At 67.9% G+C, this 56,762-nt stretch carries 52 protein-coding genes (2 of these 52 cut by a window edge); 31 read left to right on the forward strand and 21 right to left on the reverse strand.

Annotated elements, in window-relative coordinates; all coding sequences use genetic code 11:
* Positions 1-711 carry the 3' portion of a PP2C family protein-serine/threonine phosphatase gene (locus tag I7S92_RS10030; protein WP_354001321.1) on the forward strand. Its footprint begins 552 nt before the window's first position, so 711 of the gene's 1,263 nt are visible here — the last part of the coding sequence; the start codon falls outside the window, past its left edge; its stop codon occupies positions 709-711.
* Here the strand turns inward: I7S92_RS10030 and I7S92_RS10035 are convergent.
* Entirely contained in the window at positions 697-1,134 is a 438-nt protein-coding gene (locus I7S92_RS10035; protein ID WP_197643509.1) for an NUDIX domain-containing protein, read from the reverse strand. The two genes, I7S92_RS10030 and I7S92_RS10035, sit on opposite strands and share 15 nt — an antisense overlap.
* Before the next feature lie 80 nt (positions 1,135-1,214).
* On the opposite strand from I7S92_RS10035, the gene hslO reads away from it, so the two are divergent.
* From hslO to I7S92_RS10070, 7 genes are all read left to right on the forward strand, one after another.
* A complete protein-coding gene (gene hslO, locus I7S92_RS10040) occupies positions 1,215-2,201 on the forward strand; it encodes an Hsp33 family molecular chaperone HslO (RefSeq protein ID WP_197643511.1) in 987 nt (328 codons plus the stop codon).
* On the forward strand, positions 2,198-2,794 hold the full coding sequence (locus I7S92_RS10045) for a CoA pyrophosphatase (protein WP_197643513.1): 597 nt from the start codon (positions 2,198-2,200) through the stop codon (positions 2,792-2,794). Before hslO ends, I7S92_RS10045 begins: the two co-directional genes overlap by 4 nt.
* Positions 2,791-3,969, forward strand: coding sequence for a CCA tRNA nucleotidyltransferase (locus I7S92_RS10050; RefSeq protein WP_197643515.1), 1,179 nt, complete (start codon positions 2,791-2,793; stop codon positions 3,967-3,969). The genes I7S92_RS10045 and I7S92_RS10050 overlap by 4 nt, the downstream gene beginning before the upstream one ends.
* Before the next feature lie 139 nt (positions 3,970-4,108).
* Positions 4,109-5,956, forward strand: a complete 1,848-nt coding sequence (locus I7S92_RS10055) for an ABC transporter ATP-binding protein (RefSeq protein ID WP_197643518.1) — start codon at positions 4,109-4,111, stop codon at positions 5,954-5,956.
* A 122-nt stretch (positions 5,957-6,078) separates the two neighbouring features.
* Complete coding sequence (locus I7S92_RS10060) at positions 6,079-7,932, forward strand: ABC transporter ATP-binding protein (protein WP_197643520.1); 1,854 nt, start codon at positions 6,079-6,081, stop codon at positions 7,930-7,932.
* Positions 7,929-9,140, forward strand: a complete 1,212-nt coding sequence (locus I7S92_RS10065; RefSeq protein ID WP_197643522.1) for a class I SAM-dependent RNA methyltransferase — start codon at positions 7,929-7,931, stop codon at positions 9,138-9,140. Before I7S92_RS10060 ends, I7S92_RS10065 begins: the two co-directional genes overlap by 4 nt.
* Positions 9,141-9,233: 93 nt before the next feature.
* Positions 9,234-9,728 (forward strand): L,D-transpeptidase family protein, encoded by a 495-nt coding sequence (locus I7S92_RS10070; RefSeq protein ID WP_197643524.1) that lies wholly within the window; start codon positions 9,234-9,236, stop codon positions 9,726-9,728.
* 16 nt (positions 9,729-9,744) lie between these two features.
* Here the strand turns inward: I7S92_RS10070 and dalA are convergent, their stop codons facing one another.
* Complete coding sequence (gene dalA / locus I7S92_RS10075; RefSeq protein WP_197643526.1) at positions 9,745-10,257, reverse strand: divisome-associated lipoprotein DalA; 513 nt, start codon at positions 10,255-10,257, stop codon at positions 9,745-9,747.
* Positions 10,258-10,438: 181 nt separating this feature from the next.
* On the opposite strand from dalA, the gene I7S92_RS10080 reads away from it, so the two are divergent.
* On the forward strand, positions 10,439-11,032 hold the full coding sequence (locus I7S92_RS10080) for a L,D-transpeptidase (protein ID WP_197643528.1): 594 nt from the start codon (positions 10,439-10,441) through the stop codon (positions 11,030-11,032).
* Positions 11,033-11,096: 64 nt separating this feature from the next.
* Here the strand turns inward: I7S92_RS10080 and I7S92_RS10085 are convergent, their stop codons facing one another.
* From I7S92_RS10085 to I7S92_RS10095, 3 genes are all read right to left on the reverse strand, one after another.
* A complete protein-coding gene (locus I7S92_RS10085) occupies positions 11,097-12,245 on the reverse strand; it encodes an amidohydrolase (RefSeq protein ID WP_197643530.1) in 1,149 nt (382 codons plus the stop codon).
* 170 nt (positions 12,246-12,415) lie between these two features.
* Positions 12,416-13,504, reverse strand: coding sequence for a ferrochelatase (gene hemH, locus I7S92_RS10090; RefSeq protein ID WP_197643551.1), 1,089 nt, complete (start codon positions 13,502-13,504; stop codon positions 12,416-12,418).
* A 51-nt stretch (positions 13,505-13,555) separates the two neighbouring features.
* On the reverse strand, positions 13,556-14,377 hold the full coding sequence (locus tag I7S92_RS10095; protein ID WP_197643553.1) for a class I SAM-dependent methyltransferase: 822 nt from the start codon (positions 14,375-14,377) through the stop codon (positions 13,556-13,558).
* 25 nt (positions 14,378-14,402) lie between these two features.
* Here I7S92_RS10095 and I7S92_RS10100 point away from each other — a divergent pair, with 25 nt between their 5' ends.
* From I7S92_RS10100 to I7S92_RS10130, 7 genes are all read left to right on the forward strand, one after another.
* Positions 14,403-15,125, forward strand: a complete 723-nt coding sequence (locus I7S92_RS10100; RefSeq protein WP_197643555.1) for a ComF family protein — start codon at positions 14,403-14,405, stop codon at positions 15,123-15,125.
* Between the two features lie 32 nt (positions 15,126-15,157).
* Complete coding sequence (grxC, locus tag I7S92_RS10105) at positions 15,158-15,415, forward strand: glutaredoxin 3 (protein ID WP_197643557.1); 258 nt, start codon at positions 15,158-15,160, stop codon at positions 15,413-15,415.
* Complete coding sequence (locus I7S92_RS10110) at positions 15,415-16,245, forward strand: carbon-nitrogen hydrolase family protein (RefSeq protein ID WP_197643559.1); 831 nt, start codon at positions 15,415-15,417, stop codon at positions 16,243-16,245. The genes grxC and I7S92_RS10110 overlap by 1 nt, the downstream gene beginning before the upstream one ends.
* A complete protein-coding gene (locus tag I7S92_RS10115; protein WP_197643561.1) occupies positions 16,242-16,685 on the forward strand; it encodes a MarR family winged helix-turn-helix transcriptional regulator in 444 nt (147 codons plus the stop codon). The genes I7S92_RS10110 and I7S92_RS10115 overlap by 4 nt, the downstream gene beginning before the upstream one ends.
* 115 nt (positions 16,686-16,800) lie before the next feature.
* Complete coding sequence (locus I7S92_RS10120; RefSeq protein ID WP_197643563.1) at positions 16,801-18,903, forward strand: YjbH domain-containing protein; 2,103 nt, start codon at positions 16,801-16,803, stop codon at positions 18,901-18,903.
* Positions 18,900-19,580 carry a YjbF family lipoprotein gene (locus tag I7S92_RS10125; protein ID WP_197643565.1) on the forward strand — a complete coding sequence of 227 codons (681 nt, stop codon included), beginning with the start codon at positions 18,900-18,902 and terminating at the stop codon, positions 19,578-19,580. Before I7S92_RS10120 ends, I7S92_RS10125 begins: the two co-directional genes overlap by 4 nt.
* Positions 19,581-19,756: 176 nt before the next feature.
* On the forward strand, positions 19,757-19,963 hold the full coding sequence (locus I7S92_RS10130; RefSeq protein WP_197643567.1) for a hypothetical protein: 207 nt from the start codon (positions 19,757-19,759) through the stop codon (positions 19,961-19,963).
* Between the two features lie 60 nt (positions 19,964-20,023).
* Here I7S92_RS10130 and I7S92_RS10135 read toward each other — a convergent pair whose 3' ends face one another.
* Entirely contained in the window at positions 20,024-23,542 is a 3,519-nt protein-coding gene (locus tag I7S92_RS10135) for a translocation/assembly module TamB domain-containing protein (protein WP_197643569.1), read from the reverse strand.
* The gene (locus tag I7S92_RS10140) at positions 23,542-25,353 is read right to left on the reverse strand and encodes an autotransporter assembly complex protein TamA (RefSeq protein WP_197643571.1); all 1,812 of its coding nucleotides are present in this window, start codon (positions 25,351-25,353) and stop codon (positions 23,542-23,544) included. Before I7S92_RS10140 ends, I7S92_RS10135 begins: the two co-directional genes overlap by 1 nt.
* 256 nt (positions 25,354-25,609) lie before the next feature.
* Here I7S92_RS10140 and rimP point away from each other — a divergent pair, with 256 nt between their 5' ends.
* From rimP to infB, 4 genes are read left to right on the forward strand one after another with little or no spacing between them, the layout of a single operon-like run.
* Complete coding sequence (gene rimP / locus I7S92_RS10145) at positions 25,610-26,215, forward strand: ribosome maturation factor RimP (protein WP_197643573.1); 606 nt, start codon at positions 25,610-25,612, stop codon at positions 26,213-26,215.
* 13 nt (positions 26,216-26,228) lie between these two features.
* Entirely contained in the window at positions 26,229-27,842 is a 1,614-nt protein-coding gene (gene nusA / locus I7S92_RS10150) for a transcription termination factor NusA (protein WP_197643575.1), read from the forward strand.
* A gap of 24 nt (positions 27,843-27,866) precedes the next feature.
* A complete protein-coding gene (locus I7S92_RS10155; RefSeq protein ID WP_197643577.1) occupies positions 27,867-28,502 on the forward strand; it encodes an RNA-binding protein in 636 nt (211 codons plus the stop codon).
* 5 nt (positions 28,503-28,507) lie between these two features.
* The gene (infB, locus tag I7S92_RS10160) at positions 28,508-31,096 is read left to right on the forward strand and encodes a translation initiation factor IF-2 (protein ID WP_197643579.1); all 2,589 of its coding nucleotides are present in this window, start codon (positions 28,508-28,510) and stop codon (positions 31,094-31,096) included.
* Positions 31,097-31,166: 70 nt separating this feature from the next.
* On the opposite strand, the gene I7S92_RS10165 is transcribed toward infB, so the two are convergent.
* The 4 genes from I7S92_RS10165 to I7S92_RS10180 form a co-directional block, all read right to left on the reverse strand.
* Positions 31,167-31,304 carry a hypothetical protein gene (locus I7S92_RS10165; protein ID WP_197643691.1) on the reverse strand — a complete coding sequence of 46 codons (138 nt, stop codon included), beginning with the start codon at positions 31,302-31,304 and terminating at the stop codon, positions 31,167-31,169.
* 87 nt (positions 31,305-31,391) lie between these two features.
* Positions 31,392-31,790 (reverse strand): (deoxy)nucleoside triphosphate pyrophosphohydrolase, encoded by a 399-nt coding sequence (locus tag I7S92_RS10170; RefSeq protein WP_197643581.1) that lies wholly within the window; start codon positions 31,788-31,790, stop codon positions 31,392-31,394.
* Positions 31,787-33,019 (reverse strand): bifunctional glutamate N-acetyltransferase/amino-acid acetyltransferase ArgJ, encoded by a 1,233-nt coding sequence (gene argJ / locus I7S92_RS10175; RefSeq protein ID WP_386003995.1) that lies wholly within the window; start codon positions 33,017-33,019, stop codon positions 31,787-31,789. Before argJ ends, I7S92_RS10170 begins: the two co-directional genes overlap by 4 nt.
* 171 nt (positions 33,020-33,190) lie before the next feature.
* The gene (locus tag I7S92_RS10180) at positions 33,191-34,024 is read right to left on the reverse strand and encodes a peptidylprolyl isomerase (RefSeq protein WP_197643585.1); all 834 of its coding nucleotides are present in this window, start codon (positions 34,022-34,024) and stop codon (positions 33,191-33,193) included.
* 189 nt (positions 34,025-34,213) lie between these two features.
* Here I7S92_RS10180 and secA point away from each other — a divergent pair, with 189 nt between their 5' ends.
* From secA to I7S92_RS10200, 4 genes are all read left to right on the forward strand, one after another.
* The gene (gene secA / locus I7S92_RS10185; protein ID WP_197643587.1) at positions 34,214-36,913 is read left to right on the forward strand and encodes a preprotein translocase subunit SecA; all 2,700 of its coding nucleotides are present in this window, start codon (positions 34,214-34,216) and stop codon (positions 36,911-36,913) included.
* Between the two features lie 123 nt (positions 36,914-37,036).
* Complete coding sequence (locus tag I7S92_RS10190) at positions 37,037-37,918, forward strand: hypothetical protein (protein WP_197643589.1); 882 nt, start codon at positions 37,037-37,039, stop codon at positions 37,916-37,918.
* Positions 37,919-37,929: 11 nt separating this feature from the next.
* Positions 37,930-39,444, forward strand: coding sequence for a phosphate ABC transporter substrate-binding/OmpA family protein (locus I7S92_RS10195; RefSeq protein WP_197643591.1), 1,515 nt, complete (start codon positions 37,930-37,932; stop codon positions 39,442-39,444).
* The gene (locus I7S92_RS10200; RefSeq protein WP_197643593.1) at positions 39,428-40,135 is read left to right on the forward strand and encodes a class I SAM-dependent methyltransferase; all 708 of its coding nucleotides are present in this window, start codon (positions 39,428-39,430) and stop codon (positions 40,133-40,135) included. The genes I7S92_RS10195 and I7S92_RS10200 overlap by 17 nt, the downstream gene beginning before the upstream one ends.
* Here the strand turns inward: I7S92_RS10200 and radC are convergent.
* The 5 genes from radC to I7S92_RS10225 all read right to left on the reverse strand — a co-directional run bounded on the left by radC (position 40,126) and on the right by I7S92_RS10225 (position 45,746).
* Positions 40,126-40,887 (reverse strand): RadC family protein, encoded by a 762-nt coding sequence (gene radC, locus I7S92_RS10205; protein ID WP_197643595.1) that lies wholly within the window; start codon positions 40,885-40,887, stop codon positions 40,126-40,128. The two genes, I7S92_RS10200 and radC, sit on opposite strands and share 10 nt — an antisense overlap.
* Before the next feature lie 119 nt (positions 40,888-41,006).
* Complete coding sequence (dnaJ, locus tag I7S92_RS10210) at positions 41,007-42,161, reverse strand: molecular chaperone DnaJ (RefSeq protein ID WP_197643596.1); 1,155 nt, start codon at positions 42,159-42,161, stop codon at positions 41,007-41,009.
* Between the two features lie 72 nt (positions 42,162-42,233).
* Positions 42,234-44,141 (reverse strand): molecular chaperone DnaK, encoded by a 1,908-nt coding sequence (gene dnaK / locus I7S92_RS10215; RefSeq protein ID WP_197643598.1) that lies wholly within the window; start codon positions 44,139-44,141, stop codon positions 42,234-42,236.
* A gap of 196 nt (positions 44,142-44,337) precedes the next feature.
* A complete protein-coding gene (locus I7S92_RS10220) occupies positions 44,338-44,925 on the reverse strand; it encodes a COG3650 family protein (RefSeq protein ID WP_197643600.1) in 588 nt (195 codons plus the stop codon).
* The gene (locus I7S92_RS10225; RefSeq protein ID WP_197643602.1) at positions 44,922-45,746 is read right to left on the reverse strand and encodes an ABC transporter permease; all 825 of its coding nucleotides are present in this window, start codon (positions 45,744-45,746) and stop codon (positions 44,922-44,924) included. Before I7S92_RS10225 ends, I7S92_RS10220 begins: the two co-directional genes overlap by 4 nt.
* A 111-nt stretch (positions 45,747-45,857) precedes the next feature.
* Here I7S92_RS10225 and cysQ point away from each other — a divergent pair, with 111 nt between their 5' ends.
* The 7 genes from cysQ (at position 45,858) to I7S92_RS10255 (ending at position 53,667) form a co-directional block, all read left to right on the forward strand.
* Positions 45,858-46,646 carry a 3'(2'),5'-bisphosphate nucleotidase CysQ gene (gene cysQ / locus I7S92_RS23180; protein ID WP_242070145.1) on the forward strand — a complete coding sequence of 263 codons (789 nt, stop codon included), beginning with the start codon at positions 45,858-45,860 and terminating at the stop codon, positions 46,644-46,646.
* Entirely contained in the window at positions 46,643-47,428 is a 786-nt protein-coding gene (locus tag I7S92_RS10230; protein ID WP_242070146.1) for a 3-deoxy-manno-octulosonate cytidylyltransferase, read from the forward strand. The genes cysQ and I7S92_RS10230 overlap by 4 nt, the downstream gene beginning before the upstream one ends.
* Before the next feature lie 167 nt (positions 47,429-47,595).
* The gene (galU, locus tag I7S92_RS10235; protein ID WP_197643606.1) at positions 47,596-48,492 is read left to right on the forward strand and encodes a UTP--glucose-1-phosphate uridylyltransferase GalU; all 897 of its coding nucleotides are present in this window, start codon (positions 47,596-47,598) and stop codon (positions 48,490-48,492) included.
* 4 nt (positions 48,493-48,496) lie between these two features.
* Complete coding sequence (locus tag I7S92_RS10240; RefSeq protein WP_386003787.1) at positions 48,497-49,567, forward strand: glycosyltransferase family 2 protein; 1,071 nt, start codon at positions 48,497-48,499, stop codon at positions 49,565-49,567.
* Complete coding sequence (locus I7S92_RS10245; protein ID WP_197643608.1) at positions 49,564-50,586, forward strand: glycosyltransferase family 2 protein; 1,023 nt, start codon at positions 49,564-49,566, stop codon at positions 50,584-50,586. The genes I7S92_RS10240 and I7S92_RS10245 overlap by 4 nt, the downstream gene beginning before the upstream one ends.
* Entirely contained in the window at positions 50,583-52,265 is a 1,683-nt protein-coding gene (locus tag I7S92_RS10250) for a DUF5927 domain-containing protein (RefSeq protein WP_197643610.1), read from the forward strand. The genes I7S92_RS10245 and I7S92_RS10250 overlap by 4 nt, the downstream gene beginning before the upstream one ends.
* A gap of 4 nt (positions 52,266-52,269) precedes the next feature.
* Positions 52,270-53,667 (forward strand): sulfotransferase domain-containing protein, encoded by a 1,398-nt coding sequence (locus I7S92_RS10255; RefSeq protein ID WP_197643612.1) that lies wholly within the window; start codon positions 52,270-52,272, stop codon positions 53,665-53,667.
* Positions 53,668-53,730: 63 nt separating this feature from the next.
* On the opposite strand, the gene I7S92_RS10260 is transcribed toward I7S92_RS10255, so the two are convergent.
* From I7S92_RS10260 to lptC, 5 genes are all read right to left on the reverse strand, one after another.
* Positions 53,731-54,195, reverse strand: a complete 465-nt coding sequence (locus tag I7S92_RS10260; protein WP_197643687.1) for a PTS sugar transporter subunit IIA — start codon at positions 54,193-54,195, stop codon at positions 53,731-53,733.
* A 33-nt stretch (positions 54,196-54,228) separates the two neighbouring features.
* Entirely contained in the window at positions 54,229-54,804 is a 576-nt protein-coding gene (gene hpf / locus I7S92_RS10265; RefSeq protein WP_197643614.1) for a ribosome hibernation-promoting factor, HPF/YfiA family, read from the reverse strand.
* Positions 54,805-55,008: 204 nt separating this feature from the next.
* On the reverse strand, positions 55,009-55,770 hold the full coding sequence (gene lptB, locus I7S92_RS10270; protein ID WP_197643617.1) for an LPS export ABC transporter ATP-binding protein: 762 nt from the start codon (positions 55,768-55,770) through the stop codon (positions 55,009-55,011).
* The gene (gene lptA, locus I7S92_RS10275; protein WP_197643619.1) at positions 55,770-56,255 is read right to left on the reverse strand and encodes a lipopolysaccharide transport periplasmic protein LptA; all 486 of its coding nucleotides are present in this window, start codon (positions 56,253-56,255) and stop codon (positions 55,770-55,772) included. Before lptA ends, lptB begins: the two co-directional genes overlap by 1 nt.
* A gap of 11 nt (positions 56,256-56,266) precedes the next feature.
* Positions 56,267-56,762: the 3' portion of an LPS export ABC transporter periplasmic protein LptC gene (gene lptC / locus I7S92_RS10280; RefSeq protein ID WP_197643621.1), read on the reverse strand. The gene runs 152 nt beyond the window's last position; the window shows 496 of its 648 coding nt (coding positions 153-648); the start codon falls outside the window, past its right edge; its stop codon occupies positions 56,267-56,269.

A 56,762-nucleotide genomic window follows, 5' to 3' on the forward strand; every position in this document is an offset into this window, starting at 1 on the left:
CGCGACTACGGCTGGTCGCGCGCCTCGCTGCTTCTGCGCAATTCGGGCCGGGTGGGCGGTGACCTGGTCGGCAGTTTCCGCGTGGATGACGACCGGGTGGCGGTCTATTCGATCGACGTCTCGGGCCATGGCGTCGCCTCGGCGATGATGACGGCGCGGCTGGCGGGCTTCCTGACCGGATCCTCGCCGGAACAGAACCTCGCCTTCCGGAAGGGGCCGGGCGGCATCCATGTCCTCCTGCCGCCCGAGGCGGTGGCGGAACGCTTCAACCAGCTCATGCTGGACGAGATCCAGGCGGAACAATATTTCACCATGGCCTTCGCGGTGATCCACCGGGTGACGGGCCGGCTCAGCCTGGTGCAGGCCGGCCATCCCCATCCCCTGATCCTGCGCCGCGATGGCCGGGTGGAGCGTCTGGGGGCTGGCGGGCTGCCCATCGGCCTGATCCCCGAGGCGCGCTACGACCCGTTGCACGGCCATCTCGTTCCGGGCGACCGGCTGGTCCTGGTCTCGGACGGCTTCACCGAATGTCCCCTGCCCGACGGCCGCGATTTCGGCGAGGAGGGGCTGGTCGAAAGCCTCCGCCGCTCGGCCCATCTGTCCGGGTCGGACCTGCTGGAATCGCTCGTCTGGGACCTGAGCCACCAGTCCGGGGGCGGCGGCTTCCCCGACGATGTCTCGGGCATCATCCTGGATCTAGCCGAGGAGTGAGGCCAGCATCGCCCGATCCCCCGGATTGCCCAGCTGCCACAGCGCCTGCCCTACCGGCAGCCAGACCGCGGCATACCCAGCCTCGCCGGGCGGACCCAGGCGTCGCACGGGCCGCGCCAGGTAGACCGTGCACAGCTTCTCGGCCCAGAGGTCGTATTCCGGCATGTAGGTGAAGCGCCGGAACGCCCCCAGACGTCGCGTCACCGCGATCTTCCAGCCGGTCTCCTCGAACACCTCGCGGTGCAGCGCGGCGATCGGCTGCTCGCCCCTGTCGATCCCGCCGCCGGGTAGCTGGAACTCGGGCACCGGCTCGGCCTGATACGTGGCTAGGATGTGGTCGCCCCGCAACAGCACGGCATAGATCCCCGGCCGCCGGATGTACCGCTGGCCCGCCCGAACCGGCTCGCCATAGCGTCGGATCATGTCCTTCCCCCTTGGACCAGGCGTTGCCCTGCCTATATAGGCGCGATATGCCAGCACTGGTACCATCAGGAAATCCCCGAATGACCACCGGACCGCAGATCGCCTGGGACGATACCGTCCTCCCATTCCAGCTGGACGCCTCGGGCATCCGTGGCCGCGTCGCGCGGCTGGACGGGGTGCTGGACCAGGTGTTGAAGCAGCACGCCTATCCGTCGGTGATCGAGGCGCTGGTCGCCGAGACCGCGCTTCTCACCGCGCTGATCGGCCAGACCATCAAGCTGCGCTGGAAGCTCTCGCTCCAGGTGCGCGGCAAGGGTCCGGCCCGACTGATCGCCACCGACTACTATGGCCCGACCGAGGACGGCCAGCCCGCCCGCATCCGCGCCTATGCCAGCTATGACGCAGAGCGGCTGGACCCCGGCGCCGACCCGTTCTCGCAGATCGGCGAGGGCTATTTCGCCGTCATGCTCGACCAGGGCGAGGGGATGCTGCCCTACCAGGGCTTCACCCCGATTGCCGGCGGCAGCCTCGCCGCCTGCGCCGAGACCTATTTTGCCCAGTCCGAACAGATCCCCACCCGCTTCCAGCTTGCCTATGGCGAAAGCGCCGAGCCGGGGCGTCCGCTGCACTGGCGCGCCGGGGGGATCATGCTGCAGCACATGCCCGCGACGGGCGGCGTCGCGGCCGAGCAGGGCAGTGGCGAGGGCGGCCTTCTGACCCATGCCGACATCCTTGGCGGTGCGGAATCCGACGACTGGAACCGCGCCAACGTGCTGCTCGACACCGTCGAGGAGCTGGAGATGATCGGCCCCTCGGTCGCGCCCACCGACCTTCTGGTCCGCCTGTTCCACGAGGAAAGCCCCCGCATCTTCGACGCCCAGCCGGTGCGCTTCGGTTGCTCGTGCAGCGAGGACAAGGTCCGCAGCACCATGTCGATCTACAGCCAGAAGGACATCGCGAAGATGACGACCGAGGCTGGCGTCGTCACCGCCGACTGCCAGTTCTGCGGCGCGCATTACGAGCTGGATCCGGCGACTCTCGGCTTCGAAGGGAAGCCGGCGGAATGATCGAGGTCGAGGCAGGCTTGCGCGCTGCGCTGGCCCGCCCGGCCGGGCCGTCCTCGGACTTCGACCTGAACCCCGGTATCCGCCCCGCCGCCGGCACGCCGCTGCGCCCGGCGGCGGTGCTGGTGCCGATCTGGCTGCGCCCTGAGGGTGCAGGGGTGATCCTGACCAAGCGGTCCTCGCATCTCAAGCACCACCCCGGCCAGATCGCCTTTCCCGGCGGCAAGGTCGATGCCTCCGACGCCGGTCCCGAGGCCGCCGCGCTCCGCGAAACGCAGGAGGAGATCGGGCTCCCCCCTTCCCGCGTGCAGATCCTCGGCACCCTGCCGGTCCATGAAACCGTCACCGGCTTTGCCGTCACCCCCTTCGTCGGCCTGATCCAAGGCCCCTTCGCCCCCGTCCCCGAGGCGGGCGAGGTCGAGGAGGTCTTTACCGTCCCCCTCTCGCATGTGCTGGATCCCGCGCGGTTTTCCATCGAGCGGCGGCAGTGGATGGGCGTCTGGCGCCGCTACTATGCCGTCCCGCATGGTCCCTATTACATCTGGGGCGCGACCGCCCGCATCCTGCGCGGTCTTGCGGAACGGATGCAATCATGAAAGTCGTGGGCGAGAAAGTCGCGAGCGACTGGCTGGATCACCCCGGCACCCAATCGCTTTGTGCCGCGATCGAGGCTGCGGGCCACCGCGCCCTTTTCGTCGGCGGCTGCGTGCGCAATTCCCTGCTCGGCGTGCCGGTCGGGGACGTGGACCTTGCCACCGACGCCACGCCCGAGAGCGTGGTCCGCATCGCCGGGGATGCGGGCTTCAAGACCGTCCCCACCGGCATCGACCACGGCACCGTGACCGTGATCGCCGGCGGCGAGCCGCACGAGATCACCACCTTCCGCCGCGACGTCGAAACCGACGGCCGCCGCGCCGTGGTCGCCTTCTCCGACCGGATCGAGGAAGACGCCGCCCGCCGCGACTTCACCATGAACGCGCTTTACGCCGACCGGCGCGGCATCGTGCTCGATCCTCTCGGCGGTCTGCCCGATCTCAAGGCCCGCCGTGTCCGCTTCGTCGGCGACCCGGAAACCCGCATCCGTGAGGATTACCTCCGCATCCTGCGCTTCTTCCGCTTCCACGCCGCCTATGGCGACCCCGAGGGCGGTCTGGATGCCGAAGGTCTCGCTGCCTGCGCTGCGCTGGCCGGGGGGCTGGACGTGATCTCCCGCGAACGCATCCGGGCCGAGTTGAAGAAGCTCCTCTCCGCCCGCGACCCCGCCCCCTCCGTCGCCGCCATGGCGCAAGCCGGCATCCTGGCCCGCGTCCTGCCCGGCGCCGACCCGCGCGCGCTCGCGCCCCTCGCCCACCTCGACGCCGTCCAGCCGCCGCGTTGGCTCCGCCGCCTTGCCGTGCTGGGGGGCGAGACCGCCGACCTGCGGCTGTCGAAGGCCGAGACGCGCGACCTGTCCGCCCTCCGCGCCGCCCTCGGTTCCATGGAGACCCCCGCCGCGCTGGGCTGGCGGCTCGGCAGGGCGCTTGCCGCCGACGCCCTCCTCGCTCGTGCCGCGCTTCTGGAAACGCCGCTTCCGCCCGCCTGGCAGGCCGAGGTCGAACGTGGCGTGGCGGCCCGCTTCCCCGTCACCGCCGCCGACCTCATGCCCGAGCACACCGGCGAGGCTCTGGGCGCGCGGATGAAGCAGCTGCAGGCCCGCTGGCTCGCCTCGGACCTGACCGCCAGCCGCGAGGCGCTGCTGAAAGGGCGTGACAAACTGCCGCGCCTGCGCTAGGGAATCGGCACCCAGGATGGAGACCAGCATGGAAAACGGGATTTCGATCACACTCGCCTGAGTTGACCGTTCCCGTCGTGGCGGTCGCCCACAGGCACCGCTTCACCCCGATGCTGCCACCTTTCCCGGGTCTCCCCAGATGTTCCGTTTCTTCGAAAACCTCGTCGATCCCTATCAGACCTATGTCCAGACCGATGCGCCCCCGCGCCGGCTCTGGCCCTTCCTGCGCGACTATGTCCGCCCCTTCCGCGCGGTCTTTGCCGTCACCGCGCTGTTCTCGGTCGGCAATGCGGTGCTGGACGTCGGCCTGATCTGGTATCTCGGCCGCCTCGTCGACCTGATGTCCGGGCAAAGCCCGCAGGCCTTCCTGGCCAGCCACGGGGCCGAGATCCTGGTCGCCGCGCTGGTCATCCTGATCCTGCGGCCGCTGGTCGCCGGCGGCTCGGTCGGGCTGCTGCACAACACGATCCTCACCAACTTCGGCACGATGATGCGCTGGCGCGCGCACCGCCATGTCCTGCGCCAGCCCGTCGGCTGGTTCGAGAGCGATTTCGCCGGCCGCATCGCCAACCGGATCATGCAGGCCCCCCCGGCGGCGGGCGAGGCGGTGTTCCAGGTCTTCGACATGGCCGCCTTCGCCGCCGCCACCTTCATCGGCGCGCTCCTGATGCTGGCCGAGGCCGACCCCCGGCTGATGCTGCCGCTACTGGCCTGGGTGATCGGCTATCTCTGGCTGATGCGCTGGACCATCCGCCGCGCCGGCCCGGCGTCGAAAGCCTCCAGCGATGCGCGGTCGGCGGTGACGGGACGGGTGGTGGACAGCTACACCAACATCCATTCCGTCAAGCTCTTCGCCCATCAGGACGCCGAACTGGACTATGCCCGCGAGGCCATCGAGACCTCGCGCAGGACCTTCCAGACGGAAATGCGCATCGTCACCAAGATGGACGTGGCGCTGACCTTCCTCAACGGGCTGATGATCCTGGGCGTCGGCGGCCTGGCGCTGTGGTTCTGGGTCCAGGGCACGGCCACCGTCGGCGTGGTCGCTGCGGCCCTGGCGCTGGTCCTGCGCATCAACTCGATGACCTACTGGATCATGTGGGCCTCGACCAACCTCGTCCAGAACCTCGGCACGCTCGCCGAGGGGATGGAGACCATCGCCCAGCCCGTCACCCTCACCGACCACCCCGGCGCCCGCCCGCTGGAGTTCAGGCAGGGCCTGATCCAGATCCAGGGCGTCTCGCACCACTACGGCCGGGGCTTCGGCGGCCTGCGCGACGTGACGCTGACCCTCCGCCCCGGCGAGAAGATCGGCGTCGTCGGCCGCTCGGGCGCGGGGAAGTCCACGCTGGTCAAGCTGATGCTGCGTTTCTACGACAGCGAATCCGGCGCGATCCTGATCGACGGGCAGAACGTCGCCGAGGTCACGCAGGAAAGCCTGCGCCAGAACATCGGCATGGTGCAGCAGGACAGCAGCCTCCTCCACCGCTCGGTGCGCGAGAACATCCTTTACGGCCGCCCCGACGCGACCGAGGCCGAGATGATCGCCGCCGCGCAGAAGGCCGAGGCGCATGACTTCATCCTCACGCTCGAGGACCCGCAGGGCCGCCGGGGCTATGACGCCCATGTCGGCGAAAGGGGCGTCAAGCTCTCCGGCGGCCAGCGCCAGCGCGTCGCCATTGCCCGCGTCCTCCTGAAGGACGCGCCGATCCTGATCCTGGACGAAGCCACCTCCGCGCTGGACAGCGAGGCCGAGGCCGCGATCCAGGCCGCGCTCTACGGCGTGATGCAGGGCAAGACGGTGATCGCCATCGCCCACCGCCTGTCGACCATCGCCGCGATGGACCGGATCGTCGTCCTGGAGGACGGCCAGGTGGTCGAGGACGGAACCCATGCCGAACTTCTGCGCCGGAACGGCCTTTATGCCCGCTTCTGGGCCCGGCAATCCGGCGGCTTCATCGGGCTGGAGGAGGACGCGGCGGAATAGGCAGGCCCGTCGATGGCTTCGTCACTCCTCGCAGGTCCCCCGAGGAGGAGACGAAGTCGAACGGGGAGGGGTCGCGTCCATTCGCCCTTGCTTCACCGCGCCCCCCGGCCTACCTCTCCCCCATGAGCGCGCTTCAAAGCCTCGGCTCCCTCATCGACGCCTTCCGCCCCGCCGACGGCCCGCCGCCGACGCGGCTGGGCGCCTTCATGCGCTGGGCGCTGGCGGGAAGCTGGCCGATGCTGGTCGCGGCCGGCCTCCTCTCCTCGCTCGCCGGGGTGACCGAAGTCGTCTCGGCCCTGATCCTCGGCTGGGTGATCGACGCCGCCGTCTCCTCCGGCCCCGCCGATTTCTTCGGGCAGCACGGCAGCCTGATCCTCTGGTTCCTGGTCTTCTACCTGGTCCTGCGCCCGCTGGCCTTTGCCGTCTCCTCTGCCTCGAACAGCATCATCATCGGGCCGAACGTCCTGCCGCTGGTGCTGTCGCGCCTGCACCGCTGGACGCTGGGCCAGGCCGTCACCTTCTTCGACAACGATTTCGCCGGGCGCATCGCGCAAAAGCAGATGCAGGCCGCCCGGGCCGTCACCGATGTCGCGACCGAGGTGATCAACACCGTCTGCTTCGCGCTCGCCTCCGTCATCGGCTCGGTCGCCTTCCTTGTCGCCGTCGATGCCAAGGTGGCCGTGGCGCTGATGGTCTGGCTCGTTGCCTACCTGTTCCTGATCCGCTTCTTCCTGCCGGTGGTCCGCAAGAATTCCGCCGCCCGCGCCTCGTCCCGCGCCATGGTTTCGGGTCAGGTGGTCGACACGATCACCAACATCAAGACCGTCAAGCTTTTTGCCCATGCCGCCTTCGAGGACCGCGTGGCTCTCGACGCGATGGAGGTCTTCCGCGAACGCTCCCTCGAGTTCGGCGTCATCTCCACCTGGTTCCGCTTTGCGCTGATGCTTCTGGCCGGGGTGCTGCCGGTCCTCCTGATCGGCGGCACCGTCATGCTCTGGCAGGCGGGCAGCGCCACCGCCGGCGACATCGCCGCCGCCGGGGCCATCGCGCTGCGGATCGCGCAGATGTCGGGCTGGGTCAGCTTCACCCTCATGTCGATCTACACCTCGGTGGGCGAGGTCGAGGACGGGATGCGCACCCTTTCCGTCCCGCACACCCTGACCGACGCGCCCGAGGCCCTGTCCCTGCCCCGCGTCCGGGGCGAGATCCGCTTCGACCACGTCACCTTCGCCTATGGCCGGCAGCGCGGTGGCGTCCAGGACATCGACCTGACCATCCGCGCCGGGGAAAAGCTGGCCATCGTCGGCGCTTCCGGGGCGGGGAAATCCTCGCTCGTCTCGCTCCTCCTGCGGCTTTACGACCCCGAACAGGGCCGCATCACCCTGGACGGCCACGACCTGCGACAGGTGACGCAGGAAAGCCTGCGCCGCCAGATCGGCATGGTCACGCAGGAAACCGCGATGTTCAATCGCAGCGCGCGCGACAATATCGCCTACGGCCGACCCGAGGCGTCCGAGGCCGAGATCATCGCCGCCGCCAAGGCCGCCGAGGCGGATGAGTTCATCCTGAACATGCTCGACCACCAGAACCGCAAGGGCTACGACGCCTTCCTGGGCGAACGCGGGGTCAAGCTCTCCGGGGGTCAGCGCCAGCGCATCGCGCTCGCCCGCGCCTTCCTGAAGGACGCGCCGATCCTAGTGCTGGACGAGGCGACCTCGGCGCTGGACTCCGAGGTCGAGGCAAGCATTCAAGAGGCGCTGGGCCGGGTGATGCAGGGCAAGACCGTGCTGGCCATCGCGCACCGCCTCTCGACCATCGCCGCGATGGACCGGATCATCGTGATGGATCAGGGCCGGATCGTCGAACAGGGCAGCCATGCCGAGTTGCTGGAGCGCAGCGGCCTTTACGCCCGCTACTGGAACCGGCAATCTGGCGGCTTCATCGGCACCGAAGACGAAGCGGAAGCAGCAGAGTGATCGTCACCATCGACCGGCTGGGCCATCTGGGCGACGGGATCGCCCCCGGCCCGATCTTCGTCTCCGGCGTCCTTCCGGGTGAGGTGGTCGAGGGCACGCCCGACGGCGACCATCTGCTGAACCCCAAGATCATCACCCCCTCGCCCGACCGGGTGAAACCGCCCTGCCGCCACGCCCGTGCCTGCGGCGGCTGCCAGCTGCAACACGCCTCCGATGCCTTCGTCGCCGGATGGAAGCAGGAGGTCGTGGCCAATGCGCTTGCCGGCCAGGGCCTGACCGCCGAATTCCTGCCCCTCGTCACCTCGCCCGCCAGGTCCCGCCGCCGCGCGACGCTCTCTGCCCGCCGCACCAGGTCCGGCGTGCTGATCGGCTTCCACGCCCGCGCTTCGGACACCCTGGCCGAGATCCCCGATTGCCGGCTCCTCCATCCCGGCATCCTCGCCGCCTTCCCCGGCCTGCAGGCGCTGGTCCAGGCCGGCGGCTCGCGTACGACCGAGCTGTCGCTGCAAGTCACCCTCACCCGTGGCGGCCCCGATGTCAGCGTTACTGGCGGCAAGCCCCTCGACTCCACCCTCCGCCTCGACCTCGCCCGCCTGGTCGAGGCGCATGGCTTCTCCCGCCTGACCTGGGATGGCGAGACCGTCGCGCTGCGCGACCGCCCCGCGCTGACCATGGGCCAGGCCACCGTCATCCCCCCCGCCGGCGCCTTCCTGCAAGCCACGGCCGAGGGCGAAGCCGCCCTCCTGTCCGCTGTCCGCCAGGCGCTTGGTCCGCAGAAGCGCGTCGTCGACCTCTTCTCCGGCATCGGCACCTTCGCCCTTCCCCTCGCCGAAACCATGGAGGTCCATGCCGTCGAGGGCGATGCCGCGATGACCCGCGCCCTCGACCTCGCCGCCCGCGGCACCCCCGGCCTCCACCGCGTCACGACCGAAACCCGCGACCTCTTCCGCCGCCCGCTGGAGCCGGACGAACTGAAACCCTTCTCCGCAGCCGTCATCGACCCGCCCCGCGCCGGGGCCGAGGCGCAGACCGACCGCCTTGCCGCCAGCGCCATCCCGGTGATCGCCGCCGTCTCCTGCAACCCGGTCACCTTCGCCCGCGACGCCCGCAGCCTGACCGATGCCGGATACCGCCTCGACTGGGTGCAGGTCGTCGACCAGTTCCGCTGGTCCACCCATGTCGAACTGGTGGCCCGCCTGTCACGCTGACGTTTCCGTGAACCCTGCGACAGCCTGACCGTCTTTGCAGACGGGCCAGAATCCTGTATCCATGGGACAAAAAAGGGGCAGACGGTCACAGGCATGCGCGGCTTCGGTATTCTGGTTCTCCTGGTGGTCATGCTGGGTCTTGCCGGTTGCGGCAACAGCAAGTTCCGCCGCTACAACGGGCCCGAGGTCACTCAGGTCCAGGTCCACAAGACCGAGCGGAAGATGTATCTCTTCCACCATGACCGCGTGCTGAAATCCTACGACATCGCGCTCGGCTTCGCGCCCCAGGGCCACAAGCAGTTCGAAGGCGACGGCAAGACGCCCGAGGGCACCTATTACATCAGCCACAAGAACCCGAACTCGAACTACCACCTGTCGCTCGGCATCTCCTACCCGAACCCGAACGACATCGCCTTCGCTGAAGCGCAGGGCAAGTCGCCGGGCGGAGAGATCTTCATCCATGGCGGGCCCAGGGGCCGGATCAGCCAGCGCGACTGGACCTTTGGCTGCGTCGCGCTGACCGACAAGCAGATGGAAGTGGTCTATTCCATGGTCAGGCCGGGCACGCCGATCGTTATCCTGCCCTGAACGGAAAAGGGCGCCCTCAGGCGCCCGTCACCATCGTCCACCAGATCTTGCCGCCCGGTTCCTGATACCAGGCAAAGCCGATCTGCCGCGCCGAGGGATCCATGATCACCGCGCGGGTGTCCGGCTGCGCCATCCAGGTGGACAGCGTGACCAGTTCCGTCTCGTAGGTCTCCGAGATCAGCTCGCCCACCAGGCGCCCGGTATAGCCGGCCCGCTGCACCCGGACCAGCGGCGACGACCCGTCCGAGCCGAAGTGCCAGGGCCGGTTCTGCACCGACATGTCGCGCGAATGCGTCGCGGCGGCGGCGTTCAGCCGCGAATCGAAGGTCAGCGGCGTCAGCGACTTGGCCGAGCGCAGCGTGTTCACCGCATCCAGGAGGCGGAAGGACACCAGCTGCTCGTCCTGGGGCTTGATCCGATAGACCTGCGGCAGCGGCTTGCCGTCCGCGCCCAGCGTCGGCCCCCGCACCGGAGTGCAGGCAGCAAGCGCCAGGCCCGCGCCTGACAGCAGAAACATGCGTCTTTCCATTGCATCCACCAGATCTCGCCGCGCTGGGGCGGCCTTCCGCCCCTCTCTAGCGAAAGCCCGTGCAAGGATCAAACGGGCTTTCTGCCGATCGGCGAAAGCTAACGGGTCTTTGAATTGCGAGGCGGTCACAAAGCGGTTATAGGACGCGAAAACACCCTATGAGAGCAGGAGAGACACCAGAATGACGAAGGGCATCATCACCCGTCGTTCTCTGCTTGGCGGCGCTGCGGGCATGGCCGGGCTGGCCGCGCTCCCGTCGCTGGCGCAGGACGCCACCACCGAATTCACCGCGCCGGCCTCCAGCACGGTGCGCAACAACGTCTCCAGCTTCCGCATGTTGCAGTGGCAGGACTATTTCGACAACACGCGCAACGGGGCGATCCTCGTCGACATCACCTCGCGCGCGCTGCACTACTGGTCGGATGACCAGTCGATCTACCGCCTCTACCCGACCTCTGTCCCCCTGTCCGAGGATCTGACCCGCCGCGGCCGGACCGAGGTGGTGCAGAAGGTGATGAACCCGACCTGGCGCCCGACCCCCGCCATGCTGGAGCGCAACCCCGAATGGCCGACCGTGGTCGAGGGCGGCGCCAAGGACAACCCGCTGGGCACCCGCGCGCTCTATCTCTCCTGGACCTACTACCGGATCCACGGCACCCACGACACCCGCAAGATCGGACGGAAGTCCTCGAACGGCTGTATCGGCCTGTACAACGAGCACATCGAGGAACTGTTCGCGATGGCGAATGTCGGGACGCAGGTGCTGCTGATCTGACCCGGCCAAACTTCGGCTTCATGGGACCGCAGGCACCCGCCTGCGGTCCCTTGCTTTTCCGGGCTTACCCCAGCAGGTCGCGCATCACGCGGTCGAAGATCGCCACGCCCTGCGGGATCAGGCCGTCGGGGAAGTCGAAATCCGGGTTGTGCAGCGCCGGCGACGCCTCGCCCGAGCCCAGCAGGAACATCGCCGCTTTCGCCTGCCCGCCGAACAGCCCGAAATCCTCGGATGCGCGCATCGGCAGGCCGGTTTCAGAGTGCTTCATTCCCAACGCCTCCAGCGCGCGAAGGATCGCCCTGGCGCTGTCGGCATGGTTCACACAGGCGGCAAAGCGGTCGTGGTGGCTGAACTCCAGCCCCAGCCCGTGCCGCTCGGCCAGATCGCGCGCCAGGGTCGTCACCTCTTCGCGCAGCGCCGCCATGTCGGCATCCGCAAGGGTGCGCAGGGTCAGCCACAGTTCGCCCTCGCCCGGAGTGATGCCGAAAGCCGGCTCTCCCATCCGGGCATGGCAGATGCTGACCAGCCGGAAACCGGGTTCCAGCCGGCCACCCGGACCGGCGGCAAGCGCCGCGGGCATCAACGCCGCCAGCGCCAGCGCGGGCGAAACACCCGTCTCCGGCTGCGAGGCATGCGCCGTCCGCCCGCGGAACAGCACCCGCAGCCCTTCCGAGGCGCAGTTCGCCGGGCCGGGCGCGATGATGACTTGTCCCACCGGATGGCCCGGCATGTTGTGCAGCGCAAAGGCCCAGTCCGGCCGGATCGCGGCAAAGCGAGGATCGACCAGCACCGCCGCCGCGCCGGAACCGTCCTCCTCCGCCGGCTGGAACAACAGGATCACCCGTCCCCGCGCCGGCCCCTCGCGCGAAAGCAGTCGCGCAAGCCCCAGAAGGATCGTCGAATGGCCGTCATGTCCGCAGAGATGCCCCTTGCCCGGAATGGCGGAGCGGTGGCTGACCTCCGACTGTTCCTCGATCGGCAGGGCATCCAGTTCCGACCGGAACATCACGGTCGGCCCCGGCTCGGCAGCCTGCCAGACCGCCGCGACGCCATGGCCGCCAAGGCCCGTCAGGATCTGGTCAGGGGCAAGCGCCTGCAGCGCAGCCACGACCTCGGCCGCGGTCCATTCTTCCTGCCCCGACACTTCCGGGTGGCGATGCAGGTGGTGGCGGAATTCGGTCAGCTCGGCGATGTCGCTGTTCGTCAGGCGCATGGAATCCTCCGTCGGATCAAAGCATCGCCCCTGCCGCACGGGGCGGCAAGCCGCAAAGCGCCCGGCCGGAGCCTGCTTTCCTTTGCGGAAGGAAGGTTAAGACTTCCCTAACGCGCCTCCGCAACCCCTTGAAATCGTTTCGCCTGCCCCGCTGTCCATGCGTGGACAGCTTAGACCTTCGGCAGCCAGCCGCCCAGGTTCTCCTCGATCACCGCGACGAGGGCCTCGATATGGGCGGGTTCGTCGTTCAGGCAGGGGATGTAGGTGAACTCCTCGCCCCCCGCATGCAGGAAGGCCTCCCGGATCTCGCCGTTGATCTCTTCCAGCGTCTCGATGCAGTCGGCCGAGAAAGCCGGCGCCATCACCGCGATCCGCTTCTTCCCCGCCTTCGCCAGCTCGGCCACATGCTCGACCGTATAGGGCCGCAGCCATTCCTCCGGGCCGAAGACCGACTGGAAGGTCGTGTCGATCGACCCCTTCTCCCACCCCAGCCTCTCGCGCAGCAGGCGCGAGGTCTTCTGGCACTGGCAGTGATAGGGGTCGCCCTCCATCAGGTAGCGTTTCGGCATGCCGTGGTAGCTGGCGACCAGCACGTCCGGCCGGGTTTCCAGCTTGCCATAGGCCGCCTCGACCGAGCGGGCGAGGGCCTCGATATACAGGGGATGCTCGAAATACTCCGCCACGGTCCGCACCGCCGGCTGCCGCTTCTCCTGCATCAGGGCGCGGAAGAACTGGTCGTTCGCCGTGGCCGAGGTCGCGCCGGCGTAATGGGGGTAGAGGGGGAAGAACAGGATCTTCTCGCAGCCTGCCTCGACCATGGCCCGGACCTTCGCCTCGGTCGAGGGATTGCCGTAGCGCATGCAGAAATCGACCATGACCTCGCCCCCGTGCCGGGCGGCAAGCGCCTCGGCCAGCGCGGCAGTCTGCGCCTTGGTGATCGTCAGCAGCGGGCTTTCGTTCAACTCGTGGTTCCAGATCAGCTTGTAGTTCGCGCCCGAGGAAAACGGCCGCTTCGACAGGATGATCAGCTGGAGAAGCGGCTGCCACTTCCAGCTGGCGTAATCGACCACCCTTTTGTCAGAAAGGAACTCGCTCAGATAGCGGCGCATCGACCAGTAGTCGTAGTTGTCCGGCGTCCCGAGATTCGCGACCAGCACGCCGATCCTAGCCTTGCGGACGGGCGGGTGGTCGGCGGGGGCATGGGCCAGCCGGCCCTCGCCGGGGCGCAGGGGAGAAGTGTCGGATTTGGCGTCACGCATCGCGAGGATCCTGCTTGTTCCCTGCGGGAGATAAAGGCTTCCCGCGCGGGGTCAACCGTCCAGCGGCTTCTCGGGCACCCCCAGCGCATCCGCCAGCCTTGCCTTGGCCGAACCGGGGCGGAGCGGTTTCTGCTGGCTCTCGTGCGGGGCCCAGCCGGTGAGGAACACCAGCTCGAAGGTGGCGGGCAGGTGGCCCTCTGGCGTCGCGAGGCCCTGGTAGACCGCCGCCGCCGCGCCGATGACCGAACGGCGGGTGAAGTGGCGCGGCCGCGTGGCCAGCGCGCTCGTCTCGCCCATCGCGCGCAGGTCGCCCACCAGGCGGCCGAAGTCGCGGTAGTGGACCACCTGGGTCACGCTGTCCGCCACCGGCAGCGCGAATCCGGCCCGCTGCATCAGCGCGCCAAGGTCCCGGATCTCGCCCATCGGCAGGACGCGCGGGGAAAGGCCGCCGGTGACCTGCGATTCGGCCTCGGCCAGGCTGGCGCGCAGTTCGTGCAGCGTCCGTCCGCCGGGGAAAACCGCAAGGAACAGCCCGTCCGGCCGCAGGGCGCGCAAGCCCTGCACCAACTGGCCCAGCGGATCGTTCGCCCAGTGCAGCGCCATGGCGTGAATCACCAGGTCATGCGCGCCGGGAGTGAGCGCCAGGACCTCGTCATCCGGCACGACCGGGGCGAAACCGGACCAGATTTCGGGGTGGCCGCTGATCACCACGGGCGACGTAAACGTCCTGTTAACCTCGGCGAGTCTTTCCTGGACATCGGCAAGCGCCAGCCGGTGCAGGAACAGCGAATCGGCATGGCCGGGCAGGCGCAGGGCGCGCTGGCGCTGGCGGAGAAGGGCGGGGCGGTCGGTCAGGATGGGCGGCTGTGTCATCGCGCGCGAAGATGCGGAGGACCGGATGGGATTGCAAGCCGCGCTGCAGGTGATCTACCCGCCGCAATGCCTCAGCTGCGCGGCCCCGGTCGCCAGTGACTTTGGCCTTTGCGCCGATTGCTGGCGTGAGACGCCGTTCGTCGCGGGCCTGGCCTGCGACCAGTGCGGCATCCCCCTGCCGGGCGGCGAGGCGGGGGAGGTCGCGCAATGCGACGACTGCATCGCCATCGCAAGGCCCTGGGACCGGGGCCGCGCGGCGCTGGTCTATCGCGACAACGGGCGGCGGCTGGTGCTGGCGCTGAAGCATGGCGACCGGATGGACCTGGCACGACCGGCGGGCGGCTGGATGCTGAAGGCGGCGCGGCCCATCCTGCAACCTGGGATGCTGGTGGTGCCGGTGCCGCTGCACTGGCTGCGGCTGTTCCGGCGCAGGTTCAACCAGGCCGCGCTCTTGTCCGGCGCGGTGGCGCGGGGGGCGGGGCTGGACCATTGCCCGGATGCGCTGGTCCGCCAGCGCAACACCGGCAGCCAGGACGGCAAGACCCGCGACTCCCGCTTTGCCAATCTGGTGGATGCTTTCGCTGTCCCCCGCCGCCGCATGGCAAGGGTCGAGGGGCGCGACATCCTGCTGGTGGACGATGTGATGACCTCGGGCGCGACCTTCGCGGCGGCGACCGGGGCGCTGGTCTCGGCCGGTGCCCGCTCGGTCAACGTCTTGTGTCTGGCGCGCGTTGCGAAAGACGGGTGATTGCCTATAGTCGGGCGCAAATGAGGTTTTCCATGCGTCCCGTCGAAATCTACACCACCCCGACCTGCGGCTATTGCGCCATGGCCAAGCGGCTGTTGCAGCGCAAGGGCGTGACCTATCGCGAGATCGACGTCAGCGCCGATCCCAGCTTGCGCGCGGCCATGGTGCAGCGCGCCGACGGGCGGCGGACGGTGCCGCAGATCTTCATCGGGCCGGTGCATGTCGGCGGCTCGGACGACCTGCATGCGCTGGAGCATGCGGGCAAGCTTGACGCGTTGCTGGCCGACTGATGCGCAGCGCCCTGATCCAGTTGAACGTGTCCGACGATCCGGCGGCGAACCTGCCGGTGACGCTGGACCTTGTGCGGCAGGCCGTGGCCGGGGGCGCGGGCTTCGTCCTGACGCCGGAACTGACGAACGGTCTCTCCTCCAGCCGCGCCTGGCAGCGCAGCGTCTTCCGGCACGAGGAGGAGGACGCGACCCTTGCCGCCCTGCGCGCCGAGGCGAAGGCGGCGGGGATCTGGCTGCTGATCGGCTCCCTGGGCCTGCTGACCCATGACGCGGACGGCCGCTTTGCCAACCGCAGCCTGCTGGTCGGCCCGGATGGCGGGATCGCGGCCCGCTATGACAAGATCCACATGTTCGACGTCAATGTCTCGGCAACCGAGGTCTATCGCGAGAGCGAGGGATATCGGCCGGGCACCCGCGCGGTGGTGGCCGAGACGCCCTTTGCCCGGCTGGGGATGAGCGTCTGCTACGACATCCGCTTCCCGGCGCTGTACCGGCGGCTGGCGCAGGGCGGGGCGCAGGTGATCACGGTTCCGGCGGCCTTCAACCACATCACCGGCGCGGCGCATTGGGAAACCCTGCTGCGCGCAAGGGCGATCGAGACCGGCTGTTTCGTCCTGGCTCCGGCGCAGACCGGCTTTCACCCCGAGACGGGTGGCAAGGGCCGCCGCACGCATGGCCACTCGCTGGCCATCGCGCCCTGGGGCGAGGTGCTGGCCGATGCGGGAACCGCACCGGGGGTGACCTTCGTCGACCTCGACCTGGCGCGGGTCGAGGAGGCGCGTCACCGCGTGCCCTCGCTCTCGCATGACCGGGACTTCGACGGGCCATGAGCGCCGAGAAGTCGGAGGACATCGCCGTCGCCCTGTTCGGCGAGCTGTTCATGGCCGACCAGCTGGCGCGGAACCGGATTTCGAAGGTTCTTCCCAAGGGGATGGAGCTGTCGCATTTCTCGGTCCTGAACCATCTGGCGCGGATCAATGACGAGCGTACTCCGGCGCAGCTGGCGCGGGCCTTCCATGTCACGCGGGGGGCGATGACCAACACGCTCTCGCGGCTGGAATGGGCCGGCCATGTCCACATCCGCCCCGATTGGGAGGACGCGCGGCAGAAGTTCGTCGCCATCAGCCCCTCGGGCCGGGCGGCGCGGGATTCCGCCGTGGCGGCCGTGGTGCCCCTGATCGCCGATGTGGTGCAGTCGATCGGCGCCGACCGGGTGCGGGCGCTGGTAACGGTCCTGCGCGAACTGCGGGTGCGGCTGGAAGAGGACTAGCCATGGCATCCATGCCATGCGCCGGGCCTTTGATTCGGGGGGCGGCGGTTAGGTCTTGCCCTGCCCTGCCGAACTTCGCATAGACTGGCGCGGTATTCCGGGAAACGTGGAAACCATGCCGCAGACGCGCCTTCTTGCCCTTCTCGCCCTTGGCACCGCCCTTTCCGGCCTGCCCGCCGCAGCGGAAATGCCGAAATCGCTGAATCTGAACGGGGCGACGGGCCTGATCGACATGCCTTCGGGCGAGGCGCAGGAAGACGCGCGCTTCACCTTCTCGACCGCGCTGATCGGGCCGGTCACCCGCTCCTCCATCAGCTTCCAGATCACGGAGCGGCTCTCCGGCACGTTCCGGTTCCAGGTCTGGCGCGACTGGGACACGATCATCCCCGGCGATGACAAGTTCGAGGATCGCAGCTTCGACCTGCGCTACCAGATTTTGAAGGAAGGGACCTATGTCCCGGCGCTGACCATCGGCCTGCAGGATTTCACCAGCGAGGGGAAATTCTCGTCGGAATACCTGGCCGCGACCAAGAATTTCGGCGAGCGGCTGAAGCTGACGGCGGGCCTCGGCTGGGGCCGGATGGGCAGCTACGGCGGGATCGGCGCGCCCTTCGGCGATCGTCCCGCGCTGCCGGAAAGCGACTGGGGTACCCCGAACGTGGACCAGTGGTTCCGGGGCGAGGCCGCGCCCTTCGCGGGCGTGGAATACAAGATCAGCGACCAGTGGACCTTCAAGGCGGAATATTCCTCGGATGATTATGTGCTGGAGGAGGAGCGGGGCCTGATCGAGCGCGACAGCCCGTTCAACTTCGGCTTCGAATACCAGCGCGGCCCGAACATGCGCTATGGCCTCTACTCGCTTTACGGCACCGAGGTCGCCTTCGCCTTCCACCTGATCCTTGATCCCAAGACCCGCGCCACCGGCGGGGTGATGGGAGCCGCGCCGGTTCCGGTGAAGGCCCGCCCCGCGCGCACCGCCGACCCCGAGGCCTATGACGGCGGCTGGGTCACGCAGGCCGATGCCGGGCCGCTTCTGCGCAAGAACCTGGCCAAGCGGCTGGCAAGCGACGGGATCGCGATCGAGAACCTGTCCTATACCGCGACCACGGCGCAGATCCGCATCCGCTCGAACCGGATCGACGCCGGGGCGCAGGCCATCGGCCGCACCGCCCGCGCCCTCAGCCATGTCATGCCCGCTTCGGTCGAGACCTTCGAGATCGTGCCGGTGGTCAACGGCATGGGGGCGTCCAAGGTCACCATCCGCCGCTCCGACCTCGAGCAGCTGGAATATGCCGCCGACAACGGCTCGCTCCTGCGGCAGCGGGTGACGATCACCGATGCCGGGCCGCTTCCGGCCAATGCGGTGGGCGACGACGGCCTTTACCCGAAATTCCGCTGGAGCCTGAAGCCCGCGCTGAAGCTGAGCGAGCCCCTGAAGGGCGACGTCGGCCTGCGGCTGGCGGCCAGCTATGACATCCGCCCCGGACTGGTGCTGAGCGGGGCGGTCTACAAGCGCGTGCTCGGCAATGTGGATCGTGACGGCGCATATTCCGATTCGACCCTGCCGCATGTCCGCACCGACAATTCGCGCTACAGCAAATATGCCGATCCGGGGCTCGAGCAGTTGACGCTGGCCTGGTATTCCCGCCCGGCGACCGACATCTATTCGCGCGTGACGCTGGGCTACCTTGAGCGGATGCACGCGGGCATCTCGGGCGAGGTGCTGTGGAAGCCGGTGGACAGCCGTTTCGCGCTGGGCGCCGAGGTCAACTATACCAGGCAGCGCGATACCGATGGCGGGTTCGGCTTCGACGAATACGACTATGACGTGGTGACCGGCCATGTCTCGGCCTATTACGACTTCGGCAACGGCTATCTGGGCCAGCTGGACGTGGGCAAGTACCTGGCCGGCGACCTGGGCGCCACGGTTTCGCTGGACCGCGTCTTTGCCAACGGCTGGCGCGTCGGCGCCTTCGCCACCGTGACCGACGTCAGCACCGAGGAATTCGGCGACGGCGGCTTTGACAAGGGCATCCGCTTCACCATCCCGCTGACCTGGGCGATGGGCACCGAGACCCGGCAGACCTTCGCCGCCACCCTGCGGACCGATACCGGCGACGGCGGCGCGAGGGTGGATGTGGACGGGCGGCTTTACGAGTCGATCCGCGAATACCACACCCAGTCGCTCGACCCCGACTGGGGGAGGGTCTGGCGGTGAGCGCGGTGTCCCGGCTGACCGCCGCCCTTGCCGTCCTGGCCCTGCTGGCCGCCTGCGGCAGCGAGAAATCCGAACCCTCGCCCATGGGCGCGGCAGTCGGCACGCTGGCCAAGGCGACCCTCTCGCGCATGAGCGCCCGCCGCGCGGGAGGCGAGGCCAAGACCCCCGCTGCGCCCAGCCGGGCCGAGATCGAGAAATACGGCATGCCGATCCTGCGCGCGGTGATCCCGTCGCGCGGGGCGGATGCGCTGGTCACGATCAGCGACAGGAAAGGTCCGGTCGTGACCTGGAGCACCACCGACGGCACCACCTTCAGCCTGCGCGACGGCGTGCTGATCCAGACGCGCGGCCTTGGTCCCGACCTGATGTCCGCCCGCGCCCCCAGCCTCGGGCAGTTGCGCCAGAACGGCGGGACGCACCAGCGGGTCTATTACTTCCTCGGGGCAGATGACCGGACCACGACGCGGACCTATGACTGCACGGTCCAGGTCAGGGGCGGCGAAAGCGTCACGATCTTCGGCCGCGCCCATGCCACCACCCGCGTGACCGAGGAATGCGTCCGTCCGCAAGGCAGGATCACCAACGAGTTCTGGCTGGAAGGCGCGACCGTCCGCAAGTCGCGGCAATGGGTCAGCGGACTGACCGGCTACATCGACCTCGAGCGCGTGGTGGACTGATTCGGACCCGTCGGATGCCGGGGCTGTATCCTTGATGCAACGGAATCGGGTCTCATGCCGAATTTCTTAACCTTCATTGGGCCTTGCACCTGCAAATGATGTCGTTCCGGTTGCCGGAACACGGGTTGGTGATAGGCTGATCCGGTGCAAGTCCAAGTCCAACCCTGGAGGTTCGAATGAAGAAACTTGTAACTGGTGTTCTCGCGTCTTCTCTTCTGGCGTCGGCAGCTTTTGCCGGCGGCCCCGTCGTCGTGGTCGAGGAAGAGGTTCCGGTGGTCGAGGAACGGCCCGGCTCTTCGGCCGGCATCCTGCCGCTGCTGCTGATCCCGATCATCCTCTGCGTCGCGCTGTGCGGCAATGACGATGACGAGGAGGCAGGTTGATCCATCGCCTCTAGATCACCTCGAAGGAACAGCCCGCCGCACCGGCGGGCTGTTTTCGTTTCAGTAGTCGCGCTCCAGGAAGATGCCGACGCCGGTCTCGCCATCGGCCCCGACGCGGGCCTTCAGCGTCACGCCCTCGCGCAGGTCGAGGTTCAGGTTGATCCGGCTGGTGCCGCCCTGCCCGACCTCCACCTCGGTATAGACGTTCTCGGACAGGTATTTCCCCGCCCGCAGCGCCGCCGAGCCATCGTCCGAGGTCGTGATGTCCAGGTCGTCCAGCCCGAACCCCTGCCGCAGCCTGTTCACCAGCCCCTCGCCCCCGCGCCCGGCCAGGGTCGCCACGGCGTTCGCCAGTTGCAGCGCCTGCAAGGGTGACAGGTGCTGCAACCCGTGCCCGAACAGAAGCTGCGACAGCACCTCCTCCTGCGGCAGGTCGGGGGTCGAGGTGAAGCTGACCACCGGATCATCCGCCGGGCCGTCCACGTTCACATAGCTGATGATCCCGTCGTTCTCGCTGCTGGCGGAAATGCGGATCAGCGGGATGAAACTGCCCTCCAGCTCCAGATCCGCACGCGACAGGACTAGGCGCTTGCCCAGGATGTCGATCCGGCCCCGCACCAGTTCGAACGCGCCCGAGGGGATGACCGCCGCCGTGGTGCCGCCCAGCCGGATCTCGCCTCCCAGTTCGGCGTCGATCCCCCGGCCGCGCAGAAAGATCTGGTTCGGTGCCGCGATCAGCAGGTCCAGCCCGAACGCCCGCTCCGCACTGCCGCCCCGCCCCGCGCGGCTCTCGTCCAGAAGCCCGGCCTTGCGCCTTGTGTCGCGCACGGCGGCGGGTTCGTTGCGGTGCCGCAGCGCCATCAGCGCCGCAGCCGAGGAGAAGCCGCTCGACGGCACCCGAAGCTCGGCCTCGCGCAGGTCCAGCCGCCCGGCGATCAGCGCGCCCCCGGCCAGCGGGCCGTCGATCGTCACCGCACCGTCCAGCACCGCATCGTAAAGCTCGGGGTCGTAGAGCCGCACCCCCGCCAGCGCCACCGACAGGTTCGCCGGGAACGGAGCCGTCAGCCCCACCGGCCCGTCCAGCCGCAGCTGCCCCCCGGTCGAGGGCCGCCCGGTCAGCGAGACCTGCGCCTGCCCCCCCTCCAGCCGCGCCATGGCCTGCACATTCTCCAGCGCGAGGCCAAGACCCGGATCGGTGGCCCGCCCGTCCGCAAGCGTCACGCTTCCCGAAACCGAGGCCAGCCGGAACGGCCCGTTCAGCCGCAGATCATAGGACAAGGCCCCATCCACCGCCCGGGGCGAGAGGAATACGTTCGCCAACCCCGCCCGCCCGGTGCCGGTGATGCTCAGGTCGCCCGAGGCGAATCCCGCCGCGACCCGCCCCGAAATCCGCGCGTCGATGCCGCCCGGCCCGCGCAGTGCGGCGGACAGCTCGGTTCCTGTCTCATCCTGGCTTGCCTGGCCGTCCAGCGTCACCGGCCCCTGGAAATCCGGCAGCAGCAGTCCGACATTGGCCAGCCGTCCGGTCAGGTTCAGCCGCCTTGGGATGCTGTCCCCCTCCGCGCTGGCCAGGACTTCCAGTTGCGGGTTCGCCAGGCTGGCCCGGTCGATCAAGAGCCGCCCGTCCCGCAGCTGCGCCGCCAGCGCAACGCGGCTGGTCCCGGCCAGCAGGCGGTCGGCCTCCGGGTTGCCCAGCCGGATCCCCCGGCCCTCGCCCTCGGCCGTCAGCATCCCCGATTCCGGTGTGCCCCTGAACGTCACCTCCAGCCCCAGACCGCCGCCGAAACCGCCGCCCAGGTCAGCCAGATCGGCAAAGTCCAGCCGTCCGGTCAGGTCCGACCCTGCGGTCGCGACCGTGCCCGAGGCGGTAAGCACCAGACTGCGGGCGGTCAGCGCCATTTGGCGCAGCCGGGTGCCGGTCTCGTCCCGCAGGATCGAGGCGCTGGCGCTGGATCGTCCCGCCAGAAGCCGGTCCAGCGCCGGGATGCCAAGGCTCAGGCCCTGCGCCTCGACATCGACCTGTCCGTCGATCATCCCCGACAGCAGGCCTACGAAGCCCTCGGCCCGGATCGTCCCGCTGCCGCCCACCGCGCGGCCCATAAGCGCCGAGAAGCGCGACAGGTCCTGCGCCGTGACCGTGATCCGCCCCCCGGTCCGCAGCCCGCCCTCCAGCCCGCCGACGGCCAGCTGGCCCAGCAGTTCATAATCCTGACCCGTCAGGGTCAGGTTCGACAGGTTCAGGTCGCCGCCCTGCAGCGCGTGGAATTTCAGGCTGCCGGTCAGCCCCGGCCCCAGCGCCGCCGCAAGGCCGGGGTCCGAGGGCGCAAGATCGCGCAGCGCCAGCGACAGCGTGCCGCCCACCGTCTTGCCCGCCGGGGTCCGCCCGATCCGGCCCGAGCCTTCCAGCCGCGCCTCGCCCAGCCGCAGATCGCTCCGCTCCAGCCCCTGCAGCGTGACCGCGCCACGCCAGCCGGCACCGTCCCGGCTTTCCGCCGCCAGCCGGAAGCTGGCCCGGTCCAGCCGGGTGGGCAGCGCGCCGAACGGCAGCAGCACCTTGCCCCCCTCGGGCGAGGCCAGGGTGCCGGTCACGTCCAGCATTTCCACAAGGCCGTCCGAGGCGAGCCGTGCCTGCCCCTGCAAGGCAAGCGACCGGGCCTTCAGGTCGAAGGCATCGACTTGCAGCCCGCCGAAAGCCGAGCGGGTGGCGTCCAGCACCAGCGCCACGCGGTCGCCGAAGAAATCGACATATTGCGGCAGCAGCAGCGGGGCGAGGTTCCCCGCCACATCCGCCCGCAGGCGATAGGCCCCTGGATCCGCCGCCGCGAGGGTAATCGTCCCCGCCAGCCGCTCCTCGCCATCCGTGGCCAGCCGCAGCCGCGCGCCGAAATCCTCCAGCGGGCCCGAGCCCACAAGCTCCAGCTCGGCCGCCGGGGCTTCGGGGATTTTCAGGGCCGAGACGACCAGCCCGCCCGGCCCCTCACGCGCGCCGAGGTCGATGGTCAACTGCCCGGTTTCATTGGTGAAGCTTGCGTCCAGCCGGATCTCGCCTTCCGGCCCCCCGCCTTGGCGCAACAGCACGAGCCCGGCTTTGCCGTTGCCTTCGGCCAAGGTGGCAGAAGCCGAAAGGCTGCCCTCGACCGATTGGCCGAGCACGCTTTCATCCAATGCGATTCTCTCGGCCGCGATCTTTCCGATCTCGACCGAGACCGGCAGCTCCGGCAGGCGGAAGCCGCGCGCCTCGGGGCTCGGGGCGCTGGTTTCGCCGGTGTCGGGAAGCCGCGCCACCAGGATTTCGCCCGCCGAAAGCTCGGAGACCACCAAGGCCCCCGACAGCAGCGACGACCGGCTCCAGTCCAGCACCACATCGTTCAGCGTCAGCCAGACGCCCGCATCGTCGGCGATGGTCAGCGACTGGATCGTCGCGCGCGAGGAGAGCGCGCCTTCAAAGCCGGTGATCGTCACCTGCCGCCCGGCATCGGACAGGTTGTCCTCGAGGAAGGCGGTCAGGTAGCCCCTGTCGTCCTCCTGTGCGAGGGCCGGAGTGGCAAGACAGGCGATCAGCAGGGCGCGGCGCAGCATCAGAACGCCTGCCCGAGGCCGATATAGACCTGCACCCCGTCGCCGGTATTGCCCGAGATCGGCGCGGCCACGTCCAGCCGGATCGGTCCGATTCCGGTGTCATAGCGCAGGCCCAGCCCCGCGCCCGCATGTGACTCGGCATCGCCGCTGAACAGCCCGTCCAGCCCCACGCTGCCGGCGTCGACGAAGCCGACCAGGCCGATCCTTTCGGTCAGCTTGGCGCGCAGCTCCAGCGACCCGGCGGCGAAGAACTGGCCGCCGATCAGGAACTCGGGTCCGAAACCCCGCGTCACCGCGATCCCGAGCGAGCGGTAGGGCTGCCCCCGCACCGTCCCGCCGCCGCCCGAAAAGAACAGCTGGTCGCGCGGGGTCTCCAGCAGCGTCGGCCCCCAGATCCCCCCGGCCTGCGCCCGCGCGGCAATGACGAAGCGCCCTGCCTCGCCAAGGCTGCGATAGCCGCGCGCGTCCATCGTGGCGCGGACGCCCGAGCCGGTGGTGCCGAAGCCGAGGAAGGGTTTCAGCGTCGCGTCGATGTAGAAGCCGCGCGTCGCATCCGTCTTGTCGTCGCGCCGGTCCCAGATCAGGCCCAGGGGCAGCGAGAGGTTGCGGAAGGTGAAGTCGCCCCCCGGATCGTGGCCGTCCTGATACGAATAGGTCAGCCCCGCCTTGCCGGTCAGCGTGTCCGAGAAGATATGCGAGAAGTTCAGGCCGAACTCTACCGTGTCGGCGTAATAGTCCACCTCGTCCAGGTGGCTGTAGTTCAGCAAAAGCCCCGCCGTCGTGTCCGGCGTCAGCGTCGCCGGCCGGTCCAGCGAGACCCCAAGCGCATAGTCCACCCCGCTCTCGCCCGAGCCGATGTTGGTGACCTCGCCCTCGACCAGCAGCCTCTCGCCGCCGCCCATGAGGTTGCGGTGCAGCCAGGAGCCGGTCAGCGAGACGCCGTCCAGGCTCGCGACCTCGGCCCCCAGCGAGTAGCGGCGGGGTTTCTGTTCCACCAGTTGCGCCGTGATGCCCAGAAGGTCCGGCGCGGTGATCGCCTCGTCCTCGACCAGGTTGGCCGAGGCGAAGATGCCCGTCCGCCGCAGCCGCGTCTCGGCCCGGCGCAGCTCGGTTTCGCTGAAGGTCTCGCCTTCCGGCAGCCCGGTGATCTTGCGGATCCGCGCCTCGCGCATCCGCTGCTCGCCCTCGATCCTCAGCGGGCCGAAGCGCAGGCGCGGCCCCGGCTCCAGCCCCAGCGCCACGTCCAGCCGGTCGGCGGCATGGTCGGCCACCACATCCTCGGATGCCAGGCGGGCCTTGGCATGGCCCACCTCGCGCCAGGCGCGGATCGCCACTTCAACCGCCTCGGTCACTACGCCGCTTTCGGCCGCGGCACCGGGACGGAAACCCTCCGGCAGTTCAGTCCGCGGCGCGCGCGGCCCCAGCGCCACCCGGCCAAAGCGGAAGGGCGGGCCGGGATCGACCGCGATCTCGACGCGGTGGACCGTCGCCGGAACCTCCAGCGCCGGGATGTTCGCCGCCTCGCGCCCGTCGATGCGGATCGCGATGACGCCCGAGTAATGGCCCTTGGCATAAAGCGCGGAAAGGATCGCGGCGTAATCCGCCCTTGCGGCGGCCAGCACGTCCTGCGGCTCGGCATCCTTCGTCAGCGCCATCAGATGCGAGGCGGTGCGGACGGCATCGGTCAGGTCCTCGTCTCCGCCCGCCACGCCCAGGGCCACCCGGTCCAGCGCCAGCGCCGGAATCGCCAGCCACAGGCCCACCAGCGCGGCGAGAGCCCCTGGCAAAAGCGTCGTCCTTCCGGCAGACATGCGCGCTGGTCCCTCCTCCGGCCTTTGCCCGACTATTGCAGCTTGGCCGGACCGGGGCAATCGGACCCCGTGGCGCTGGGCGAACAAGTGAACGGGCTGGACCGTAACGCCCGATCCGCCGCCCGGTTGCATCGGCCCTTGCAGACTCGGGTCCGGGGGCGTATATGGCCTTCAACAGCGGTTTCGGGGTCCACACCCGAAGCTACCGAAAGACGCAGCGGGCCGCCTGGTCCGCTTTTTTGTTTCTGGAACCCGGATGACCGATCTCGTCGCGAAGACCGCCATCGACCGCCGCCTGGCCGACATCGTCGGCCCGGTGATCGAGGGGCTGGGGTTTGAACTCATCCGCCTGCGGCTGATGGGCGGCAAGACGCGCGTGCTGCAGATCATGGCGGACCGCCCCGAGGGTGGCATCGGCGTCGACGAATGCGGCGACATCTCCACCGCCGTTTCCGCCGTGCTGGACGTGGAAGACCCGCTGGAGGATAATTATATCCTTGAGGTCTCCTCGCCCGGCATCGACCGGCCGCTGACCCGGCTGAAGGATTTCGAGATGTGGAAGGGCTGGGAGGCCCGGATCGAGACGACCGAGCTGATCGACGGCCGCCGCCGCTTCAAGGGCGATCTGGCGGGGGTCGAGGGCGACGAGGTGCTGATCACCATCGAGGAAGGCGGCGAGGAGGTCACCATCGGGCTGCAGTTCGACTGGCTGTCCGACGCCAAGCTGATCCTGACCGATGAGCTGATCACCGAGATGCTGCGCCAGAAGAAGGTGGCCGAGCCCACCGAAGGCCAGTTCGACGAGATCGAAGAGAGTGACGGGGATGAGGATGACGAGCCCGCCCCCGAGACGAAACACTAGGGAGTAAACACCCATGGCAATCACCTCGGCCAACCAGCTGGAGCTTCTGCAGACCGCCGAAGCCGTGGCGCGCGAGAAGATGATCGACCCGGATCTGGTGATCCAGGCGATGGAGGACAGCCTCGCCCGCGCCGCCAAGTCGCGCTACGGGGCCGAGATGGACATCCGGGTGAAGATCGACCGCAAGACCGGCCGGGCGACCTTCTCCCGCGTGCGCACCGTGGTCGAGGACGAGGCGGTGGAGAACCACCACGCCCAGCTGACGGTGAAACAGGCCAAGTCCTACCTCGCCGACCCGCAGATCGGCGACGAGATCGTGGACGAGGTTCCCCCGGTGGATCTCGGCCGCATCGCCGCGCAATCGGCCAAGCAGGTGATCCTGCAGAAGGTCCGCGAGGCCGAGCGCGACCGCCAGTTCGAGGAATTCAAGGACCGCAAGGGCACCATCATCAACGGCGCCGTCAAGCGCGAGGAATACGGCAACGTCATCGTCGACATCGGCCGGGGTGAGGGCATCCTGCGCCGGAACGAGAAGATCGGCCGCGAAGCCTACCGCATCGGCGACCGCATCCGCTGCTACATCAAGGACGTCCGCCGCGAGCCGCGCGGGCCGCAAGTGTTCCTCTCGCGCACCGACCCGCAGTTCATGGCGGAACTGTTCAAGATGGAAGTGCCGGAAATCTATGACGGCATCATCGAGATCAAGGCCGTCGCCCGCGACCCCGGCTCGCGCGCCAAGATCGCGGTGATCAGCTACGACAACTCCATCGACCCGGTCGGCGCCTGCGTCGGGATGCGCGGCAGCCGGGTGCAGGCCGTGGTGAACGAGCTGCAGGGCGAGAAGATCGACATCATCCCGTGGAACCAGGACACCGCCACCTTCCTGGTGAACGCGCTGCAACCGGCCGAGGTCTCTAAGGTCGTGTTCGACGAGGAAGCCGGGAAGATCGAAGTCGTGGTCCCGGACGAGCAGCTCTCGCTCGCCATCGGCCGTCGTGGCCAGAACGTGCGCCTGGCCAGCCAGCTGACTGGCCTTGATATCGACATCATGACCGAGGCCGAGGAATCGGCCCGCCGCCAGGCCGAGTTCGCCGAGCGCACCAAGCTCTTCATGGACACGCTCGACGTGGACGAGATGATGGCGCAGCTGCTGGTCGCCGAAGGCTTCACCAATCTGGAAGAAGTCGCCTATGTCGAGGAGGACGAACTTCTGTCCATCGACGGCTTCGACGAAGGCACCGCGGCCGAGCTTCAGGCCCGCGCCCGCGACTATCTGGAAGCGGCCAACGCCAAGGCGATGGAAAACGCCCGTGCCATGGGGGTCGAGGACAGCCTGATCAACTTCGACGGCCTGACGCCGCAGATGCTGGAAGCCCTGGCCAAGGACGGCATCAAGACCCTGGAAGACTTCGCCACCTGCGCCGATTGGGAACTGGCGGGCGGCTGGACGACCGAGAACGGCCAGCGCAAGAAGGACGAGGGCGTGCTCGAGAAGTTCGACATGTCGCTGGACGAGGCGCAGACCCTGATCATGACCGCCCGCGTCATGCTGGGCTGGGTCGACCCGACCGAGCTTGAGGAGCCCGAGGAAGAGCCCGCCGACGACGACGAGGAGGCCGAGGCCTGATCTCAGGCCTCGGGGTTTCGCGCCATGACGCGCGGCGGCCGGGAAAAGGACAGGATCGATCCGGAACGCAAGTGCATTGCGACCGGGGAAAGCCAGCCGAAGGCGGGGCTGATCCGCTTTTGCCTGGGCCCTGACGGCCAGCTGGTCCCGGACATCCTGGGCCGCCTGCCGGGCCGGGGGGTCTATGTCTCGGCCGACCGCGACGCGCTGGAGAAGGCGGCGAAGAAGAACCTGTTCTCCCGCGCGCTGCGCCAGCCGGTGAAGCTGCCCGAGGGGTTGGCCGATCTGGTCGAGCGGTTGCAGGCGGCGCGGGTGGTCGAATTGCTCAGCATGGCGCGCAAGGCGGGCGATGCGGTGATGGGCTACGAGAAGGTGAAGGACTGGCTTGCCAAGGGCACGGCGGCAACGCTGATCCAGGCAAGCGACGGGTCGGAACGCGGCAAGACGAAGCTTCATGCGCCGGATGGCGGAAACGGCTTCATCGGCTGCCTTTCGGCTGGGGAAATCGGTTTGGCTTTCGGGCGTGAACGTGCCATACACGCCGCGCTTGCCGCTGGTGGACTCAGAACCCGTGTTGTAGAGGAAGCGGCAAGGCTTGCCGGGCTGCGTCAGCAGACTGATGGGCAATCGGGCGGTACTCCCGCCATGAAGGATACGTAGAACGCATGAGCGATACAGACGGCAAGAAACCTCTTGGCCTCGGGGGCGCCCCCCGTTCCGGACAGGTGAAGCAAAGCTTCAGCCACGGCCGGACCAAGAGCGTCGTGGTCGAAACCAAACGCAAGCGCGTCGTGGTGCCCACTCCGGCCAAGCCGGGGGCGCCGGGCGCGGGCGCTGCGTCGTCTGGCTCGGGGTTTGGCGATCCGTCGAAGCGGCCCGCCGGCATCACCGACGCCGAGATGGAGCGTCGTCTCGCCGCCCTGCGCGCCGCCAAGGCGCGTGAGGCCGAGGATGCCGCCCGCCGCGCCGAGGAAGAGCGCCAGCGCGAGGAAGATCGTGCCCGCCGCCGCGAGGAGATCGAGGCGAAGGAGCGCGAGGATCGCGAACGCGCCGAGGCCCTGCGCCTGAAGGCCGAGGAAGAGGAACGCGCCGCCAAGGCCGAGGCCGCCGCCAAGATCGCGGCCGCCGAGGCCCGCCGGGCCGAAGTGCTGGGCACCCGCTCGCGCTCGACCATGCCCGCGCCGAAACCCGCCGAGCGTCCGGCCAAGGCCGACGCCGCCGCCCCGGCCGCGCCCGCCGCGACCGAGGAGGCGCGCGGTCCCGCCGGCGCCAAGCCGGGCCTCAGCCCGCGCAAGACCGACCGCGAGAAGGACGACCGTTCCGACCGCAGCGCCAAGCGCGGCGCGGATGATGGCCGCCGTTCCGGCAAGCTGACGCTCAGCGACGCGCTCTCGGGCGAGAGCGGCCGCCAGCGCAGCCTGGCCGCGATGAAGCGCAAGCAGGAAAAGGCGCGGGCCAAGGCCCTGGGCCTGGGCCACAAGGCCGAGAAGCAGAGCCGCGACGTCCAGCTGCCGGAGACCATCGTGGTCTCGGAGCTGGCGAACCGGATGGCCGAACGTGCCGCCGACGTGGTCAAGGCGCTCATGAAGATGGGCATGATGGTCACGATGAACCAGGCTATCGACGCCGACACCGCCGAGCTGGTGATCGAGGAATTCGGTCACAAGGCCGTCCGCGTGTCGGACGCCGACGTGGAACAGGTCATCGACACCGTCGAGGACAAGTCCGAGGACCTGCAGCCGCGCCCGCCGATCGTGACGATCATGGGCCATGTCGACCACGGCAAGACCTCGCTTCTGGACGCGCTGCGCAAGACCAGTGTGGCCACCGGCGAAGCCGGCGGGATCACCCAGCATATCGGCGCCTACCAGGTGAAGACGCCGAACGGCCAGCTTGTAACCTTCCTCGACACGCCCGGCCACGCGGCCTTCACCTCGATGCGCTCGCGCGGGGCGCAGGTGACGGACATCGTGATCCTGGTGGTCGCGGCCGATGACGCCGTGATGCCGCAGACGGTCGAGGCGATCAACCACGCCAAGGCCGCCAAGGTGCCGATGATCGTGGCGATCAACAAGATCGACAAGCACGAGGCGAACCCGACCAAGGTCCGCACCGACCTCCTCCAGCACGAGGTGGTGGTCGAGGCGATGTCCGGCGACGTGCAGGACGTCGAGGTCTCGGCCAAGACCGGCCTGGGCCTGGACGACCTTCTGGAAGCCATCGCGCTGCAGGCCGAGGTTCTGGAACTGCAGGCCAACCCGAACCGGGCGGCCTCCGGCGCGGTGATCGAAGCCAAGCTCGACGTGGGCCGGGGTCCGGTCGCGACCGTGCTGGTGCAGAACGGCACCCTGCGCAAGGGCGACATCTTCGTCGTCGGCGAACAGTGGGGCAAGGTCCGCGCGCTGATCAACGACAAGGGCGAGACGATCACCGAGGCCGGCCCGTCGGTTCCGGTCGAGGTGCTGGGCCTGTCCGGCACGCCTTCTGCCGGCGACACGCTGAACGTGGTGGAAACCGAAGCCCAGGCGCGCGAGATCGCGGATTACCGGATCAAGACCGCCAAGGACAAACGCGCCGCTGCCGGGGCCGCGACCACGCTGGAACAGCTGATGGCCAAGGCCAAGGCCGACCAGTCGGTCGCCGAGCTGCCGATCCTGATCAAGGCCGACGTCCAGGGCTCGGCCGAGGCCATCGTCCAGGCGATGGAGAAGATCGGCAACGAGGAAGTGCGCGTCCGCGTGCTGCACTCGGGCGTCGGCGCGATCACCGATACCGACGTCGGCCTGGCCGAGGCCTCCAAGGCCCCGATCATCGGCTTCAACGTCCGCGCCAATGCCAGCGCCCGCCAGTCGGCGAACCAGAAGGGCGTCGAGATCCGCTACTACTCGATCATCTACGACCTGGTGGACGACATCAAGGCGGCCGCCTCCGGCCTCCTCAAGGCCGAGGTGCGCGAGCATTTCATCGGCTATGCCAAGATCCTCGAGGTTTTCAAGGTCTCTGGCGTCGGCAAGGTTGCCGGCTGCCTTGTCACCGAAGGCGTGGCGCGTCGTTCTGCCGGGGTTCGCCTCCTGCGCGACAACGTGGTGATCCACGAGGGCACGCTGAAGACGCTGAAGCGGTTCAAGGACGAGGTGAAGGAAGTCATCTCGGGCCAGGAATGCGGCATGGCCTTCGAGAACTACGAGGACGTGCGTCAGGGCGACGTGATCGAGATCTTCGAACGCGAGGAAGTCCAGCGCACGCTGGACTGATCCGTGCCCCAGAAACACGAAAGCCGGGCCAAGCGCCCGGCTTTTTCATGCAGGCCGAATGTATGGGCGTTCAGGCAGCCCGGACGACCGGGATCGGAAAGCCGGTGAACTCACGGCTGCCGACGCGGATGACGATGCGCCCATCCGGCAGCGCGCCGACCTGATCCCCCTGCACCTGCAGATTGCTTCCGATTCCGATCGTTCTCACCATGGCACCGCACTCGGCTGTCTGAGTCATCTCAAGTGCACCTGATCGCAGATCCTCCGGTTGCGCCATATGACAAAAATCAATCCGTTACAGCCAATCGCGCAGAATGGGTAGCAAAGGTATGTCGGCGGGCGGCATCGGATAGTCCCGCAATGCGTTTGGCCGCACCCAGGCCAGGGTCTGCCCCTCGGTCGGGCGGACGGTGCCCTGCCAGCGCCGGCAGATGAACAGCGGCATCAAAAGGTGGAAGTCGTCATAGCTGTGGCTGGCAAAGGTCAGCGGCGCCAGGCAGCTGGACCAAGTGTCGATGTCCAGCTCCTCCTTCAATTCGCGGATCAGTGCCGCCTCGGGCGTCTCGCCCGGCTCCACCTTGCCGCCGGGAAATTCCCACAGGCCTGCCAAGGACTTGCCCTCGGGCCGCTGCGCCAGAAGCACGCGCCCGTCCGCATCGACCAGCGCCACGGCCGAGACGAGAAGCGTCCTCACGATCGGTAATCGGCGTTGATCTCGATGTAGCGCGAGGTCAGGTCACAGGTCCAGACGCTGCGCTTCGACTTGCCCAGGCCAAGGTCGACATGGAACAGCAATTCCTGCCCCAGCATGTAGTTCGCGCCCTGCTCTTCCTGGTAATCGGGATTCCGCCAGCCCTTCTCGGCCACCAGGATGTCGCCGAAACGGATCGTTAGCAGGTCGCGATCCGCCTGCGCGCCCGACTTGCCGACCGCCGCGACGATCCGGCCCCAGTTCGGGTCCTGCCCTGCCACCGCCGTCTTGACCAGCGGCGAATTGGCGATGCTGAAGGCAACCTTCGCCGCATCCTCGTCGCTGGCCGCGCCGGTGACCCGCACCTCGACCAGCTTGGTCGCGCCCTCGCCATCCCGCACCACTTGCAGCGCAAGGTCGCGCATCACGCCCGCAAGCGCCGTCTCGAAGGCCTTGGCGACCGTGCCCTTCACCTCGGCCGCCTCCGACTGCCCGGTCGCCGCGACCAGCAGCGTGTCCGAGGTCGAGGTGTCGCTGTCCACGGTGATCGAGTTGAAGGTCGCATCGACATTGCGCGACAGTATCTTCTGCAGGTTCGCCTGGCTGATCTTCGCGTCGGTGAAGATGTAGACCAGCATCGTCGCCATGTCCGGCGCGATCATGCCAGAGCCCTTGGCGATCCCCGCGATATGGATCGTCCCGCCTTCGCCCTGGACCGTCGCGGCCGCCCCCTTGGGGAAGGTGTCGGTGGTCATGATCGCCTGGGCCGCCATCTCGACCGCATCCTCGGTCAGCGCCGCGACAAGGTCGGGCACCTTCGCCGTGATCCGCTCATGCGGCAGCGGCTCGCCGATGACGCCGGTCGAGGAGGAGAACACCCGGCTTGCCGGAACCCCGAGCGCCTCGGCCACCGCGCCGGTGACGGCGGCGACGGCTGCATCCCCGACCTTGCCGGTGAAGGCGTTGGAATTGCCCGAGTTCACGATGATCGCCGCCCCGGCATCGGCCGCCGGTTTCAGCGCCAGTTTCGCCTGGCAATCCCGCACGCAGCCCGACCGGGTGGAGGAGCGGGTGAACACCCCCGCCATCGCCGTCCCCGGCGCCAGGCGGACCAGCATCACGTCCTTGCGGTTCTGATAGCGCACCCCCGCCTCGACGGCGGCGAATTCCGCGCCCTTGATCGGCGGCAGCACCGGGAAGGCCGCCGGGGCCAGCGGCGAGACCGGCTTCATCGCCTTCTTCGCCGCCTGGACCACATCGCCCACCGCCTCGCCCAGGGCTTCCGCAACCGGACCGGCCGCTGCGCTCAGGCTGTCCTTCAGCTTGCGCACCTTCTTCTTCAGGGCCTTCGCTTCGGCCTTCCAGTCGGTCTTTGCCATCTTGGCCCCCAGATCCGCGCGAGATCAGTCGATCAGCGCCGAGTTCTTCAGCAGCGCCGGATCAAGTCCCTCGCCTTCGCGGGTGATCGTGGCGGATTTGGTGAGTTCGTCAAGCTTCGCCTTGATCGCGGCATTCTCGATCTCCGCTGCCAGTTCGTCGCGCATCATCTCCAGCGTGGGCTTCTCGGCGACGCGGGTCTCCTGCACCAGGATCAGGTGATAACCGAAGTCCGACTGAACCGGCCCGGTCACCTCGCCGATCTTGGCGGCAACCACGGCCTCCTCGAAGGGCTTGACCATCTGGCCCAGGCCGAACCAGCCCAGATCGCCCCCCGCCGCGCCCGAGCCGGTGTCGGTCGAATGCGCCTTGGCGAGTTCGGCGAAATCCGCGCCGCCGGCCAGATCGGCCTTCAGCTTCTCGGCCTCCTCGGCCGTCGCGACCAGGATATGCGCCGCGTGATATTCCGTCTGCGGTGCCGCATCCTTGAAGCGCGCGTCATAGGCCGCCTGCAGCGCCTCCTCCGTCACCGCCTCGGCCGCGATCCGCTGGATCGCCACGCCCGAGACATAGCCGCGACGCTCGTTCTCCAGCGTGATCTCGTCGCGGGCGCTCAGGTCGGTCGTGGCCTGCTCCAGCGTCTCCTGCTGGATCAACTGGTCCAGGATGCCCTTGAACAGCACGTCGTCCGGCAGCGTCTGATACTGCTCGGGCAGGCTTTCGCGCAACGCGACCATATGGCCCAGCGTGATCTCGGTGCCGTTCACCGTCGCCACCACCGTCCCGGCCGTCTCGCCCTCGGCCCAGACCGGCGCCGCAAGTACCAGCGCCAGACCCAGAATTCCCGCAGGTTTCAGCATGCTCACACCCTCATGATCAGGGCGAACCACCCTGCCTCGTTGACTATGAGCCGCCTTCCCCTTACATCGCGACAGTCGCGTGGAACGGGGGCACGGCTCTCTTCCCTGGCCCTTCTATGGAAGGGAGAGTGGTCGGGCAAGTCTCTGCGCCCACACGATGCCGTCAGATTGTCGCCCCACGGAGAAAACATGCTGGGTTTCGGAACGCTCGCGCGGAAGGTGTTCGGCACCCCGAACGACCGCAAGGTGAAATCGGTCCGCCCGCTGGTGGCGCAGATCAACGCGCTCGAGCCCGAGTATCAGGCCTTCACCGACGAACAGATCATCGCCAGGACGCGCGAGCTGCAGAAGCGCGTGCAGGAAGGCGGCGAAAGCCTGGACGACGTGCTGCCCGAAGCCTTCGCCAACTGCCGCGAGGCCGCCAGGCGCGCCCTCGGCCTGCGCGCCTTCGACGTGCAGCTCAAAGGTGCGATCTTCCTGCACCAGGGCAACATCTCCGAAATGCGCACGGGCGAGGGGAAGACCCTCGTCGCCAGCTTCGCCGCCTATCTTAACGCGCTTGCCGGGCGCGGCGTGCATGTCGTCACCGTGAACGACTATCTCGCCAAGCGCGACTCGGACTGGATGGGCAAGATCTACCACCAGCTCGGCCTGACCACCGGCGTCGTCTACTCGCACCAGCCCGAGGACGAGAAGCGCGCCGCATACCGTGCCGACATCACCTATGCGACCAACAACGAGTTGGGCTTCGACTACCTGCGCGACAACATGAAATCCTCGCTCGAGGACATGGCGCAGCGCGGCCACTATTACGCCGTCGTGGACGAGGTCGATTCCATCCTCATCGACGAGGCGCGGACGCCGCTGATCATCTCCGGCCCCAGCCAGGACCGCGGCACCCTGTATCAGGCGGTGGATGCGGTGATGCCGCAGGTCAAGCCCGAGCACTACGAGATCGACGAAAAGGCCCGCAACGTCACGTTCACCGAGGAAGGCAACGAGGCGATCGAGGACATCCTGCAGAAGGCCGGCATCCTGCCCGAGGGGCAAAGCCTCTATGCCGCCGAAAGCACCACCATCATCCACCACGTCAACCAGGCGCTTCGAGCGCACAAGCTGTTCCACAAGGACCAGCAATACATCGTCCGCGACGGCGAGGTGATGCTGATCGACGAATTCACCGGCCGGATGATGAAGGGCCGCCGCCTTTCCGACGGGTTGCACCAGGCGATCGAGGCCAAGGAACACGTCCAGATCAAGCCCGAGAACGTCACCTACGCCAGCGTGACCTTCCAGAACTACTTCCGCCTCTACGAAAAACTCGGCGGCATGACCGGCACCGCCGCGACCGAGGCCGAGGAATTCGCCGAGATCTACAAGCTTGGCGTGGTCGAGGTCCCGACCAACCGCCCGGTGCAGCGGATCGACGAACACGACCAGGTCTTCCGCACCGCGCGCGAGAAATACGACGGCATCCTGAAGTCGATCAAGGAAGCGCATGAGAAGCGCCAGCCGATCCTGGTCGGCACCACCTCGATCGAGAAGTCCGAACAGCTGTCCGAGCTTCTGAAGAAAGCAGGCATCCCGCACAACGTGCTGAACGCCCGCCAGCACGAGCAGGAGGCCAAGATCGTCGCCGATGCCGGCAAGCTGGGCGCCGTGACCATCGCCACCAACATGGCCGGCCGCGGCACCGACATCAAGCTGGGCGGCAACGTCGAATTCAAGATCATGGAGGCGATCGCCGCCGATCCCGAGGCCGACCACATCGCCCTTCGCGCCCGGATCGAGGCCGAGCACAAGGACGAGGAAGAGGCGGTCAAGGCTGCCGGGGGTCTGTTCGTCCTTGGCACCGAACGCCACGAAAGCCGCCGCATCGACAACCAGCTCCGCGGCCGCTCGGGCCGTCAGGGCGACCCCGGCCGCTCGGCCTTCTTCCTCTCGCTGGAAGACGACCTGATGCGGATCTTCGGGTCCGAGCGTCTGGACGGCATCCTGTCGAAGCTGGGGATGAAGGAAGGCGAATCCATCGTCCATCCCTGGGTCAACAAGAGCCTTGAAAAGGCCCAGGCAAAGGTCGAGGGCCGCAACTTCGACATCCGCAAGCAGCTTTTGAAATACGACGACGTGATGAACGACCAGCGCAAGGCGATCTTCGGCCAGCGCATGGAGATCCTCGAGGCCGATCATGTCGCCGACGTCGCCGCCGACATGCGCCATCAGGTGATCGAGGATCTGGTCGACCTGAACCTGCCGCCGAAGGCCTATCCCGACCAGTGGGATACCCAGGGCCTCGCCGATGCCTGCCGCGAGATGCTGAACATCGACCTGCCCATCGCCGCCTGGGCCGCCGAGGAAGGCGTGGACCAGCAGGTCATCCGCGAGCGGGTGATCGAGGCTTCCGACAAGATGATGGCCGAAAAGACCGAGGCCTTCGGCAAGGCCACCATGGACAACATCGAGAAGCAGGTCCTCCTGCAGGCGATCGACAGCAAGTGGCGCGAGCATCTGCAACGGCTGGACCACCTGCGCTCGGTGGTGAACTTCCGCGGCTATGCCCAGCGCGACCCGCTGAACGAATACAAGACCGAGGCGTTCCAGCTGTTCGAGGGCCTGCTGGAATCGCTGCGCGAGGCGGTGACGCAGCAGCTCTCCCGCGTCCGTCCCGTGACGCGCGAGGAGCAGGAGGCGATGCTGCAGCAGATGTTGGCCGCCCAGCAGCCCGCCGCCGCCGCGCCGAAGATCGAGGCCCCCGCGCAGGAGCGTACTCCGGTCCTGGCCGGTTTCGATGAGGCCGATCCCTCGACCTGGGGCAATCCGGGCCGGAACGACGCCTGCCCCTGCGGCTCGGGCGAGAAGTTCAAGCACTGCCACGGCCGCATCGCGTAAGGCTTTGCGCCAATTCTGGCCACAATCGGGACGTTTTTAGGCGGATTTCCGCAGAATTGCCACCGAGTTGCCGGGATTGGCCACTACTTCGGACTCTCGTGATTCGAGTTCGGGATGGTCTCCGTGTCTTTTCGCTGGTCCCTTCTGCGTGGTGCAGCGGCGCTGGGTGTTGCCCTGGCGGCGGGGCATCTGGCACAGTCGGTCCGGCCGGCCGGGGCCGTCATGGCCAACCTGGCAGCGGTCAGCCCCCGCACCGACCTTCCGTCGGAAGCCGTGCCGAAATCCGCCTCTCTGCGCACCGGCCAGGGTGTCGGCCTGCCGCAGCCGACCGGCATAACCCCCGTCGCGGCCGAGTTGCCCGCCCGGTCCGAATGTCCGGTCACGCTCGACCTCACCGCCCTGCCCGGCGCGCTGATCGGGCTTTCGCTGAACGCCCCCTGCAACCTTGGCGAACGGGTGGTGATCCGCCACGCCGGCCTCTCCTTCACCGCCCGCACCGGGGCGCAGGGGACATTGCAGCTCACCTTCCCCGCCCTGCAGGAAGCCGGCCTCGTCGCCGTCTACCTGGAAGGCTCCGCCATCGTCTTGGGCGAGGTCGCGCTGCCCGAGGTTCGCGCCTTGCGCCGCTTTGCCTTCCAATGGGCGGCCCCGGCCCAGTTCGACCTGCGGGTCAGCGAGGGCGGCCGCCTTTTTGTCGGCACCTCCAGCCAGGCGCCGGGGGCCGATCTCAAGGTCCTCACCCTTGGTTCGGCCGAAGTCAGCGATCCCCTCCTGGCCCAAGTCTATACCTTCCCGGCCGCCGACACCGCCATCGACCTGACGGTCGAGCATCGGATCACCGAGGATACCTGCGGCCAGACCCTCCCGGCCGAGATCATCACGGCTGCCGCAGGCCGGGCAGAAACGCGCGACTATCCGGTCGCAGTTCCGCTTTGTGGTACCTCCGGCGACATTCTGGTGTTGAAGAATCTTGCGCCCGACCTGAAACTCGCCGCGCCGGATTAAGGGCAGGGTTCATGGGTTTCACCGCGCGGGTGGCGGCGTTTCTGGTCGCCACCGTTACGTCATTTCCGGCGCTGGCACAGGACGTGACCCTGATCGCGCGCGAGGGCGGGATCGTCCTCTCCGGTGCCCTGCAGGGCTATGACGGCGAATTCTACCGGATCCAGACCTCCTATGGCCTGCTTACCGTCGATGGCCAGGGCGTGATCTGCGAAGGCCCCGCCTGCCCCGATCTCGTCGCCCCGCGCGCCGTGATCCGCATCACCGGGGCCGGTGACGTGGGCGCCAACCTGCTGGAGCCGCTGTTCCGCAGCTTCGCCGCGAAGCGCCGCCTGATCTACGAGGACCGCTCGGACGGCGCTTATGCCGCAGCACTCCTTGACCCCGACAGCCGCAAGGAACTCGCCGTCGTCAGCTTCCTGCCCATGTCCCCCGACGCGGCCTCCGCCGCGCTTGCCGAGGGTGCGGCCGACCTCAAGCTCTCCTTCCTGCCCGACGCGGCGCTGGTCGGCCATGCCCTCGCCCTTGACGCGCTCGCCGCCATCGTCGCCCCCGACAACCCGACGCCCGAGATCTCGACGACCAGCCTCGCGCGCGTCCTGTCGGGCGAGGTGACGAACTGGGCCCGGATCGGCGGCCCGGACATGTCCATCGTGCTGCACGCGCTGGAGGACGACACCGACATGCAGCGCGCCCTGACCGCCCGGATCGGCGCTCCGATTGCCGCTGCGGTGCTGCACCCCGACCAGCAGGCCCTCGCCGCCGCCGTGGCCCTCGACCCCTGGGCGCTGGCGATCATCGGGCGCGCCAACATCGGCCCCGCCCGCCGCATCCCGCTGACCGACAGCTGCGGCTTTCCGCTCCTGCCGACCCCCCTTGCCGTCAAGGCCGAGGATTACCCGCTCGCCCTCCCCGTCCTGATCCTCGCGCCCAAGCGCCGCCTGCCGCTGATGACGCGTGAATTCCTCGAATTCCTCCGCAGCCCCGCCGCGCAAGAGGTGATCGCCGCCAGGGGCTACATCGACCGTTCGCCCTCGCGCCAGCCGATGACCGCCGACGGGCTGCGCCTGATCAATGCGATCCAGGGCGCGGGCGAGGACATCACCCTTGCCGACCTCAAGCGGCTGGTGGACCTGATGGACGGCGCCGACCGCCTGTCGCTCACCTTCCGCTTCGAGGATGGCTCCTCCACCCTCGACACCACCTCGCGCGAGAACCTCGCCGACCTCGCCCAGCTCATCGCCTCGGGCCGCTTCCGCAACGAGCGCATGGTGCTGGCGGGGTTTTCCGACGGCTCGGGCGCGGCCTCCGCCAATCTGGCGCTGTCCCTGGAACGGGCCGGACGCGTGGCGCAGGAACTCGCCGCGCTGGCCCCGGACCTTCCGCCCGAGGCCCTGCCCAGGATCGACGGCTTCGGCGAGGCGCTGCCCATGGCCTGCGACGAAACCGCGATCGGCCGCCAGTTGAACCGGCGGGTGGAGCTCTGGCTGGTGCCGCATTTCCCGGACTCCGATGCGCCATCTCCCTGAGGTCATTGCGGAAGCCGCCGCCCGCGCACCCCGGGTCGCGGTCACCTGTCGTCCCGGCACCGCGCGCTGGAACGTCATCGACCCCTTGCCCGCCAGCGGCAACATCGGCATCGAGCTTGGCGTCGCCGCCGGTTCCTTCTCGGCCCGGATGATGCAGTCCGGCCGCTTCGCCCGCTTCTACGGCGTCGATGCCTACAGCGACGGCCATTCCGCGCGCGAATACAAGGCCGCGCTTCTGGCGACCGGCCTTGCGTCGGACTACCGTCTCCTGCGGCTGGCCTTCGCCCAGGCCGTGGACCTATTCCCGGACGCCAGCTTCGACTTCATCTATGTGGACGGCTTCGCCCATGGCGGGCTCGAGGGCGGGCGGACCCTGGCCGACTGGTATCCCAAGCTGAAGCCCGGCGGGATCATGGCGGGCGACGACTATGACGCGAAGTACTGGCCGCTGGTCGTCTGGGCCGTGCATGAGGCCGCCGCGCAGCTGGGCACCGGGCTGGAGGTCACCGACCTGGTGCAGGACGCGACCTATAACCGCTTCCCCTCCTGGTCCTTCACCCGCCCCGGGGATGGCCCGGAGACGCTGACCTTCTCGCCCGAATTGCAGGCCATCGCCGATGCCGAGCGCGCCCGGATTGACGAGATCCGGCGGCAGAAGCGGTTGCAGCAGCGCCGGGCCCGTCACAGGTAGCCACTCCCCCGAAAGCTCAGCTCGCGGCTTTTGCCGATGATCAGGTGGTCGTGCAGCACCAGCCCCAGCGCCTGGCAGGCGTCCTGGACCTGCGCCGTCATCGACAGATCGGCATCCGAGGGCGTGGGGTCGCCCGAGGGGTGGTTGTGGACCAGGATCAGCGCGCTGGCATTCAACTCCAATGCGCGCTTCACGATTTCGCGCGGGTAGACCGGGACATGGTCCACCGTGCCCCGCGCCTGCTCCTCATCCGCGATCAGCACGTTCTTCCGGTCGAGGAACAACACGCGGAACTGTTCGGTTTCACGATGCGCCATGGTGGTATGGCAATAGTCCAGAAGCGCGTCCCAGCTGGAGAGCAGCGGCTTCTGGATCACCCGCGCCCGCATCATCCGCTGCGCCGCCGCCTCTATGAGCTTCAGTTCCAGCACCACGGCAGGACCGGCGCCCTTGACCATTTGCAGCCGAGCCGGAGAGGCGGTGATCACCCGGTTGAAATCCCCGAAGGTGTCGAGAAGGAGCCGCGCGAGCGGCTTCACATCCTGCCGGGGGATGGCGCGGAACAGGACCAGTTCCAGCAATTCGTAATCCGGTAGCGCCGCGCCGCCGCCTTGCATGAAACGGTCGCGCAGGCGCTGGCGGTGGTCGGCAATGTAGGAGGGCAGCCGCCCGGTGAGCGCCTGCGGCTCGGCCTCATCGGGCTCGGCAGGCACGGTCAGGGGCAGGAAAGGTTCGTTGAAGGACTGGGCCATGGGCGGCAGGATTGCCGCGTCATGATTGAGGAAGCGTTAACGCGCCCGCTCGTCGAGCACTTCGTGCACTCCTCGCTGACCGACCCTCCGACGAGTGCACGAAGTGCTCGAGGAGGTTGCTACCCCTTCATCCCGTCCCAGAAGCTTTTCACCTTGGAAAAGAACGACGACCCTTCCGGGTTGTTCTCCTCGCTCAGCTTCTCGAACTCGCGCAGCAACTCGCGCTGGCGGCTGGTCAGGTTGACCGGGGTCTCCACCGCCAACTCGATCACCATGTCGCCGGTGTTGCCGCTGCGCAGCGCGGGCATCCCCTTCATCCGCAGCCGCATCTGCTTGCCGGTCTGTGCCCCGGCCGGGACCTTCACCCGCGCCCGGCCGCCGTCGATCGTCGGCACCTCGACCTCACCGCCCAGGGCGGCGGTCGGCATGCTGACCGGCACCCGGCAGAACAGATGCACCCCGTCGCGCTGGAAGATCGCGTGTTCCTTCACCTCGATGAAGATGTAGAGATCGCCCTGCGGCCCGCCGCGCAGGCCCGCCTCGCCCTCGCCGGCCAGGCGGATCCGGGTTCCGGTCTCCACCCCCTGCGGGATGTTGACCGAGAGGCTGCGGTCCTTCTGCACCCGTCCCTGCCCGCCACAGCTGCGGCAGGGATTCTTGATGATCTGGCCCATGCCGTTGCAGTTCGGGCAGGTCCTCTCGACCGTGAAGAAGCCCTGCTGCGCCCGGACCTTGCCCATGCCCGAGCAGGTCGGGCAGGTGACCGGCTCGGCCCCGCCCTCGGCGCCCGAGCCATGGCAGGTGTCGCAGGTGACCGAGGTCGGCACGTTGATTGTCTTCTGGACGCCGGAATAGGCTTCTTCCAGCGTCACCCGCAGGTTGTAGCGCAGGTCCGAGCCGCGTTGCGCCCGGCTGCGCCCACCGCCGCCGCCACCCCGGCCGCCCATGAAATCGCCGAACAGATCCTCGAACACGTCGGAAAACGCGCTGGCGAAATCGCCCTGCTGGCCATAGCCGCCGCCGGGCCGCGGGCCGCCGCCCATGCCACCCTCGAAGGCCGCATGGCCGAAGCGGTCGTAGGCCGCCTTCTTCTGGTCGTCCTTCAGGACCTCGTAGGCCTCGTTCACTTCCTTGAACTGGGCCTCGGCCTGCGGATTGTCGGCGTTGCGGTCGGGGTGCAGCTCTTTCGCCTTCGCCCGATAGGCTTTCTTCAGCTCATCCGCCGAAGCGCCCTTCTTCGCCCCCAGAACCTCGTAATAGTCGCGCTTTGCCACGGCAAAACCCCCATCTGGAACCAAGGAGGGGCGGCCCGTTGCCAGACCGCCCCTTTCCCCGATTCCCGCGGCTTACTTCCGCTTGTTGTTGCCCAGATCCTCGAAGTCGGCATCGACGATGTCGTCGTCATCCACCGGCCGCGGCTCGTCCTCGGCGCTGCCACCCTCGGCCTGGCTGGCCTTGTAGATCGCCTCGCCCAGCTTCATCGCGGCTTCGGTCAGGTTCTGGATCGCACCCTTGATCTTGCCGGCATCCTCGCCCTTCAGCGCGTCCTCCAGCGGGCCCATCGCCAGCTCGATCGCCTCGACGGTCGAGGGATCGACCTTGTCGCTGTGTTCCGACAGCGACTTGCGGGTCGAGTGCAGCAGGCTCTCGCCCTGGTTCCGGGTCTCGACCAGTTCGCGCCGTTCCTTGTCGGCCTCGGCATTCGCCTCGGCGTCGCGGACCATCTTTTCGATCTCGTCGTCGGACAAGCCGCCCGAGGCCTGGATCGTGATCGCCTGTTCCTTGTTGGTGCCCTTGTCCTTGGCTTTCACCGACACGATGCCGTTGGCGTCGATGTCGAAGGTCACCTCGATCTGCGGCACGCCGCGCGGGGCGGGCGGGATCTGCTCCAGGTTGAACTGGCCCAGCATCTTGTTGTCCGCCGCCATCTCGCGCTCGCCCTGGAACACGCGGATCGTCACCGCGTTCTGGTTGTCCTCGGCGGTCGAGAAGACCTGGCTCTTCTTGGTCGGGATCGTCGTGTTGCGGTCGATCAGGCGGGTGAAGACGCCACCCAGCGTCTCGATCCCCAAGGACAGCGGGGTCACATCCAGCAGCACCACGTCCTTGACGTCGCCCTGCAGCACGCCGGCCTGGATCGCGGCGCCCATGGCCACGACTTCATCCGGGTTCACGCCCTTGTGCGGCTCCTTGCCGAAGAACTTGGTGACCTCTTCGATCACGCGGGGCATCCGGGTCATGCCGCCGACCAGCACCACCTCGTCGATGTCGTCCTTCGAGACGCCGGCATCCTTCAGCGCCGCCATGCAGGGCTTGATCGAGCGTTTGATCAGGTCCTCGACCAGGCTTTCCAGCTTGGAGCGGGTCAGCTTGACCACCAGGTGCAGCGGCTGCCCGGTGTTCTTGTCCATGCTGATGAAGGGCTGGTTGATCTCGGTCTGCTGCGACGACGACAGCTCGATCTTGGCCTTTTCCGAGGCCTCCTTCAGCCGCTGCAGCGCCATCTTGTCCAGGGTAAGGTCGACGCCATGCTCTTTCTTGAACTCGTCCGCCAGGTACTGGACGACGCGCATGTCGAAGTCCTCGCCGCCGAGGAAGGTGTCGCCGTTGGTCGACTTCACCTCGAACAGCCCGTCGTCGATCTCCAGGATGGTGATGTCGAAGGTGCCGCCGCCAAGGTCATAGACCGCGATGGTCTTCGTTTCCTTCTTGTCCAGCCCATAGGCCAGCGCGGCCGCGGTCGGTTCGTTGATGATGCGCAGCACCTCGAGGCCCGCGATCTTGCCCGCGTCCTTGGTCGCCTGGCGCTGGGCGTCGTTGAAATAGGCCGGAACCGTGATGACGGCCTGCGTCACCGGCTCGCCCAGATAGCTTTCCGCCGTTTCCTTCATCTTCTGCAGGATGAAGGCCGAGACCTGGCTCGGCGAGTATTTCTCGCCGCGGACCTGGACCCAGGCGTCGCCGTTGCCGCCGTCGACGATGGCATAGGGGACAAGCTTCTTGTCCTTTTCCACCTCGGCATCACCCAGGCGGCGGCCGATCAGGCGCTTCACCGCGAAGACGGTGTTGGTGGGGTTGGTCACGGCCTGGCGCTTGGCGGGCTGGCCGACCAGGCGTTCGCTTTCCGTGAAACCGACGATCGAAGGCGTCGTGCGCGCGCCTTCCGAATTCTCGATCACCCGGGGTTGCGAGCCGTCCATGATGGCAACGCAGGAGTTGGTGGTCCCGAGGTCGATACCGATGACTTTGGCCATGTTTTCATCCCTTTCGTTAGGCGATCTTCCGACCCAGAGCCCGGAGACTTCGGCACACGGGGTCGGGGGTGTCGGCTTCGGGTGGCTCCCCTGACCGGACTTGGCGTATATAGGCAGGCCGGTTTTGCCGTGCAACGGCTGCCGTGCTCTCTCTGGCGTGAATCTTCTGCGGGTCGGTAGGACCGGCCCGGCGGCGCTATGGCGGCTGGATCGTGCAGCAGCCGCCCAGCCGGTCCGGCGCGGGGCTGTCCAGGAATAGGTCGGCCGCGATGCCGTAGCTTCGGTCGGACATGCCGTCGCTGCAGGCGGCGGGCGACAGGACCACCATTCCCACCGGCAGCGAGAGAGCCGCCGCCCTTGCCCGGGGCTGGCCGGGCCAGGCCTGGCGGATCGGCAGGGGTTCCCCCTCTGCCTCGGGCGTCGACAGCCGGGCCGTGCCCTGGGCCGGGTCGATCCGCAGCGACCAGAACGGCTCGGTCCCGAGGCAGGTCAGCGGCTGCTTCAGCGCGTTCCAGTCCGGCCCGGCCTCACGCTCCAGATAGCGGAGCGAAGCATAGCCCGCCCGCTCTCCGGCATTGACCAGCGCCCAGTCGCCCTCGACCGCCAGCAGCTCCACCCCCGTCGCATCGGGGGCGAGCGTGCCCAGGATCGGTGCACCGGCCTCGGGTCGTTCGCGGATGTTCAGCACGTCCCAGGCCGCCACCCCCGTCACTGAATAGAGCGCGGGCATCTCCTCGGCCCGGCAGGGCAGGGCCAGGAGCAGGAAGAACAGAAGCGCCCTCATCGCCGCTTGTTCCAGCTGGCCGAGACAAGCTGGCGGGTAAAGAACTCCAGCATCAGGCCGATCATCACGCAGGCCAGCGCCACCATCACCGGATAGTCGATCGAGGTGTAGCGCGGCCCGTAGTTCAGGAAGATGAAGCCGCGCGACTGGTCGATGGTATGGAACAGGGGGTTCCAGTCGAACATCGCGCGGATCCTGGGCGGGGTGTTGTTGACCAGAAGCATCTTGCCCGAGGCGATCATGTTGACCCGCATCAGGATCGTGGTGACGATCGAGGCCAGCTCGGGCTGCCAGGGCCGGATCGACATCAACACCATCCCGATCCCGACCCCCGAAAGCCAGGAGAGCAGGAACATGCCCAGCATTCCCACCGGCTCGTCGATCGAGATCGGCGTGAAGACCGCGTGATAGAAGAACAGGATCACCGCGGCCGCCAGAACCTGCTGGTACAGCGACGCAAGCGCCGCGCCGCAGATCGAGATGATCGGGTTCATCGGCCCGTGCATCATCATCGGCGAGGTCGGCCCCTCGGCCCCGCTGACGGCGCCGATCGCCTTGATATGCGTCATGAACATGAAGACGCCCGACATCACGTAAAGCATGAAGTCGCCACGCACCGCGACCCGGCGCAGGCCCAGGATCTCCATCATGAAATACATGATCACGACCATGATCATCGCCTGCACGATCGACATGACCAGGCCCAGGACCGCATTGCCGTTCGTCTTGCGCAGGTTGCGGACGGCGGCATGGAAGATAAGCTCGAGGGTCTCGAAACCCTTGCTCAGCGGCGATCCGGCAATCGGCCTGTGGCGGAACATCCAGCGTCCTTCGTCCTGATGCGCGAACCTTGCCAGCGAAACCTTGCCGTTCCGTTACCGGCGAAGGATAAGGGGCGCGCCGCGGCAGATCAACGCCGCAAGGAGGGGATGATGGATTTCGACCACCTGGTGCCGCTTCTGCGCCGTCTGGCGCTTCGGGCGGGCGAAGCGATCATGCAGGTCTACCAAGGCCCCGATTTCGAGGTCCGCACCAAGGGCGACGCCTCGCCGGTGACCGAGGCCGACGAGGCCGCCGATGCGGTGATCTCCGCCGGCCTGCGCGAAGCCTTCCCCGACGTGACCCTGATCACCGAGGAACAGGCCGCCAGCCACGCGCTGACCGCTTCCACCTTCTTCATCGTCGATCCGCTGGACGGCACCAAGGAATTCGTCCAGCGCCGCGGCGACTTCACCGTGAACATCGCCTATGTGCAGGACGGCATCCCCCTGCGCGGCGTGGTCTATGCCCCGGCCAGGGGCCGCCTGTTCTACACCACCCCCGACGGCCGGGCGGCCGAGGAGGCTGGACCCTTCGGCCCGGAACCCGGCCCGCTGACGCCGCTGAAGGTCTCCACCCCCGACAATGCCGCCCTCATGGTCGTGGCCTCCAAGTCCCACCGCGACCAGGCGACCGACGACTACATCTCGCGCTACGCCGTGAAGGACATGACCTCCGCCGGCTCCAGCCTCAAGTTCTGCCTCGTCGCGACCGGCGAAGCCGATCTCTACCCCCGCCTCGGCCGCACGATGGAATGGGACACCGCCGCCGGCGACGCCGTGCTGCGCGGGGCCGGTGGCCAGGTCGTCCGCTTCGACACCCACCAGCCGCTGACCTATGGCAAGCCCGGCTGGGACAACCCGTTCTTCATTGCCTATGCGCCGGGCGTGGTGCTGAAATGACCACGCTGATCGCCATCCCCGCCCGCTATGCCTCGACCCGCTACCCCGGCAAGCCGCTGGTCCCGCTCAGGGGCCCCGACGGCGAAAAGACCCTGATCCGCCGCAGCTGGGAGGCAGCGATGGCCGTCCGCGGCGTCGACCGCGTCGTGGTCGCCACCGATGACGCCCGCATCGCCGACCACGCGGGTGCCTTCGGGGCCGAGGTCGTGATGACCTCCTCCGACGCCCGCAACGGCACCGAGCGTTGCGCCGAGGTGGCCGCGAAACTGCCCGGCTTCGACGTGATCGTGAACCTGCAGGGCGACGCCCCCCTCACCCCGGCCTGGTTCGTCGAGGATCTGGTCGCCGGACTGACCTCCGACCCGCAGGCCGACATCGCCACCCCCGTACTGCGCTGCACCGGCCGCGCCGTCGCGGGCTTCCTTGCCGACCGCCGTCAGGGCCGGGTCGGCGGCACCACCGCCGTATTCGGGGCGCAAGGCCGGGCGCTCTACTTCTCCAAAGAGGTCATCCCCTATACCGGGCGCGACTACGCCCCGGACGAGCCCACCCCCGTCTTCCACCATGTCGGCGTCTACGCCTACCGCCCGGCTGCCCTGGCCGCCTATCCCGCCTGGCCCATCGGCCCTCTCGAAACCCTGGAAGGGCTGGAGCAGCTCCGCTTCCTGGAAAACGGCCGCCACGTCCTTTGTGTCGAGGTCGAATCCCGGGGCCGTGAGTTCTGGGAACTGAACAATCCCTCCGACGTTGCGGTGATCGAGGCGATGCTGGGCCGGGACTAGGCAGAAATTGCTCTTTCTGCATGGGCATGCCAAAGTCGGGCGTGCATCGCGATTCCGGTCGCGCAAAATACTAATAATTGCCCCGGCGCGGTCCAGATATGGACAGAATCCGCGACCACGACAGGGCGAGGCGATCCGTTGGTTGCCTGTGACAAGTGAGATGTGGGATGAAAGCGAAGAAGATCACGAAGGCCGTGTTTCCCGTGGCCGGTCTTGGAACCCGATTCCTGCCCGCGACGAAATCGATCCCGAAAGAGATCATGACTCTCGTGGACCGGCCGCTGATCCAATACGCCATCGACGAGGCGCGCGCCGCCGGCATCAGGGAATTCATCTTCGTGACCGCGCGCGGCAAATCCGCGCTTGAAGACTATTTCGACCACGCGCCCGAACTGGAATCCGAACTGCGCAAGAAGGGCAAGACCGACCTTCTGGAGATGCTCAAGGATACCAACATGGACTCGGGCGCCATCGCCTATGTCCGGCAGAACCGGGCGATGGGCCTCGGCCACGCCGTCTGGTGCGCCCGCCGCCTGATCGGCAATGAACCCTTTGCCGTGCTTCTGCCCGATGACGTGATCGCGGCGGATCCCCCCTGTCTGCAGCAGATGGTCGAGGCCCATGCCCAGACCGGCGGCTGCATGGTCGCCGCGATGGAGGTCGCGCCGTCCCGCACCTCCTCCTACGGGGTGCTCGACGTCGGTAGCGATACCGGCTCGATCGTCCGGGTTCGCGGTATGGTGGAAAAACCCCGCCCCGAGGAGGCTCCCTCCAACCTCGCGGTCATCGGCCGCTACATCCTGACCCCCAAGGTTCTGACCAACCTCAACCGGATGAAGCAGGGTACCGGCGGCGAGATCCAGCTGACCGACGCCATTGCCGAAGAAACCGGCTCTGCCTCCGGGGTCCATGGCCTGCGTTTCCGGGGCCAGCGTTACGATTGTGGTTCCAAGATCGGCTTCCTTCAGGCCACCGTTGCTTTCGGCCTGTCCCGTCCCGACCTGTGTGGTGAGTTCGAAGTGTTCCTTCACGAGCTTCTTGCCATGCAGAAAGCCGCCCAATAGCCCCTTGGGCCGGCTTCCTCACGCCTGCCCGGTCGGCGAGTTGCCAGACCCCGGGCGCGGCCCGGCGGCGCTCTGGCAGGCATTGCGGCTGCGGATCCGGCGCCGGACGCTTCTGGCCCGCGCCCTCCGCCGCCGCCGCCAGCTGACCGCGCTCTGCGACCGGACCGCCGCGATCCGGCCGGGCGATATCCTGTGCTTCCTCTGCCTGCGCAACGAGGCGCAGCGCCTGCCCTTCCTGCTGGACCATCACCGCGGGCTTGGCGTGCGGCACTTCCTCGTCGTCGACAACGCCAGCAGCGACGGCTCCGACAGCCTGCTTCGCGACCAGACCGATGTGTCGCTCTGGCAGACCGGGGCCAGCTACAAGGCCGCCCGCTTCGGGATGGACTGGCTGACCTGGCTGATGCTGCGCCACGGGCACGGCCACTGGTGCCTGACGCTCGATGCCGACGAGATCCTGGTCTACCCGCATTGGCAGACCCGCCCCCTGCCGGCGCTGACCGACTGGCTTGACCGGCAGGGCCAGCCCAGCCTTGGCGCGCTGACCCTGGACCTTTATCCCGACGGCCCGATCTCGCAGGCCCGCCACGCCGCCGGGGACGACCCCACCCGGATCCTGCGCTGGTTCGACGGCGGCAATTACCAGGTCCAGGTCCAGCCCCGGCTGCGCAACCTCTGGATCCAGGGCGGCGCCAGGGCCCGCGCCTTCTTTGCCGAGGCCCCCCGTCGCGCGCCGACGCTGAACAAGATCCCTCTGGTGCGCTGGCACTGGCGCTATGCCTATGTCAACTCGACCCATGCGCTGCTGCCGCCGCGCCTGAACCAGGTCTACGCCACCGACGGCGGCGAGCTGACCTCGGGGGTGCTTCTCCATACCAAGTTCCTGCCCGGCATCATCGACCGCTCGGCCGAGGAAAAGGCGCGGGGCGAGCATTTTGCCGATGGCGCGCAATATGCCAGCTACTACGACCGGCTGATCCGGGATCCGGTGCTGCACAGCCCCGCCTCCTCGCGCTACACCGGCTGGCGCCAGCTGGAAGCCCTGGGCCTGATGTCGCGGGGGGGCTGGGTATGACTGCCCTTTCGCGCATGCTGTCGATCTACCGCCTGCGCCTCCAGCGCAAGCAACTCCTGTGGCGCGCCTTCACCAAGCGGCGGCAGCTTCAGCCGGTGACGCAGCGCATGGCAGGCCTCGGGCCGCAGCCGATCCTGCTGTTCTCCACCATGCGCAACGAGCGCGTCCGCCTGCCCTATTTCCTGAACTACTACCGCAAGCTCGGGGTCGACCACTTCCTGATCGTCGACAACGCCTCGGACGACGGCACCCGCGAGTATCTGGCCGACCAGCCCGACGTCTCGCTCTGGAGCACCCCGGCCGGCTACAAGCAGTCGCGCTTCGGTATGGACTGGATCATGCATCTGTTGCGCCGCCATGGTCACGGGCGCTGGTGCCTGACCGTCGATGTCGACGAGTTCCTGGTCTACCCCTTCTGCGAGACCCGCCCCCTGCGCGCGCTGACCGACTGGCTGGACAGCGCCGGAAACCGCACCTTCTCCTCGATGCTCCTCGACATGTATCCCCGCGGCGCCATGCACGAGCAACCCTACCACGAGGGGCAGAACCCCTTCGAGATCGCCCAGTATTTCGACAGCGGCAACTACACCTTCAACCGCAGCTGGCCGCTTCTGAACCTCTGGATCCAGGGCGGCCCCCGCGCCCGGCTGTTCTTCACCGACGAGCCCTACCGCGCCCCCGCGCTGAACAAGATCCCGCTCGTCCGCTGGCACCGCTCCTTCGCCTATGTCTCCTCGACCCACATGCTCCTGCCCCGCGGCCTCAACCTCACCTATGACGACGCCGGCGGCGAGAAGCCCTCGGGTTGCCTTCTGCACGCCAAGTTCCTCGACACCTTCGCCGCCAAGGCCGAGGAGGAGATGCGTCGCGGCCAGCATTATGCCGAAGGCCACGAATACCGCGCCTATCGGGCCGGGATCAGCCGCGAGCGCGACCTCTGGTGCAACTGGAGCGAGAAATACGTCAACTGGCGCCAGCTCGAGATCCTGGGCCTGATGTCGAAGGGAAACTGGGCATGAGCTTCGGCGTCGTCATGCTCTGCCATACGGCGCTGGACCGCGCCGCCCAGGTCGCGCGGCACTGGGCGGCCAATGGCTGTCCCGTCGTCATCCACCTCGACCGCCGTGTCCCCGAAGCCCAGCGCGCCGCCCTCGCCGCGGCGCTTTCCGACCTGCCCGACGTCCGCTTCTCGGCCCGCGTCCCCTGCGAATGGGGCACCTTCAGCCTGGTCCAGGCCACCAATATCGCCGCGACCCAGCTGCTTGCCAGCTTTCCCCAGGTCGGCCATGTCCTCCTCGCCTCGGGCGCCTGCCTGCCGATCCGCCCGGTGGCCGAGCTTCAGGCCCATCTCGGCGCCCATCCCGACACCGATTTCATCGAAAGCGTGACCACCGCCGATGTCGGCTGGACCATCGGCGGGTTGAACAAGGAGCGGTTCACCCTCCGCTTCCCCTTCTCCTGGAAGAAGCAGCGCCGCCTCTTCGACCGCTATGTCGTGCTGCAACGCCGCCTCGGAGTCCAGCGCCGCATCCCTGCGGGCCTGGTTCCGCACCTCGGCAGCCAGTGGTGGTGCCTGACCCGGCGCTCGCTGCAGGCGATCCTGTCGCATCCCGACCGGCCCCGCCTCGACCGCTATTTCCGCCGCGTCTGGATTCCGGACGAAAGCTATTTCCAGACCCTCGTGCGCCAGGTCTCCACCCGCATCGAAAGCCGCTCGCTCACGCTCTGCAAGTTCGATTTCCAGGGTCGCCCGCATGTGTTCTACGACGACCACCTGCATCTCCTGCGCCAGTCGGACGCCTTCGTCGCCCGCAAGATCTGGCCCCAGGCCGACCTGCTCTACCGCACCTTCCTGACCGAGCTGCCCGAGCGGCGGGCTGCGCCGAACCCGGCCAAGATCGACCGCCTGTTCGCAAAGGCGGTCGAGCGGCGGACCCGTGGCCGCCCCGGCCTGTTCATGCAAAGCCGCTTCCCGACCCGTGCCCGCGGCGGCAATCGCGCGGCCGCGACCTATGGCGTCTTCCAGGGTTTTGCCCAGCTCTTCCCGGATTTCCATCCCTGGCTCGCCCGCGCCACCGGGGCCAGGGTCCACGGCCATCTCTTCGCCCCCGATCGCGTCGAGTTTGCCGAGAACGAGCGCGTCTTTACCGGCGGCCTCTCCAACTCGGCCGCCCTGCGCGACTACAACCCCGGCAGCTTCCTGACCAACCTCGTCTGGAACACCAGGGGCGAGACGCAGTGCTTCCAGTTCGGCCCCGCCGATGTGCAGGACGTGACGCGCTTCATCGCGGGCGATAGCAACGCGCGCGTCTTCATCATCTCGGGTGCCTTCGCCGTGCCGCTCTGGCGCTCCGCCCGCCCGGCGGCCGCGGTCCGGGCCGAGGCTGCGCGCCTGCAGAAGATCGAAGCGGATCTGATCGCGCGGCTCGACCACCCCGAGGCCAAGGCGAATGTCCGGATCTGGAGCCTGGCCGAATTTGTCGAGAACCCGGCCGAGCCGCTGATGCAACTTCTCGACGACCTCAACCCGCGCGGCTCGCATCGCGACGTGGACCTGCCGCCGATGATCCCGCTTCTGGGTTTCGGCGCCTTTCTCCAGGACCTGCGCAATCAGGGGATGCATCCCGTGCTGATGGGCGATTTCCCGATCGATTTCGGCAGCAAGTCCGCCCCCTCGCCGCTGTTGCGCCTGAAGTGACCTGATGCCGCAGCCCTTCACCAGCTTTGTCATCCTTGCCGGAATGCGCACCGGCTCGAACTTCCTGGAAGCGAACCTGAACGCGCTGCCCGGCGTCGTCAGCCATGGCGAGGTGTTCAATCCGCATTTCATCGGCAAGCAGAACGTGACCGAACTGTTCGGGATCACGCTTGAAGCCCGCGAGGCGAACCCCAGGCCGCTTCTGCGCAAGCTGCGGACCGAGAGCCCCGGTCTTTCGGGCTTTCGCTTCTTCCACGACCACGATCCCCGCGTGCTGGACATCCTGCTCGCCGATCCCGCCTGCGCCAAGATCATCCTCACCCGCAATCCGGTCGACAGCTATGTCAGCTGGCAGATCGCCCGCGCGACCGGCCAGTGGAAGCTGACCGATGCCAAGCGCCTGAAAACCGCGACCGCCCGCTTTGATGAGGGCGAATTCCGCGACCACCTTTCCGCAGAGCAATCTTTCCAGCGACAGATCCTCCATGGGCTGCAGACCTCGGGCCAGACCGCCTTCGTGCTGGATTACGAGGACCTGGCCTCGGTCGAGGTCCTGAACGGCCTCGCCGCCTTCCTTGGCGTCGAAGGGCGGCTCAAGGCGGTGGATGACACGCTGAAGAAGCAGAACCCCGAGGCGCTGGAGGACAAGCTTGAGAACCCGCAGGACCTGGCCGCCGCCGTCGCCCGGGCCGATCTCTTCGCCCTCGCCCGCTCTCCGGTGTTCGAGCCGCGCCGCCCCGCGGCGATTCCCCATGTCACCGCCGCGCGCGACGCACCCCTCCTGTTCTTCCCCGTCCGCTCCGGCCCCGAGGGTGCGGTCCGCGACTGGCTTTCCTCCCTTGGCGGGCTGGTCGAAGGCTTCGACAACCGCACGCTGCGCCAGTGGAAACGCGACCATCCCGGCCACCGCGCCTTTACCGTGGTGCGCCATCCTCTCCTCCGCGCGCATGTCGCCTTCCGCGAGAAGATCGTCTCGGGCCAGCTGGCCGACCAGCGCCGCAGCCTGATCCGCGCCTGGAAGGCCAACCTGCCCGATCCCGGCCGGCCCTTCCCCGATCCGGCGGCCGAGCGCGAGGCGTTTCTGGTGTTCCTGAACTGGTGCCGCCTCGCGACCTCGGGCCAGACCGGCAACCGGGTCGATCCGAACTGGGCCAGCCAGAGCGCGATCCTGCAGGGCTTTGCCGGCTTCCACCCCCTCGACCTCGTGATCCGCGAGGACTGTCTGCCCCGGTCTCTGGCCTTCCTCGCCGCCGAGATCGGCGTGACTGCCCCGCCCCCGCCCGCGGCCGACCCGGCCGCGCAGGCGCTGGCCACGATCTGGGACGAAAGCCTCGAGACCGCCGCCGAGGCTGCCTATGCGCGCGACTACACCGGCTTCGGCTTCACCCGCTGGCGCATGTGATGCGGGCGCACAGGGTCGAGAAACCCTGCGCGCCCTTGATTCGTCTGAACGCGCCGAACCGGCTCAGGCCGCCTGGGGGGCCTTGGCTTCGGTCAGGATCGCATACAGCTTGGCCGGATCGTTGTTCGCCCGCAGCTTCGCCAGGACCCCCTGGTCGCGCATCGTCCGGCTGACCAGGGCCAGCGCCTTCAGATGGTCGACCCCCCCGTCCTTCGGGGCGAAGAGGCCGAAGACCAGATCCACCGGCTGCCGGTCCACGCTGTCGTAATCCAAGGGCTTCTCCAGCCGGACGAAGACGCCGACGATCCCCTTCAGGTCCTCCAGCCGGGCATGGGGCAGGGCGATGCCATGTCCCACGCCGGTCGGGCCCAGCGTCTCCCGCTCCTGCAGCCCGTCGATGGCCACCGCCGCCGACATCCCGTAGGCCTGCGCCGCGATCTCTCCCAGCTCCTGGAAAAGCCGCTTCTTCGAGGTGAACTGCCCAACCACCTTGACGGCAGCCGGCACGAGTAGCTTGGAGAGTTCCATCGTCGGGCTTTGTTCCCGCGCCACGTCGGCGCCTTACCTGCTGTTGCGCGGGTCGATCCAGCCGATGTTCCCGTCATCGCGACGATACACCACGTTCACGCCCCCATGTCCTTCGTTCCGGAAGACCAGCATGCGATGTCCGGCAAGCTCCAGCTGCATCACGGCCTCGCCGACGGTGATCGAAGGAATCTTCGCTTCCATCTCGGCAATGACGACGGGCTGGAGCGTATCGGGCTCCGCATCCTCGGTCTCATCGGACGCGGCGAGGATATACGAGGACCCACCGGCGAATTCAACAGGGGCCGTGCGGTGGTTGTGGTGGTTGCGGATCCGCCGCTTGTAGCGCCGCAGCTGCTTGTCCAGCTTCTCGCGGCAGCTTTCGAAGGCGGCATAGATCTCGACCGCGTGACCCTTGGCCTGGGCGTTCAGGCCGGTGGACAGGTGAATCACCGTCTCGCAGACATATTCGTGCGCCGAACGCGAGAAAACCACGATGCATTCGGTGGGGCGCTGGGCGTATTTTTCGACCAGCTCGCCCATTTCCGATTTCACATGGGTTTGAAGAGCCTCACCGACGTCGATCTGTTTCCCACTGATCTGATAGCGCATGGCCTCTCCTTTCGCATGCTTTCCGGCCGGTTCGGGTCAGTCCCAACCGGCCGATCCCCTACACAAGAGATGGAAAGAACGTAGCGCCACGCAAGAACGGCCGGCAGAAGACTTCGCGGCAGGACGGGACCGAACAGGGGCAAGTGACGCACGCATTGAAGGTATTTGGCGCACCCGCGATGCGGCTTGTCAACCGGGTCCTTTTCAGATGATGCGGAAGTTCTCGCCCAGGTAAACGCGCCGCACCGTCTCGTCGCGGACGACCTCATCCGTCGTCCCGCTCATCAGCACCTTGCCGTCATGCAGGATATAGGCGCGGTCGACGATCTCCAGCGTCTCGCGGACGTTGTGGTCGGTGATCAGCACCCCGATTCCCCGCGCCTTAAGGTCATGCACCAGATGGCGGATTTCCCCCACCGCGATCGGGTCCACCCCGGCGAAGGGCTCGTCCAGGAGCAGGTATTTCGGATCCGCCGCCAGGCAGCGCGCGATTTCCACCCGCCGCCGCTCGCCGCCCGAAAGGGCCAGCGCGGGGGTCCGCCGCAGATGGGTGATGGAAAATTCGCTCAAGAGCTCTTCCAGCCGCTCGCGCCGCTTGTGGCGGTCGGGCTCGGCGATCTCCAGCACGGCCAGGATGTTGTCCTCGACGCTCAGGCCCCGGAAGATGCTCACCTCCTGCGGCAGGTAGCCGATTCCCAGCCGGGCGCGGCGATACATCGGCAGGGCGGTCACGTCCTTGCCGTCGATCAGCACCTGACCGCCCTCGGGCGTCACCAGCCCGGCGATCGAGTAGAAGCAGGTCGTCTTGCCCGAGCCGTTCGGCCCCAGAAGCGCCACCACCTCGCCCCGGCGCAGATCCAGGCTGACATCGCGGATCACCGGCCGCTTCTTGTAGCTTTTGCGCAGGGACCGGACCTGAAGCCCGCCCGCGCCCTCGGTGATCGTCAGTTCCGGCTTTGCCGCCATCAGTTGCCGCCCGGCACGAAGGTCGTGGTCACCCGGCCTTCCATGATGCCGGTCCCGTCCTTCAGGTTGATCGTCAGCTTCTGTCCTTGCATGGTCGAGCCGGCCTGCGCCAGCTGCACATTGCCGGTCAGCACGATCACGCCGGTTTCGATGGTATAGACCGCCTCTTCGGCGCTGGCCTTGTCGGCCAGGTTGGTGATCGTCACCCCGCCGCTGGCCAGAAGCTCCTTGATCTGCGACTGGTCGGTGCCATAGCGCACATCGACCTTGGCCGCCGCCAGCGTCATCTCGCCCTGCTTTACCTGGACATTGCCGCTGAACACCGCGCTGCCGTCGGCGTTGTTGACCGCAAGCTGGTCGGCCGTAACCTCGACCGGCTGGCTCGTGTCCTGCTCCAGATCGCCGAAGGCGATGGTCGCCTGCTGCGCCTGGGCCATCCCGGCGGCAAGGCCAAGCATCAGGATCAATGCGCGATGGAATGCCATTCGTCGGAACCTCACGGGCCTGCGCCGCCCGGCAGATATACCAGCCGGACGCCTTGGGTGAAAACCAGAAGATAGGCGCCCGGGGTCACGTTGTCCTGACTCAGGGTCATGCCGCCCGCAACGATATCGCCCGCCGGGCCTTTCGCCCGCACCTCGCCCCGGCTCTCCAGGCCCGAACGGTCCAGCTGCGCCGCGATCTCGGGTGTATCCAGCACATAGCCGCTGCTGGTCGTGACCTTGACTCCGCCCGACAGCACCACCTGCTTCGCCGCATCGTCCATCACCGCCGTCGCCGCATGCAACTCGGTCCGGGCGCCGTCGGGGGTATCGAGGTCCAGCCGCAGGCCGCGCGCCTCGGCCGGGGTATCGGTCGCCTCGGGGCGTGCTTCCTCGGCGGTCAGGGTCAGGGCCGCGCCGTCGCTGGTGGTCCCGGCATAGCTGGGGGCGGTCATCCGCGGCTCGCGGGCCAGTTCCTCGACATCGACCTCGGCGTAAGGCAGGGCGTCC

The sequence above is a fragment of the Tabrizicola soli genome (genome assembly GCF_015999335.1).
GTDB classification, from domain to species: Bacteria; Pseudomonadota; Alphaproteobacteria; order Rhodobacterales; family Rhodobacteraceae; genus Tabrizicola; species Tabrizicola soli.

Coding starts and splice junctions, on each gene's coding strand:
- I7S92_RS10115 (WP_197643561.1), top strand. CDS start 16,242: ATGAGCGCCGAGAAGTCGGAGGACATCGCCGTCGCCCTGTTCGGCGAG.
- I7S92_RS10245 (WP_197643608.1), top strand. CDS start 49,564: ATGACTGCCCTTTCGCGCATGCTGTCGATCTACCGCCTGCGCCTCCAG.
- dalA (WP_197643526.1), bottom strand. CDS start 10,257: ATGGAAAGACGCATGTTTCTGCTGTCAGGCGCGGGCCTGGCGCTTGCT.
- hemH (WP_197643551.1), bottom strand. CDS start 13,504: ATGCGTGACGCCAAATCCGACACTTCTCCCCTGCGCCCCGGCGAGGGC.
- I7S92_RS10195 (WP_197643591.1), top strand. CDS start 37,930: ATGGGTTTCACCGCGCGGGTGGCGGCGTTTCTGGTCGCCACCGTTACG.
- I7S92_RS10035 (WP_197643509.1), bottom strand. CDS start 1,134: ATGATCCGACGCTATGGCGAGCCGGTTCGGGCGGGCCAGCGGTACATC.
- I7S92_RS10220 (WP_197643600.1), bottom strand. CDS start 44,925: ATGAGGGCGCTTCTGTTCTTCCTGCTCCTGGCCCTGCCCTGCCGGGCC.
- lptB (WP_197643617.1), bottom strand. CDS start 55,770: ATGGCGGCAAAGCCGGAACTGACGATCACCGAGGGCGCGGGCGGGCTT.
- secA (WP_197643587.1), top strand. CDS start 34,214: ATGCTGGGTTTCGGAACGCTCGCGCGGAAGGTGTTCGGCACCCCGAAC.
- I7S92_RS10085 (WP_197643530.1), bottom strand. CDS start 12,245: ATGCGCCTGACGAACAGCGACATCGCCGAGCTGACCGAATTCCGCCAC.
- I7S92_RS10050 (WP_197643515.1), top strand. CDS start 2,791: ATGAAAGTCGTGGGCGAGAAAGTCGCGAGCGACTGGCTGGATCACCCC.
- I7S92_RS10110 (WP_197643559.1), top strand. CDS start 15,415: ATGCGCAGCGCCCTGATCCAGTTGAACGTGTCCGACGATCCGGCGGCG.
- I7S92_RS10260 (WP_197643687.1), bottom strand. CDS start 54,195: ATGGAACTCTCCAAGCTACTCGTGCCGGCTGCCGTCAAGGTGGTTGGG.
- I7S92_RS10255 (WP_197643612.1), top strand. CDS start 52,270: ATGCCGCAGCCCTTCACCAGCTTTGTCATCCTTGCCGGAATGCGCACC.
- I7S92_RS10135 (WP_197643569.1), bottom strand. CDS start 23,542: ATGCTGCGCCGCGCCCTGCTGATCGCCTGTCTTGCCACTCCGGCCCTC.
- I7S92_RS10225 (WP_197643602.1), bottom strand. CDS start 45,746: ATGTTCCGCCACAGGCCGATTGCCGGATCGCCGCTGAGCAAGGGTTTC.
- I7S92_RS10060 (WP_197643520.1), top strand. CDS start 6,079: ATGAGCGCGCTTCAAAGCCTCGGCTCCCTCATCGACGCCTTCCGCCCC.
- I7S92_RS10120 (WP_197643563.1), top strand. CDS start 16,801: ATGCCGCAGACGCGCCTTCTTGCCCTTCTCGCCCTTGGCACCGCCCTT.
- I7S92_RS10250 (WP_197643610.1), top strand. CDS start 50,583: ATGAGCTTCGGCGTCGTCATGCTCTGCCATACGGCGCTGGACCGCGCC.
- lptA (WP_197643619.1), bottom strand. CDS start 56,255: ATGGCATTCCATCGCGCATTGATCCTGATGCTTGGCCTTGCCGCCGGG.
- galU (WP_197643606.1), top strand. CDS start 47,596: ATGAAAGCGAAGAAGATCACGAAGGCCGTGTTTCCCGTGGCCGGTCTT.
- I7S92_RS10095 (WP_197643553.1), bottom strand. CDS start 14,377: ATGACACAGCCGCCCATCCTGACCGACCGCCCCGCCCTTCTCCGCCAG.
- grxC (WP_197643557.1), top strand. CDS start 15,158: ATGCGTCCCGTCGAAATCTACACCACCCCGACCTGCGGCTATTGCGCC.
- I7S92_RS10045 (WP_197643513.1), top strand. CDS start 2,198: ATGATCGAGGTCGAGGCAGGCTTGCGCGCTGCGCTGGCCCGCCCGGCC.
- argJ (WP_386003995.1), bottom strand. CDS start 33,019: ATGAAGCCGGTCTCGCCGCTGGCCCCGGCGGCCTTCCCGGTGCTGCCG.
- I7S92_RS10180 (WP_197643585.1), bottom strand. CDS start 34,024: ATGCTGAAACCTGCGGGAATTCTGGGTCTGGCGCTGGTACTTGCGGCG.
- I7S92_RS10230 (WP_242070146.1), top strand. CDS start 46,643: ATGACCACGCTGATCGCCATCCCCGCCCGCTATGCCTCGACCCGCTAC.
- I7S92_RS10100 (WP_197643555.1), top strand. CDS start 14,403: ATGGGATTGCAAGCCGCGCTGCAGGTGATCTACCCGCCGCAATGCCTC.
- nusA (WP_197643575.1), top strand. CDS start 26,229: ATGGCAATCACCTCGGCCAACCAGCTGGAGCTTCTGCAGACCGCCGAA.
- I7S92_RS10140 (WP_197643571.1), bottom strand. CDS start 25,353: ATGTCTGCCGGAAGGACGACGCTTTTGCCAGGGGCTCTCGCCGCGCTG.
- rimP (WP_197643573.1), top strand. CDS start 25,610: ATGACCGATCTCGTCGCGAAGACCGCCATCGACCGCCGCCTGGCCGAC.
- infB (WP_197643579.1), top strand. CDS start 28,508: ATGAGCGATACAGACGGCAAGAAACCTCTTGGCCTCGGGGGCGCCCCC.
- I7S92_RS10155 (WP_197643577.1), top strand. CDS start 27,867: ATGACGCGCGGCGGCCGGGAAAAGGACAGGATCGATCCGGAACGCAAG.
- dnaK (WP_197643598.1), bottom strand. CDS start 44,141: ATGGCCAAAGTCATCGGTATCGACCTCGGGACCACCAACTCCTGCGTT.
- I7S92_RS10070 (WP_197643524.1), top strand. CDS start 9,234: ATGCGCGGCTTCGGTATTCTGGTTCTCCTGGTGGTCATGCTGGGTCTT.
- I7S92_RS10080 (WP_197643528.1), top strand. CDS start 10,439: ATGACGAAGGGCATCATCACCCGTCGTTCTCTGCTTGGCGGCGCTGCG.
- cysQ (WP_242070145.1), top strand. CDS start 45,858: ATGGATTTCGACCACCTGGTGCCGCTTCTGCGCCGTCTGGCGCTTCGG.
- I7S92_RS10130 (WP_197643567.1), top strand. CDS start 19,757: ATGAAGAAACTTGTAACTGGTGTTCTCGCGTCTTCTCTTCTGGCGTCG.
- hpf (WP_197643614.1), bottom strand. CDS start 54,804: ATGCGCTATCAGATCAGTGGGAAACAGATCGACGTCGGTGAGGCTCTT.
- radC (WP_197643595.1), bottom strand. CDS start 40,887: ATGGCCCAGTCCTTCAACGAACCTTTCCTGCCCCTGACCGTGCCTGCC.
- I7S92_RS10200 (WP_197643593.1), top strand. CDS start 39,428: ATGCGCCATCTCCCTGAGGTCATTGCGGAAGCCGCCGCCCGCGCACCC.
- hslO (WP_197643511.1), top strand. CDS start 1,215: ATGACCACCGGACCGCAGATCGCCTGGGACGATACCGTCCTCCCATTC.
- I7S92_RS10055 (WP_197643518.1), top strand. CDS start 4,109: ATGTTCCGTTTCTTCGAAAACCTCGTCGATCCCTATCAGACCTATGTC.